Source organism: Qipengyuania sp. MTN3-11, from assembly GCF_042851825.1.
GTDB lineage: Bacteria > Pseudomonadota > Alphaproteobacteria > Sphingomonadales > Sphingomonadaceae > Qipengyuania.
Genome location: NZ_BTGM01000002.1, coordinates 488,421 through 544,643, shown reverse-complemented (window position 1 = coordinate 544,643; position 56,223 = coordinate 488,421). Strand labels below are relative to the sequence as shown.

53 protein-coding genes and 2 tRNA genes (2 of these 55 running past the window's edge) are annotated in these 56,223 nt (G+C 65.8%); 29 read left to right on the top strand and 26 right to left on the bottom strand.

Features of this window, described 5'->3' with window-relative positions:
• Both ACGHN1_RS09875 and ACGHN1_RS09870 read left to right on the top strand, forming a co-directional pair.
• A protein-coding gene (locus ACGHN1_RS09875) for a putative bifunctional diguanylate cyclase/phosphodiesterase (protein WP_390550772.1) crosses the window boundary here: on the top strand, positions 1-2,058 show its 3' portion. Its footprint begins 252 nt before the window's first position; only the last 2,058 of its 2,310 coding nucleotides appear in the window; its start codon lies beyond the left edge, outside the window; it ends in the stop codon at positions 2,056-2,058.
• Between the two features lie 49 nt (positions 2,059-2,107).
• On the top strand, positions 2,108-5,701 hold the full coding sequence (locus ACGHN1_RS09870; RefSeq protein ID WP_390550771.1) for a hydantoinase B/oxoprolinase family protein: 3,594 nt from the start codon (positions 2,108-2,110) through the stop codon (positions 5,699-5,701).
• A 3-nt stretch (positions 5,702-5,704) separates the two neighbouring features.
• On the opposite strand, the gene ACGHN1_RS09865 is transcribed toward ACGHN1_RS09870, so the two are convergent.
• From ACGHN1_RS09865 to ACGHN1_RS09840, 6 genes are all read right to left on the bottom strand, one after another.
• A tRNA-Lys gene (locus tag ACGHN1_RS09865) sits at positions 5,705-5,780 on the bottom strand.
• Positions 5,743-6,249, bottom strand: coding sequence for a 2-amino-4-hydroxy-6-hydroxymethyldihydropteridine diphosphokinase (gene folK, locus ACGHN1_RS09860; protein ID WP_390550921.1), 507 nt, complete (start codon positions 6,247-6,249; stop codon positions 5,743-5,745). Before folK ends, ACGHN1_RS09865 begins: the two co-directional genes overlap by 38 nt.
• A 40-nt stretch (positions 6,250-6,289) precedes the next feature.
• Positions 6,290-7,177: an N-carbamoylputrescine amidase gene (gene aguB / locus ACGHN1_RS09855; protein ID WP_390550770.1), complete on the bottom strand. Its 888-nt coding sequence runs from the start codon at positions 7,175-7,177 to the stop codon at positions 6,290-6,292.
• Positions 7,178-7,188: 11 nt separating this feature from the next.
• Complete coding sequence (locus ACGHN1_RS09850; protein WP_390550769.1) at positions 7,189-7,923, bottom strand: SIMPL domain-containing protein; 735 nt, start codon at positions 7,921-7,923, stop codon at positions 7,189-7,191.
• Between the two features lie 66 nt (positions 7,924-7,989).
• A complete protein-coding gene (locus ACGHN1_RS09845; protein ID WP_390550768.1) occupies positions 7,990-8,484 on the bottom strand; it encodes a YybH family protein in 495 nt (164 codons plus the stop codon).
• Positions 8,484-9,389, bottom strand: coding sequence for a class I SAM-dependent methyltransferase (locus ACGHN1_RS09840; protein WP_390550767.1), 906 nt, complete (start codon positions 9,387-9,389; stop codon positions 8,484-8,486). The genes ACGHN1_RS09845 and ACGHN1_RS09840 overlap by 1 nt, the downstream gene beginning before the upstream one ends.
• Positions 9,390-9,488: 99 nt before the next feature.
• On the opposite strand from ACGHN1_RS09840, the gene msrA reads away from it, so the two are divergent.
• Positions 9,489-10,028, top strand: coding sequence for a peptide-methionine (S)-S-oxide reductase MsrA (gene msrA / locus ACGHN1_RS09835; protein ID WP_390550766.1), 540 nt, complete (start codon positions 9,489-9,491; stop codon positions 10,026-10,028).
• Here the strand turns inward: msrA and ACGHN1_RS09830 are convergent.
• Positions 10,012-11,274, bottom strand: coding sequence for an RsmB/NOP family class I SAM-dependent RNA methyltransferase (locus tag ACGHN1_RS09830; protein WP_390550765.1), 1,263 nt, complete (start codon positions 11,272-11,274; stop codon positions 10,012-10,014). The two genes, msrA and ACGHN1_RS09830, sit on opposite strands and share 17 nt — an antisense overlap.
• A 55-nt stretch (positions 11,275-11,329) precedes the next feature.
• On the opposite strand from ACGHN1_RS09830, the gene ACGHN1_RS09825 reads away from it, so the two are divergent.
• Positions 11,330-11,488, top strand: a complete 159-nt coding sequence (locus ACGHN1_RS09825) for a DUF1674 domain-containing protein (protein WP_390550764.1) — start codon at positions 11,330-11,332, stop codon at positions 11,486-11,488.
• Here the strand turns inward: ACGHN1_RS09825 and ACGHN1_RS09820 are convergent.
• The 4 genes from ACGHN1_RS09820 to ACGHN1_RS09805 are packed head-to-tail and all read right to left on the bottom strand — an operon-like array spanning position 11,485 to position 17,183.
• Positions 11,485-12,867 carry a cytochrome P450 gene (locus ACGHN1_RS09820; protein WP_390550763.1) on the bottom strand — a complete coding sequence of 461 codons (1,383 nt, stop codon included), beginning with the start codon at positions 12,865-12,867 and terminating at the stop codon, positions 11,485-11,487. The genes ACGHN1_RS09825 and ACGHN1_RS09820 overlap by 4 nt on opposite strands.
• Before the next feature lie 44 nt (positions 12,868-12,911).
• Complete coding sequence (gene hemH / locus ACGHN1_RS09815) at positions 12,912-13,934, bottom strand: ferrochelatase (RefSeq protein ID WP_390550762.1); 1,023 nt, start codon at positions 13,932-13,934, stop codon at positions 12,912-12,914.
• A gap of 10 nt (positions 13,935-13,944) precedes the next feature.
• Positions 13,945-16,242, bottom strand: a complete 2,298-nt coding sequence (locus tag ACGHN1_RS09810; RefSeq protein WP_390550761.1) for a molybdopterin cofactor-binding domain-containing protein — start codon at positions 16,240-16,242, stop codon at positions 13,945-13,947.
• On the bottom strand, positions 16,221-17,183 hold the full coding sequence (locus ACGHN1_RS09805) for an Mrp/NBP35 family ATP-binding protein (protein ID WP_390550760.1): 963 nt from the start codon (positions 17,181-17,183) through the stop codon (positions 16,221-16,223). The genes ACGHN1_RS09810 and ACGHN1_RS09805 overlap by 22 nt, the downstream gene beginning before the upstream one ends.
• Before the next feature lie 77 nt (positions 17,184-17,260).
• Here ACGHN1_RS09805 and hflK point away from each other — a divergent pair, with 77 nt between their 5' ends.
• From hflK to ACGHN1_RS09790, 3 genes are all read left to right on the top strand, one after another.
• A complete protein-coding gene (hflK, locus tag ACGHN1_RS09800) occupies positions 17,261-18,448 on the top strand; it encodes a protease modulator HflK (protein WP_390550759.1) in 1,188 nt (395 codons plus the stop codon).
• 1 nt (position 18,449) lies between these two features.
• Positions 18,450-19,295, top strand: a complete 846-nt coding sequence (gene hflC / locus ACGHN1_RS09795) for a protease modulator HflC (RefSeq protein ID WP_390550758.1) — start codon at positions 18,450-18,452, stop codon at positions 19,293-19,295.
• A 133-nt stretch (positions 19,296-19,428) separates the two neighbouring features.
• Complete coding sequence (locus ACGHN1_RS09790) at positions 19,429-20,964, top strand: Do family serine endopeptidase (RefSeq protein ID WP_390550757.1); 1,536 nt, start codon at positions 19,429-19,431, stop codon at positions 20,962-20,964.
• Between the two features lie 82 nt (positions 20,965-21,046).
• On the opposite strand, the gene ACGHN1_RS09785 is transcribed toward ACGHN1_RS09790, so the two are convergent.
• The 5 genes from ACGHN1_RS09785 to ACGHN1_RS09765 form a co-directional block, all read right to left on the bottom strand.
• Positions 21,047-23,125 carry a transglycosylase domain-containing protein gene (locus tag ACGHN1_RS09785; protein WP_390550920.1) on the bottom strand — a complete coding sequence of 693 codons (2,079 nt, stop codon included), beginning with the start codon at positions 23,123-23,125 and terminating at the stop codon, positions 21,047-21,049.
• Between the two features lie 214 nt (positions 23,126-23,339).
• The gene (gene msrB / locus ACGHN1_RS09780) at positions 23,340-23,738 is read right to left on the bottom strand and encodes a peptide-methionine (R)-S-oxide reductase MsrB (protein ID WP_390550756.1); all 399 of its coding nucleotides are present in this window, start codon (positions 23,736-23,738) and stop codon (positions 23,340-23,342) included.
• A gap of 85 nt (positions 23,739-23,823) precedes the next feature.
• Positions 23,824-24,495: a glutathione S-transferase family protein gene (locus ACGHN1_RS09775; RefSeq protein ID WP_390550919.1), complete on the bottom strand. Its 672-nt coding sequence runs from the start codon at positions 24,493-24,495 to the stop codon at positions 23,824-23,826.
• Positions 24,496-24,580: 85 nt separating this feature from the next.
• Positions 24,581-25,039, bottom strand: coding sequence for a hypothetical protein (locus ACGHN1_RS09770; RefSeq protein ID WP_390550755.1), 459 nt, complete (start codon positions 25,037-25,039; stop codon positions 24,581-24,583).
• A 70-nt stretch (positions 25,040-25,109) separates the two neighbouring features.
• Positions 25,110-25,505 carry a hypothetical protein gene (locus tag ACGHN1_RS09765; protein WP_390550754.1) on the bottom strand — a complete coding sequence of 132 codons (396 nt, stop codon included), beginning with the start codon at positions 25,503-25,505 and terminating at the stop codon, positions 25,110-25,112.
• Positions 25,506-25,615: 110 nt separating this feature from the next.
• Between ACGHN1_RS09765 and ACGHN1_RS09760 the strand changes: the two genes are divergently transcribed.
• The 4 genes from ACGHN1_RS09760 (at position 25,616) to fghA (ending at position 28,395) form a co-directional block, all read left to right on the top strand.
• On the top strand, positions 25,616-26,725 hold the full coding sequence (locus ACGHN1_RS09760) for an S-(hydroxymethyl)glutathione dehydrogenase/class III alcohol dehydrogenase (RefSeq protein ID WP_390550753.1): 1,110 nt from the start codon (positions 25,616-25,618) through the stop codon (positions 26,723-26,725).
• Positions 26,725-27,081, top strand: coding sequence for a cupin domain-containing protein (locus ACGHN1_RS09755; protein ID WP_390550752.1), 357 nt, complete (start codon positions 26,725-26,727; stop codon positions 27,079-27,081). The genes ACGHN1_RS09760 and ACGHN1_RS09755 overlap by 1 nt, the downstream gene beginning before the upstream one ends.
• 24 nt (positions 27,082-27,105) lie before the next feature.
• Positions 27,106-27,498: a VOC family protein gene (locus ACGHN1_RS09750; protein WP_390550751.1), complete on the top strand. Its 393-nt coding sequence runs from the start codon at positions 27,106-27,108 to the stop codon at positions 27,496-27,498.
• A 63-nt stretch (positions 27,499-27,561) separates the two neighbouring features.
• On the top strand, positions 27,562-28,395 hold the full coding sequence (gene fghA, locus ACGHN1_RS09745; protein WP_390550750.1) for an S-formylglutathione hydrolase: 834 nt from the start codon (positions 27,562-27,564) through the stop codon (positions 28,393-28,395).
• Here the strand turns inward: fghA and metW are convergent.
• Positions 28,392-28,985: a methionine biosynthesis protein MetW gene (gene metW / locus ACGHN1_RS09740; protein WP_390550749.1), complete on the bottom strand. Its 594-nt coding sequence runs from the start codon at positions 28,983-28,985 to the stop codon at positions 28,392-28,394. The genes fghA and metW overlap by 4 nt on opposite strands.
• Complete coding sequence (locus tag ACGHN1_RS09735; RefSeq protein ID WP_390550748.1) at positions 28,978-30,087, bottom strand: homoserine O-acetyltransferase; 1,110 nt, start codon at positions 30,085-30,087, stop codon at positions 28,978-28,980. The genes metW and ACGHN1_RS09735 overlap by 8 nt, the downstream gene beginning before the upstream one ends.
• Before the next feature lie 55 nt (positions 30,088-30,142).
• On the opposite strand from ACGHN1_RS09735, the gene ACGHN1_RS09730 reads away from it, so the two are divergent.
• On the top strand, positions 30,143-31,252 hold the full coding sequence (locus tag ACGHN1_RS09730) for a pyridoxal phosphate-dependent aminotransferase (protein WP_390550747.1): 1,110 nt from the start codon (positions 30,143-30,145) through the stop codon (positions 31,250-31,252).
• Here ACGHN1_RS09730 and ACGHN1_RS09725 read toward each other — a convergent pair.
• From ACGHN1_RS09725 to ftsE, 4 genes are read right to left on the bottom strand one after another with little or no spacing between them, the layout of a single operon-like run.
• Positions 31,212-31,922, bottom strand: a complete 711-nt coding sequence (locus ACGHN1_RS09725; RefSeq protein WP_390550746.1) for a lysophospholipid acyltransferase family protein — start codon at positions 31,920-31,922, stop codon at positions 31,212-31,214. The genes ACGHN1_RS09730 and ACGHN1_RS09725 overlap by 41 nt on opposite strands.
• Positions 31,923-31,929: 7 nt before the next feature.
• Positions 31,930-32,466: a YdcF family protein gene (locus tag ACGHN1_RS09720; RefSeq protein WP_390550745.1), complete on the bottom strand. Its 537-nt coding sequence runs from the start codon at positions 32,464-32,466 to the stop codon at positions 31,930-31,932.
• Entirely contained in the window at positions 32,463-33,395 is a 933-nt protein-coding gene (locus ACGHN1_RS09715) for a cell division protein FtsX (RefSeq protein ID WP_390550744.1), read from the bottom strand. Before ACGHN1_RS09715 ends, ACGHN1_RS09720 begins: the two co-directional genes overlap by 4 nt.
• Complete coding sequence (gene ftsE, locus ACGHN1_RS09710; RefSeq protein ID WP_390550743.1) at positions 33,392-34,123, bottom strand: cell division ATP-binding protein FtsE; 732 nt, start codon at positions 34,121-34,123, stop codon at positions 33,392-33,394. The genes ACGHN1_RS09715 and ftsE overlap by 4 nt, the downstream gene beginning before the upstream one ends.
• 150 nt (positions 34,124-34,273) lie before the next feature.
• On the opposite strand from ftsE, the gene ACGHN1_RS09705 reads away from it, so the two are divergent.
• Entirely contained in the window at positions 34,274-35,158 is an 885-nt protein-coding gene (locus ACGHN1_RS09705) for a zinc-ribbon domain-containing protein (RefSeq protein ID WP_390550742.1), read from the top strand.
• A 90-nt stretch (positions 35,159-35,248) separates the two neighbouring features.
• Positions 35,249-35,335 (top strand) — tRNA-Leu (locus tag ACGHN1_RS09700).
• A gap of 187 nt (positions 35,336-35,522) precedes the next feature.
• Here the strand turns inward: ACGHN1_RS09700 and ACGHN1_RS09695 are convergent.
• Positions 35,523-36,887, bottom strand: a complete 1,365-nt coding sequence (locus ACGHN1_RS09695) for a ParB N-terminal domain-containing protein (RefSeq protein ID WP_390550740.1) — start codon at positions 36,885-36,887, stop codon at positions 35,523-35,525.
• Positions 36,888-37,002: 115 nt separating this feature from the next.
• On the opposite strand from ACGHN1_RS09695, the gene ACGHN1_RS09690 reads away from it, so the two are divergent.
• A complete protein-coding gene (locus ACGHN1_RS09690) occupies positions 37,003-37,335 on the top strand; it encodes a helix-turn-helix domain-containing protein (protein ID WP_390550738.1) in 333 nt (110 codons plus the stop codon).
• On the top strand, positions 37,332-38,153 hold the full coding sequence (locus tag ACGHN1_RS09685; protein WP_390550736.1) for an ImmA/IrrE family metallo-endopeptidase: 822 nt from the start codon (positions 37,332-37,334) through the stop codon (positions 38,151-38,153). Before ACGHN1_RS09690 ends, ACGHN1_RS09685 begins: the two co-directional genes overlap by 4 nt.
• Positions 38,154-38,758: 605 nt before the next feature.
• On the opposite strand, the gene ACGHN1_RS09680 is transcribed toward ACGHN1_RS09685, so the two are convergent.
• The gene (locus tag ACGHN1_RS09680; RefSeq protein ID WP_390550734.1) at positions 38,759-40,060 is read right to left on the bottom strand and encodes a CitMHS family transporter; all 1,302 of its coding nucleotides are present in this window, start codon (positions 40,058-40,060) and stop codon (positions 38,759-38,761) included.
• A gap of 101 nt (positions 40,061-40,161) precedes the next feature.
• On the opposite strand from ACGHN1_RS09680, the gene ACGHN1_RS09675 reads away from it, so the two are divergent.
• The 8 genes from ACGHN1_RS09675 (at position 40,162) to ACGHN1_RS09640 (ending at position 48,880) form a co-directional block, all read left to right on the top strand.
• Positions 40,162-40,914, top strand: coding sequence for a GntR family transcriptional regulator (locus ACGHN1_RS09675; protein ID WP_390550732.1), 753 nt, complete (start codon positions 40,162-40,164; stop codon positions 40,912-40,914).
• Between the two features lie 245 nt (positions 40,915-41,159).
• On the top strand, positions 41,160-43,391 hold the full coding sequence (locus tag ACGHN1_RS09670) for a TonB-dependent receptor (RefSeq protein ID WP_390550730.1): 2,232 nt from the start codon (positions 41,160-41,162) through the stop codon (positions 43,389-43,391).
• 87 nt (positions 43,392-43,478) lie between these two features.
• Positions 43,479-44,915 carry an acyclic terpene utilization AtuA family protein gene (locus tag ACGHN1_RS09665; RefSeq protein WP_390550728.1) on the top strand — a complete coding sequence of 479 codons (1,437 nt, stop codon included), beginning with the start codon at positions 43,479-43,481 and terminating at the stop codon, positions 44,913-44,915.
• Positions 44,908-45,216, top strand: coding sequence for a DUF4387 domain-containing protein (locus tag ACGHN1_RS09660; RefSeq protein WP_390550726.1), 309 nt, complete (start codon positions 44,908-44,910; stop codon positions 45,214-45,216). The genes ACGHN1_RS09665 and ACGHN1_RS09660 overlap by 8 nt, the downstream gene beginning before the upstream one ends.
• A gap of 130 nt (positions 45,217-45,346) precedes the next feature.
• On the top strand, positions 45,347-45,529 hold the full coding sequence (locus ACGHN1_RS09655; protein ID WP_390550724.1) for a hypothetical protein: 183 nt from the start codon (positions 45,347-45,349) through the stop codon (positions 45,527-45,529).
• Positions 45,530-45,538: 9 nt separating this feature from the next.
• On the top strand, positions 45,539-46,537 hold the full coding sequence (locus ACGHN1_RS09650) for a phosphoglycerate dehydrogenase (RefSeq protein WP_390550722.1): 999 nt from the start codon (positions 45,539-45,541) through the stop codon (positions 46,535-46,537).
• On the top strand, positions 46,419-47,822 hold the full coding sequence (locus ACGHN1_RS09645; protein ID WP_390550918.1) for a glycerate kinase: 1,404 nt from the start codon (positions 46,419-46,421) through the stop codon (positions 47,820-47,822). Before ACGHN1_RS09650 ends, ACGHN1_RS09645 begins: the two co-directional genes overlap by 119 nt.
• Positions 47,798-48,880: a tartrate dehydrogenase gene (locus ACGHN1_RS09640; RefSeq protein ID WP_390550720.1), complete on the top strand. Its 1,083-nt coding sequence runs from the start codon at positions 47,798-47,800 to the stop codon at positions 48,878-48,880. The genes ACGHN1_RS09645 and ACGHN1_RS09640 overlap by 25 nt, the downstream gene beginning before the upstream one ends.
• Positions 48,881-49,274: 394 nt before the next feature.
• On the opposite strand, the gene ACGHN1_RS09635 is transcribed toward ACGHN1_RS09640, so the two are convergent.
• Entirely contained in the window at positions 49,275-49,988 is a 714-nt protein-coding gene (locus ACGHN1_RS09635; RefSeq protein WP_390550718.1) for a LuxR C-terminal-related transcriptional regulator, read from the bottom strand.
• Positions 49,989-50,156: 168 nt separating this feature from the next.
• Between ACGHN1_RS09635 and ACGHN1_RS09630 the strand changes: the two genes are divergently transcribed.
• Positions 50,157-50,807 (top strand): response regulator transcription factor, encoded by a 651-nt coding sequence (locus ACGHN1_RS09630; protein WP_390550716.1) that lies wholly within the window; start codon positions 50,157-50,159, stop codon positions 50,805-50,807.
• A 132-nt stretch (positions 50,808-50,939) separates the two neighbouring features.
• Here ACGHN1_RS09630 and ACGHN1_RS09625 read toward each other — a convergent pair whose 3' ends face one another.
• Positions 50,940-51,800, bottom strand: coding sequence for a flagellin (locus ACGHN1_RS09625; RefSeq protein WP_390550714.1), 861 nt, complete (start codon positions 51,798-51,800; stop codon positions 50,940-50,942).
• A gap of 224 nt (positions 51,801-52,024) precedes the next feature.
• On the opposite strand from ACGHN1_RS09625, the gene ACGHN1_RS09620 reads away from it, so the two are divergent.
• The 4 genes in view from ACGHN1_RS09620 to fliG are tightly spaced (at most 3 nt apart) and all read left to right on the top strand, a layout consistent with a single transcriptional unit that may run on beyond the window.
• Positions 52,025-53,278 (top strand): sigma-54 interaction domain-containing protein, encoded by a 1,254-nt coding sequence (locus ACGHN1_RS09620; protein WP_390550712.1) that lies wholly within the window; start codon positions 52,025-52,027, stop codon positions 53,276-53,278.
• Positions 53,275-53,640 carry a flagellar hook-basal body complex protein FliE gene (fliE, locus tag ACGHN1_RS09615; protein WP_390550710.1) on the top strand — a complete coding sequence of 122 codons (366 nt, stop codon included), beginning with the start codon at positions 53,275-53,277 and terminating at the stop codon, positions 53,638-53,640. The genes ACGHN1_RS09620 and fliE overlap by 4 nt, the downstream gene beginning before the upstream one ends.
• Before the next feature lie 3 nt (positions 53,641-53,643).
• Positions 53,644-55,260 carry a flagellar basal-body MS-ring/collar protein FliF gene (gene fliF, locus ACGHN1_RS09610; protein ID WP_390550708.1) on the top strand — a complete coding sequence of 539 codons (1,617 nt, stop codon included), beginning with the start codon at positions 53,644-53,646 and terminating at the stop codon, positions 55,258-55,260.
• Positions 55,257-56,223, top strand: the 5' portion of a protein-coding gene (gene fliG / locus ACGHN1_RS09605) for a flagellar motor switch protein FliG (protein ID WP_390550706.1). Its footprint extends 59 nt past the window's final position; only the first 967 of its 1,026 coding nucleotides appear in the window; the start codon lies at positions 55,257-55,259; the stop codon falls past the right edge of the window. Before fliF ends, fliG begins: the two co-directional genes overlap by 4 nt.

Below are 56,223 nucleotides of genomic sequence, written 5' to 3'. Positions count from 1 at the left end.
CGCGAGGCCTTTGCCACCGGAGACCGGCCGACCATCGCCAGCGCCTTGCGCAGTCTCAAGAGCCGGTCGGGAACGGCGGGCGCTTTCGCTGTCGGGCTGGACGGCACGCTGATCGGAGACGGCGAATCGCCAATCCCGGACATCGCCGACATCTGGGGACCGCTCGACGCAGGCCAGGATCACGGCATCGTTCGCCTGGGCGGCTCGCTGGCGCTGGCCGCGGCCTCTCCGATCGAGGCCCCGGACTTGCTTGGCTGGCTGGTGGTCGCCCAGCCGCTCGATGCCGCCGGCATGCACCGGCTCGCTGAGCTTGGCGCGGTCGAGATGGATGCCAGCATCGCCGCTCGCGTCGAACTGCCCGACTGGGCAGCACGAGCCGCGTCGGGAAGGGTCGTCGAAAGCCCTGCCGATGCCGACACGGTTCTCTATCATTTCTCCGACCTTCCCGCCTTGCAGGACGGGCTTTCCCCACGCCTCGTGCTGAACCATTCGCTGAGCGATGCGCTCGCGGAATATGCCTCGTTGCGGTACCGGCTGGCGGCGATCGTGATGGCGGGACTTGCGCTCGTCGTCGCGCTGGGCTTCCGCGTCGCCGGGACCATCACCGGGCCCCTTAGCCGCCTCGATGCCGCGGTCCGTGCCTTCGCGCGGGGCGAGGAGGTATCGCTGGTGATCAACACCGACGACGAGGTCGGCCGGCTTTCCACGAATTTCAACGCCATGGTCGGGGCGATCGAGGAACGCGAACGCCAGATCGTCCATGTCGGCCTACACGACGGGCTGACCGGACTGCCCAATCGCAAGCTTTTCCTCGAGCAGCTCACCCGCGCATTGTCGCGTCGCAAGGAGGACGAGCGCCTGCTTGTGGCCTATGTCGATCTCGACGATTTCAAGGTCGTCAACGATACGCTGGGCCATCCGGCGGGCGATGCGCTGCTGCGACAGACCGCGGATCATCTGGGCAAGTGCGTCCCCGAAGCGCTGGTCGCGCGGCTGGGGGGCGACGAATTCGCGATCCTGATCGACGGTATCGAGCCCGGCGACAATCTGGCCGCCATCGCCGACACCCTGCAGGACTGTTTCTGCCGCCAGATCCAGCTCGACGGCCACACGGCGGATTCTTCCGCCAGCATCGGCATCGCCATCGCGCCCGGCGACGGCGACGATGGCGTCACGCTGATGAAGCATGCCGACCTTGCCCTCTATCGCTCCAAGCGCGACGGGAAGGCGGGGCACCATTTCTTCGAAGCCTCGCTCGACGAGCAGGCGCGCAAGCGGCGCGAGATGGAGCTCGACCTTCGCCTGGCCATTCGCGACGGGGGCTTCGAGCTCTATTTCCAGCCGCTCTACAACCTCAGGGACGATCGCCTTCAGGGCTTCGAGGCGCTGATCCGCTGGCCGCATCCCAAGCACGGGATGATCAGCCCGGCGGAATTCATACCGCTTGCCGAAGAGACCGGACTGATCCTGCCGATCGGCGAATGGGTGGTCCACGAAGCCTGCCGCGCGGCGATGCTGTGGCCTGACAACCTGTCGGTGGCGATCAACATCTCGCCCAAGCAGTTCGGCGTTCCCGGACTGGCAACGACCATCCTTCAGGCCCTGACCCATTCCGGCCTCTCACCCGACCGTCTCGAGCTGGAAATCACCGAGAGCGTGTTCATCGCCAATGTCGAAAAGACGCTTGGCACGCTGCACAATCTGCGCGATCTCGGGGTCAAGATCGCGCTCGACGATTTCGGCACCGGTTATTCCTCGCTCAGCTATCTGCGCAGCTTCCCCTTCGACAAGGTCAAGATCGACCAGAGCTTCGTCCGCGACCTCGCCGAGGACGGCAACGGTCACGCCGTTATTCGCGCGATCACCACCCTCGCCGAAGCACTGGGGATGGATACGCTCGCCGAAGGCGTCGAACTGCCCGAACAGCGGGAAATCCTCCGCCGCGAGGGTTGCCAGTTCATCCAGGGCTATTTGCTCAGCGCGCCGGTCGCGGAGCGCAAGCTGGCGGAACTCATCGGAGATTATCCCAGGGACGAGAGGGTCCGGGCCAGCGGCTGAATGGCGAGGCTTTGATCGCGGGCCGACATCGTGCGAAAGGCGTGACACGATGACCGCCACCGACAGCCCCGACGACACAAGCCGCGCCTGGCGCTTCGCCATCGACCGCGGCGGAACCTTCACCGACGTCGTGGCGATCACTCCCAACGGTCGACTGGTCACCCACAAGCTTTTGTCGGAAGACCCGGACCGCTATGCGGACGCCGCCAGCGAGGCCGTGCGAAGGCTCATGGAACGCCACGGCGCGGGAGCGGTCGCCGAACTGCGGGTCGGGACCACGGTGGCGACCAATGCCCTGCTCGAACGCAAGGGCGCCCGGCTGGCCTTGGCGATCACCGACGGATTTGCCGATGCGCTGCGCATCGGTACCCAGGCGCGCCCGGACATCTTCGCGCGCCACATCGTGCTGCCCGAGCAATTGCCCGAGCGCGTGGTCGAGATCGCGGAACGGCTGTCGGCGGAGGGCGACGTGCTCACCGCGCTCGACGAGGCCGACGCCCGCGACCGGCTTCAATCGCTGCGAGGCGAAGGTTTCGACTCGCTCGCGATCGTGCTCATGCATGGGTGGAAGCACATCGCGCATGAGCAGGCGCTCGCCAGGATCGCGCGCGAGATCGGCTTTGCCCAGGTCAGCGTGAGCCACGAGGTCTCGCCGCTGGTGAAGATGGTGCCGCGTGGTGACACGACGGTGGTGGATGCCTACCTGTCTCCGATCCTGCGGCAGTATGTCGAGACGCTGAAAGCAAGCCTGCCGGCGCATGATCGCCTGTCCTTCATGCAGTCCAACGGAGGACTGGCGACGGCGGACAGCTTCCGGGGCAAGGATGCGATCCTTTCCGGTCCCGCTGGCGGCGTGGTCGGCATGGTCGCAGCCGGTCGGGCATTGGGGCACGAACGGCTCATCGGCTTCGACATGGGCGGCACCAGCACCGATGTCTGCCATTATGCCGGGCGCTACGAACTCACCGGCGACAGCGTCGTGGGCGGGGTCCGCGTCGCGGCGCCGGCGATGCGGATCGATACGGTCGCGGCGGGGGGCGGGTCGATCTGTCGCTACGAAGGCGGCCGCTTCCGGGCAGGTCCCGAGAGCGCGGGCGCACAGCCCGGTCCGGCCTGTTACGGCAGGGGCGGGCCACTGACCGTAACCGATTGCAACCTCGCGCTGGGCCGTCTCGACCCTGCCTTCTTCCCGCACGTCTTCGGGGCCGAGGGGAACGCACCGCTGGATCGGGCCGCCGCGATGGCCCGGCTGGAAGAGATCGCGCAACTTCTCGACGGGCGGATGACGATCGAGGCGATCGCGGAAGGCTTCCTGGCGATCGCGGTCGACAACATGGCCAGCGCCATCCGCCGGATCAGCGTCGCCCGGGGGCACGACGTCACCCGCTATGCGCTGGCCTGCTTCGGCGGCGCCGGCGGCCAGCACGCCTGCCGCATCGCCGACCGGTTGGGGATCGATACGGTCCTCGTCCACCCGCTCGCCAGCCTGCTGTCGGCCTGGGGAATCGGGCTGGCACCGGTGAAGACCATCCGGGAACGCAGCCTCGTGGCTCCGCTTGCGGACGGCTTCGAAACGGTCAAGGCCGAACTCGAGCGCGACGCCGGGGCGGACCTGAGAGCGCAGGGTGTCCCCGGAGACGGCATCGTGATCGAACCGCGCGCTCGTTTGCGCTTCGCCGGCAGCGACAGCACGCTGACCGTCGATTGCGCAGACCTCCGGCGGATGGACGAGAATTTCCGCGCTCTGCATCGCGAACATTTCGGCTATTCGGAGCCGGATGCGCCCATCATCGTCGATGCGCTCAGCATCGAGGCGAGCGGCACGGTGGGCGGGCTGACCGCGATCGAGCCGGAGCCCATTGCCGTGGGGGCGCAGGCAAGCGGATCGTGGCATGCTGTCGAACGAGCGGCGATGGAGGCGGGCGAAACCGTCCGCGGGCCCGTCCTGGTCATCGATCCCGGCTCGACCACGACGGTCGAGGAGGGATGGGACGCGAAGCTCGAGAGCGAGGGATCGCTGATCCTCTCGCGCTCGCGGCCGATCGTGCGCGGTGCATCGAACGGCACCGGTGCGGATCCTGTTCGGATCGAACTGTTCGCCAATCTCTTCATGGCGATCGCGGAGGAAATGGGTCTGGTGCTGCGCGCCACCGCGACCTCGGTCAATATAAAGGAACGTCTCGATTTCTCCTGCGCGCTGTTCGATCGCAACGGTGCGCTGATCGCCAATGCCCCGCATATCCCGGTGCATCTCGGGTCGATGGGGGACAGCATCGCGCGGGTGATCGAGGCGCGCGGGGCCGGGCAGGAAGGCCCCGTCGACGGACGCGGATTCCGGCGCGGCGACGCCTATCTGCTCAACGATCCCTATCGCGGCGGAACGCACCTGCCCGACATCACCGTGATCGTCCCGGTTTTCTACCGGGACGCATCGGCGGAACCGGACGCCTTCGTCGCGGCGCGCGGGCATCATGCCGATGTCGGCGGAATCGCTCCCGGTTCGATGCCGCCCGAAAGCCGCAGCATCGATGAGGAAGGCGTGCTGCTGGACAACGTCCTGCTCGCCGACGAGGGGCGCTTCCAGGAGGAGGGAATCCGCGCCGAACTGACGCGGTCGCGCTGGCCGGCCCGCAATCCCGATCGCAATATCTCGGACCTGCGCGCCCAGCTCGCCGCCTGCACCCGCGGCGCCGCTTTGCTCGTTGCCGCGGCGAAGGAGCAGGAAGCCGAGGTGGTCGACGCCTTCATGGAACACGTGCTGGACAATGCCGAGGAAGCCGTTCGCAATCTTCTCGGCGGTCTCGATGACGGCGCATTTGCCTATGCCATGGACAATGGTGCCGAGGTGCAGGTCTCGATCCGCATCGATCGGGAGAACCGTTCGGCGGTGTTCGACTTCACCGGCACCAGTGCGCAGCTCGGCGACAATTTCAACGCCCCGCGTTCGATCACGCGGGCCGCGGCGCTCTATGTCCTGCGCACGCTGATCGACGATGCGATCCCGATGAACGACGGCTGCCTGCGACCGGTCGATCTCGTCGTCCCCGAAGGCTCGATGCTGAACCCGGAACCGCCCGCGGCCGTGGTCGCCGGCAATGTCGAGACCAGCCAGGTGGTCACCGACGCCCTGTTCGCGGCGACCGGGCGGCTCGCGCCGAGCCAGGGAACGATGAACAACTTCACCTTCGGCAACGCGGCGCACCAGTATTACGAGACCATCGCCGGCGGCTCGGGGGCCGGCCCCGATCACGACGGCACCGATGCGGTGCAGACCCACATGACCAATTCGCACCTCACCGATCCCGAGGTGCTGGAGATGCGCCTGCCCGTGCAGGTCGATCGCTTCGCCGTCCGGAGCGGGTCGGGCGGCGCAGGCCTGCATCGCGGGGGCGAGGGGGTCGAGCGGCGGATCACCTTCCTCGAGGCCATGCGCGCCAACATCCTCGCCAACCGCCGCGCCGTGCCCCCGCGCGGCATCCGTGGCGGCAACGATGCGCTACCCGGCAAGAACTGGGTCGAACGCGCCGACGGAACCACCGTCACTCTCGGAGCGACAGCATCGGCCGAAATGCAACCGGGCGATACCTTCGTCATCCTCACTCCCGGCGGCGGCGGGTGGGGCAAGTCTGGCGATGACAGGTAGAGGTGGTGAGCCCTGCTGGGTTCGAACCAGCGACCTACTGATTAAAAGTCAGTTGCTCTACCGACTGAGCTAAGGGCCCGACCGCCCGCGCACCTAGGCAGGGGGCGGGGGCGGGTCAAGCGGGCATGGAGCTGGCGCAGGGTCAGCCCGGTAATCGGGTCGCGCCAGCGGGGGGCGATGCCGGTCGCAGGCGCGAGGACGAAATCCCGCTGCCGGAAGCGGGGATGAGGAATCGTCAAAGTCTGGTCGTGCCAGCTGCCGCCGCTCCACAGCACGATGTCGAGGTCGAGGGTCCGCGCGCCCCACCGGGCACCGCGACGCCGGCGGCCCGATGCGTCCTCGATCGCCTGAAGCCTCGCGAGCATCCGTGGCGGTTCGAGCCGCGACGTCAGGACGGCGGCGGCGTTGGCATAGAGCCGGGCGGAGGGGCCGATCGGGCGGCTTGCGACGATGTTCGAGCGCGCTACGATTACAGTGCCCGATTGCGCGATGCGCGCGAGTGCTGCCTCCAGCACTTTGGGCGGATTTCCGGCACCGGGCACCCGCATGTTCGATCCCAGAGCGATAAGGTAGCGGTGCTCCGCGGCCTCAGACATCCTCGCTGATGCGGCCGTAGAGCTGGGGGCGGCGATCGCGGAAGAAGCCCATGCCCGCGCGGTGCCGCGCGGCACGCTCGAGGTCGAGCGTAGCTACCAGAACACCCTCTTGATCGGCACCGAACTCCACCACCAGATCGCCCCATTCGTCGCTGACGAAGCTGTGGCCGTAGAAACGGTTGCCGGCTTCCTGCGTGCCCTCGTGGCCGATCCGGTTGGCGGCGGCGACCGGCATGCAGTTGGACACCGCATGGCCGATCATCGCCCGGCGCCACATCCGGCTGGTGTCGAGATCGGCGTCGTAGGGCTCGGACCCGATCGCGGTGGGATAGAACAGGACTTCGGCCCCCATGAGCGCCATCACCCGCGCGCTTTCGGGGTACCACTGGTCCCAGCAGACGCCGACCCCGACCCGCGCAGTGGCGCCTGCGTTCTCCCCGGTGCAGGGCACGTCCCAGACCTTGAAGCCGTCGTTGCCCGGACGGAAATAGTATTTTTCCTCGTAGCCGGGGCCGTCCGGGATGTGGCTCTTGCGGTAGGTGCCCATGATCGCGCCGTCGGGGCCGATCATCGCCAGCGTGTTGTAATAATGGTGCCCGTCGCGCTCGAAGAAGCTGGTGGGAATAACGATCCGGTGCTTCGCGGCCAGTTCCTGCATTGCGAGGACGCTCGGGTGTTCGGCGGTCGGCCGAGCGCGGGCGAACAGCGCCTCGTCTTCCACGCGGCAGAAGTACTCTCCGGCGAAGAGTTCGGGCGGCAGGACGATCTGCGCCCCGCGTTCGGCGCCCTGCGACACCAGTTCGGCCACGGCCGCGATATTGTCCGTTTCCCGGGCCCGGGCGAGCGGCAGCTGCAGAACGGCGACGGTCAGAGTGCGCATGGTCGCGCGATCTATTTGGGCCGGAGCGCGAAGTCCACCGATACCGCCACCCGGCTGGTGGTCTGGCCGGGCATGATCCGGCCGCCTTCCTCGGGCATGGCCATCGTCTGGACCACGGGGGCAACCGGCGGTGGCGGCGCGCCGGGAATGTAGCGATCGCCCTGCGATCCGCCGCCGTCGCGGATGGTGAGGACCCGCGCGATCTCCATGTCCGCCGCCTCGGCATAGGCCTCGGCGCGTGCGCGGGCGGCCCTGAACGCCTCGCCATAGGCGGCGTTGGCCGCCCTCTCGCTGTCGGAGATGCGAAGGTCCGGTCCGGACAGGACATTGGCTCCCGCCTCGGTCGCCGCGGTCACCGCGCGCCCGGCATTGTCGATGTCGCGGACGGTGACCGAGACGACGTTGCTCGCCTGGAACTGGCCCTTGCGGTCGCCGTATTCGATGCGCTGGATCCCGACCGTACGCGTCTGGATGTCCTCTTCGGGAATGCCCGCCGCACCGAGCGCGGCAACGACGTCCTCGATATCTTCGGTGTTCGCCTCGCTGGCCGAGGATGCGCTGGTCGACCAATTGTTGACCCCGACCTCGAAGAAAGCCTCGTCGGGGCGGGTCTCGGCCTCGCCGGTTGCGCTGACCGAGAGCAGCGTCTCGTCGTGATCGACCCCACGGGGATCGTAGGGCGCATCGCCGCAAGCGGCGAGGCCGAAGGTCGCGACAGAGGCGAGGGCAAGCACATTCCTGTTCACGGCAATTCTCCCGGCGGCGATGTCGCTCTTTCGCTTGCAGCGCAAAGACTTAACCGGAGCTGGCGTTCAGCCCGAATGGTCTGCGACGATGCGCCAGCCCTCGTCCTCGCGCGCGAAGACCAGAGAGGTCGGGCCGCTCGCCGGCTCGCGATCGGGCCAGGTCAGGGTGTAGCGGCCCACGAGCAGCGCGTGATCGGGACCGAGGGGGCGGAAATCCAGAGTCTCGATCGCCAGTTCGCCGCGTGACGCAGCATCGGCGAAATCGTAATCGGTCGCGTAGCGTTCCGCCATGCTCGCGCGGCCGCGCACCAGTTCGTCGCCCGAGATATAGGTGATGTCCGGTGCCGCAGAATAGGCGCCGATGAAGCGGTCCATATTGCCCGCGTTCCAGCCGGCGACGCTTTCGGCCAGAGCCGCTTCGACCTCGGAGCGGACCTGTTCGGGAGATGCGTCCGCCTTCTCCGTTTCCTCCGCCATGCGTACCTGGCGCGGTTCGAGCGCCGCGTCGCAGGCACTCACCGCCAGCGCCAGCCCGAGGGCAAGGAGGATACGTCCGGCCATCACCGCTTGCGGAACATCAGGGTCATGCGGTCGCTTTCGCCCAGCTCGCGCGTCTGCGCGTCCATCGCATCGTCTCCGCCGAGCGATGGCGGCATCGTCCATACGCCGCCTTCCCAGTTCGCCGGATCGCGCGGATTGGCGTTGACTTCGCTTGCGGCGACCAGCTCGAAACCCAGAGATTCGACGAAGCCGACCACGTCGTCCTGCCGCAGATAACCTTTGGAGCCATTGGCATAATCGGCCGATGCATCCGCGGGCGCGCGATGCTGGACCACGCCGAGGATACCGCCCGGCTTGAGCAGCGCGCGCATCTTCTTAAGCTCGCTGTCGGCAATGTTCCAGCGCATGAGGTTGTGCATCATCCGCACGACCAGGATGCGATCGAAGGTGCCGACCTGATCCTCGGGCAAGGTTTCCAGGGTGAAGCCGGAGAAATTGTCGGCGGGCAGACCGGTGAACTCGGCCGCCTCGGCCGCGAAACCGGCGGCCCCGTCGCGGATGCCCTGCTGCGACTGGGCGTTGAACGGCCCGCTGGTGGGATCGAAATAGAGGCCGACCAATTGCCCTTCGCCGCCGAGATAATGGCCGAGCACGCGGGTGTACCAGCCCCCGCCGGGTGCATATTCGCCGACCTTCATGTGGGGCCCGACATGGAAGAAGGCCAGCGTTTCGGCGGGATGGCGATACTGGTCGCGGGCGCGGTCTTCCGACCGGGTGGGGTGGTTGAGCGCTGCGGAAAGCTGCTCGCCGTGGTTTTGCATGAAGGCTTCCTGGTCCATCACATGGTCCATGCCTTCGTTGTGGTGGCCGTCGTGCGAACCGGCCCCCTCGTGCTCGGGCTGCTGCTGGGCGAAGGCGGGCGCGGCCATCGCGAGCGCGGCGATGGCGGCTAGAGTGATACGCATGACGAAGCTCCCTGTGTTGCATCCTCATCCTGCCCTTGCGCGGTGCGGATGACAAGCGGGAGACGGCTTCCTACATCCCCTGGCAAAGGAGATACGACCATGGCCGATACGGAGACCGCGATCGTTGCGGGTGGATGCTTCTGGTGCACGGAAGCGGTGATGAACGATGTCGTGGGCGTGAAAAGCGTCGAGAGCGGCTATATCGGCGGCGACGCGCCCGATCCGACCTACAAGCAGGTGTGCAGCGGCACCACCGGCCATGCCGAGGCGGTGAAGGTGGAATTCGATCCGGCGGAGATTTCGCTCGCCGACCTGCTCGACGTATTCATGGGCACCCACGATCCGACCCAGCTCAACCGCCAGGGCAACGATGTCGGCACGCAGTATCGCAGCGCCATCTTTCCGCTCGAGGGGCAGGAGGACGAGGCCCGCGCCGCGATCGAGCGCTGGAACGCCGACCATGCCGGCGAGCAGGCGGTGACCACGATCGAGAGCGGAACCTGGTACCCGGCCGAGGACTACCATCAGGAGTATTGGGAGGGCGAGGGACAGCGCAATCCCTACTGCCTCGCTACCATTCCGCCCAAGCTGATGAAGCTGCGCAAGAGCTTCCAGAAGCACCTCAAGGCGGAGGCGTAGTCTCGCTGCGCCAGCGGGCAACGAAGAACCCGTCGAGCCCGCCCTGCGCGGACAGCATCCCGGGATCGGTGCGCAGCCAGCCATCGGGCCGGGAGTCGAGGCCGGCGGGCAATTCTTCCGGGCGCACCGGCAGCGGGGCGAGCGGAACCGCATCGGCCTGCGCCTCGCCTTCCTCCGGCTCGAGCGAACAGACCGCATAGACCAGCATGCCGCCGGGTTTCAGCCAGTGGCGCGCCCGTTCGAGAAGCGCGGTCTGAAGCTGGGACATTTCGGCGATCTGTCGCGCGCGGATACGATGGAGGACGTCGGGATGGCGGCGAGCGGTGCCCGTTGCGGTGCAGGGCGCATCGAGCAGGATCGCGTCGAAGCGGTGCTTGGGCTCCCACGCCAGCGCGTCGGCCCGCAGCGGGTTCGCCGCGAGCCCGGTCCGTTTCAGATTTGCCTTGAGCAGATCGAGCCGCCGCTTGGAGATGTCGAGCGCGGTCACTTGCCAGCCCGCGGCCGCCAGTTGCAGCGTCTTGCCGCCCGGGGCGGCGCACAGGTCGAGCGCCTGCCGCCCCTCGCCCGGACCGAGCAGGCGGGCTGGGAGCGAGGCTGCGAGATCCTGCACCCACCAAGCGCCGCCACCGTTTTTGGCGCCGAAACCGTCCAGCCGCTCCACCGCCTCGCCGCGCGGCAGCCGGACATGGCCGGGCATCAGGCTTTCGCCGCCCAGCCGGTTTGCCCAATGCGCGGTTTCCCGTGGATCGCGCAGCGCCAGGTCGAGCGGTGGCGGCTCGGCGAGCCCGGCAGCGATCGGACCGGACCGCGCGCCCCAGCGCTCGGCCACATCGGCGGGCAGCGTGGGGTATTCCGGCAGCTTCGCATTTCGCGCGGTCAGGGCGGAGAAGACACCGTGCGCCAACCGTCGCGGCCCCCCGGACAGCAGCGGCAGCCCGGTCGCCACCACCGCATGCGGCGGGGTTTCGAGCCGCAGCCACTGAGCCAGCATCATGCGCAGGACCATGCGCGGCTTGGCGTCCTCGGGCAGCGGCCGCTCGGTGGCGGTATCGATCAGCGTGTCGAGATCGACCAGCCAGCGCAGGCTCTCCGAAGCGATCGCGCGTGCCAGCGCCCGATCCTCGGGCTTGCGGACATCTTGCGTCGCTCCGCCGAAGCTCTGGTCGAGCGTTTCCCCGCGCCGCAGCACCGCATCGAGCAGGCGCAGCGCGGCGCGGCGGGCGTGAAATCCTGGCGGCGTGGGCATGGCCCCGCGCCTAGGCGGGATTGAAACCGCGCGCCAGCCCGCGCATTCCTGTCGTATGGAACGCGCCACCAAACGACCCGAGGGTTTCGAGAAGCCCGCCCACTGGACCAACGAGCCGCCTCCGGCACCAGAGAGATGTCCGAACGAGGAAGAGCTCAGCCCAACCCGTTACGGCGACTGGGTGAAGGACGGCATCGCCATCGACTTCAGCTAAAGCGGCTTGAGCGCGATTTTCAGTCCGTCCTTGGGCTGGGGGATCGGCCAGGCCTGCCAGTCGGGATCGTAGCCCTCCTCCGCCTCGATCCGGTAGCGGGTCAGAAGCTGCGCCATCAGCACCTTGATCTGCATGTAGGCGAAATGCAGCCCCAGGCACATGTGCGCGCCGCCGCCGAAGGGGACCCAGGCGTATTTGTGCCGGGCCTTCACCTCGTTCGCGGTGAAACGCTCCGGATCGAAGCGATCGGGGTCCGGCCAGTGCTCTTCCAGATGATGGACGAGATGCGGGTTGATCCCGACCGAGGCGCCGGCGGGAATGGTGTAGCCGGCGTAGTCGAAACTGCGCAGCGCCCGGCGGGGGATGCTCGGAACCGGGGGGATCATGCGGAGCGCCTCCTTGAACGCCATCTCGGTCAGCTCCGGCTTGCCGAGATCGTCGTAAGACAAGTCGCCGCTGTCGCCGGTGATCGCGCGCAGTTCCTCGCGCAGCCGGTCCTGCCATGCCGGGTGCTTCGCCAGCAGATAGACCAGCGAGGTGGCGCTCGAGGTGATGGTGTCGTGCGCCGCCATCATCAGGAAGTTCATGTGGTCGACCACCGCCTCGACGCTCATCAGGCTGCCGTCCTCGAACTCGGCGGTGGCGAACTGGCTGAACATGTCCTGCCCGCCGCCCTCGGCCCGGCGCCGCCGGGTCTCGCGGGTGAAATAGTCGACAAGGAAGGCGCGGCCGTCGACCCCCTTCTTCATCCTGGTGAAGGGCAGCGGCTTGCGGATCGGGGCGATCGAGGCCTGGACCATGTCGACGAAGGCTTGGTTGATCCGATCCGCCTCGGGACCGAAGGGCAGGCCGATGAAGCTGTCGGCGGCGAGGTCGAGCGTCAGCTGCTTGATCGCCGGATAGAACGTCATGGGGCCCGCGCCCCACTCCTGCACGCGCTGCGAGATCCCGCGGTTGAGGCTGTCGGCGTAATGCCGCATCGGCCCCGGCTTGAAGGCGATCGAGAGCGCCCGGCGGTCGGCGCGGTGATGATCGAAATCGAGCAGCATCAGGCCGCCAGGAAACAGCCGGTGCAGCACGGGGCTCCAGCCCTGATCGGAGGAGAAGATCTTCGCCCGATCGAACAGCATCAGCTCATTGGCCTCCGCCCCGATCAGCGCGACGTGCCAGGCGCCCATGGTGCGGACCTTGTAGACCGGACCGTAGGTCTCGAACATGCGCCGGGAAAAGGCGTGTGGGTCCTTCAACTGGTTGAAGGTGTGCCCGACCAGCGGCGCGCCCTTCTCGCCAGGAATGTGGTCGAGATGTTCGGGCGGGAGGCGATTGCGCCAATGGGTCGGCTGGAATTCGGGCGGTTGGTGGGCGGCGAGGGTGGCCATGGGTTGCTCCTGACAACTTACGCCCGTGTAAGTAAGCGCGCCGGCTAAATCCACCCCGCCAGTTCGCGGCGGACGATCGTCTCCAGCATCGCCATCCCCGCATCGCCGTCGTTGAGGCAGGAAAGCGCGGCAAAGTCCTCGCCGCCCGCCGCCTCGAACTGCTCGCGACCCTGGATCGCGAGTTCTTCCAGAGTCTCGAGACAATCGGCGGAAAAACCCGGTGCGGCGATGGCCAGGCGCCTGGTTCCGCCCGCCGCCAGTTCCGCGATCGTGGCGTCGGTTGCGGGTTCGAGCCATTTGGCCCGGCCGAAGCGCGACTGGAAGCTGGTCCGGATTTCCAAACCGCGACCGGCAAGTTTGTCGCCGAGCAGCCGCGCGGTCTTGCGGCAGTGACAGTGGTAGGGATCGCCGAGATGCAGCGTGCGCTCCGGCATGCCGTGGAAGCTCAGCAGCAGCACCTCGGGCGAGAACGCGAGCGCGTCGAGCTGGGCGCCGATGTCGCTCGCCAGCGCTTCGATATAGGCCGGATCGTCGTGATAGGGCGGCAGGGTGCGCAGCGAAGGTTGCCAACGCATTTCCCGCAGCTTGTCCGCAGCCTTGTCCACAACCGTCGCAGTCGTCGCGGCGCAATATTGCGGGTAGAGCGGAGCCAGCAGAATGCGCTCGCATCCGGCATCCATCAGCGCCTGAAGCCGATCGCCGATCGCCGGCGTGCCGTAACGCATCGCCCAGTCGACCCGCACGGTATCGCCCAGACGGGCCTGGAGCTTTTCCGCCTGGGCCCGGGTGATCGCGGCGAGCGGGGAGCCGTCTTCGCGCCAGACCTTGCGATAGGCCTCGGCGCTCTTCTTCGGGCGGGTGTTGAGGATGATTCCGCGCAGGATCGGCTGCCAGGCAATGGCGGGGATCTCGACCACGCGCCGGTCGGACAGGAACTCGCCGAGATAGCGCCGGACCGAGCCCGTATCGGCCGCATCAGGCGTGCCGAGATTGACCAGCAGCACGCCGATGCCGCCGCTGAGAACCGCAGGATGATCGCCTGGAAGGGACTGGGGCTGCCATGTCATGTCGGTATTCTCACAATCCTTCCGATAGCAGCGGCAGGCGCCGGAAGCGAAGCCCGGTCGCGGCGAACAGCGCGTTGGCGATGGCCGGCGGCGCGACCGCCACGCCGAGCTCGCCGGGATCGAAGGGCGCGGCTTCGCTCTCCACGAAATCGAGCGCGATCTCGGGCATGCTCGCCAGCGTCGGCAGGCCCATGTCGCGCAGGCTCGCAGGCTCCGGCCGGCCCGCAACCCATTCGGGGCTCGATCCGGTGGCGAGCGACAGGCCGAAGATCAGCCCGCCCTCGATCTGCTGCCGGGCGAGGTCGCGGTTCACGATGCGGCCGATATCGACGACCGCGGTCAGCCGTTCGACCTGGACTCCGCCGGCCCCCAGCCGCGCCTGCGCGACACAGGCAATGAAGCCGGCGTCCTCGCTCTCGCCGCCCGGCCCTTCCATCCGGACCATCGCCAGGCCCTGTCCGCTGCCTTCGCCGCCGCCATCCCAGCCGCCGAACCGGGTGGCGCGCCGCAGCACGTCGGCCATGCGCCCGTCCGCCCCCAGCATCGCCATGCGGTAGAGAAAGGGATCGCGCCCGGCCGCGCGCGCCAGTTCGTCGACGAAACATTCGTTGGCGAAGGCGGTATAGGCCGGGGCATTGCCGCGCAGCCGCCCGGTCGGCAGGTCGAGCGTCACCGGGACATGGTCGATCGCCACCGCCGGGATCGTGTAGGGCGACATGGCCCCTTCGAGCGCCAGCGGATCGGCCTCGCCCGCAGCCTCGCGAATCGCTGCCTCCGGAGTCGAATTGTCGAACAGGCGGTTACCGAATTCGCGCACCGTCGCGGGGCAGGCGACGCGCGCGCGCCAGGCGGCGGGCAGGCCTTCCTCAGCCAGTGCCGCGGTCAGCCGGATTGCCAGTGGAGTGCGGGGCGGCAGCGTCTTGGCCTCCTCGCGCCGCGGCCAGGTCAGCTGCACCGGGCGGCCGATTTCGTAGGCGATCTGCGCCGCCTCGATCGCGTGCTGGCGTTCCAGCCGCGCATCGAAGCTGCCCCCGGCACCCATGGGATAGAGCACCACGTCGCCGTCCGACAATCCGATCGCCTTCGCCGCAGCCCGCCTCGCGGCTTCGGGTGCCTGGCTGGCGATCCACAGTTCCAGCTTGCCATCGGCGAAATGCGCGGTCGCACTCGCCGTCTCGATCGCATTGTGCACCGCTGGCCCGATGTCGTAGCGCCGGACGAACTCGGGGTCGGCGAGCGCGGCGTCGGGCTCGCCGCGCGTGGTGATCCGGTGTGCCTCGCCCGTGGCCAGTCCGGCGTCGAGCCGTTCCCCTATCGTGCCGTGATCGACGGCCTTTGGCCCCGAGAACCGCGGGCGCATGGCCGCAAGGGCCTGCTCCGCCTGCCACCAGCTTTCGGCGACGGCGGCGATCCAGCGCCGCGAGGTGACCAGGGTGATGACCCCCGGAACCCGGGCAGCCAACGCAGGATCGAACCCGGTCAATTCGGGAAGACCCATGGGTCCATGGCGAATCGAGGCGTGGACCATGCCCGGAAGCCGCACGTCGCCGGCGAAGAGAAAGCTGCCGTCGACCTTGGCGGGCAGGTCGAGCCGGGGATAACGCGTTGAAGCCCCGGTTTCCCCGAGGACCACGGCATCCTCCGGCGCATCCAGCGGTGCCTCGGTGCGCAACGGCGGTGGATCGGGAGGATCGAAGCCCGCCGCATCCTCGGCCAGCTCGCCGAAGGTGGCGCGGTTGTTTCCGTGCGACACGATGCCCTGCGCGACATCGCATTCCTCCCAGGCGACGTTCCACCTATCGGCCGCCGCCATCGCCATCAGCGCGCGCGCGGTCGCGCCCGCCTCGCGCGCCGGCGTCTCGTAGGCGGCGAGACTGGTGCCGTCGGCGGTGGCGATGAAACGGGTCTCGCTGGCGAACCTTTGAGCATTGGCGAGCGCGGGAAGCCGGGCCCACAGCGGCTTCCACTTGCCGGCGAGCGGGACATTGGGCTGCGCGCCGCTGGGCGGAGCGGGGATCACCGCGACCTGCCGCCAGTCGGCACCCATCTCCATCGCCACGACCTGCGGCAACAGCGTGGTCACCCCCTGACCCATCTCCAGTTGCGGCACGGCGACCGTCACCACCCCGTCGCGGGCGACCGTCAGCCAGGCACCGAAGCCGGTTTCGCCGGGCGCGGGTTCGAGCGGGGGGTCGTAGCTTCGCGGCCACAGCCGCCATGCGACCACCAACCCCCCGCCCAGCGCCGCGCCGGTGAACACCTGGCGGCGCGTGACCGGAAGGGTGGTCAGGCGTTCGCGCCAAGCCATTCGGAGACCTTGCGGGCGATCGCCTCGAAGGGTGCGGCAAGCTCGCCGCCCTGCGCGGCGGGCGGCTCGCCGGAATCGCTTCCCTGGCGAATGCCGAGCGCGAGCGGAATGCGGCCGAGGAAGGGCAGTTCCAGCCCCTCTGCGGCCCGTTCGACGCCGCCGGTGCCGAACGGATCGGACACCTCGCCGCAATGCGGGCAGACATAGCCGGACATGTTCTCGACCAGCCCGATCACCGGCACCTTGGACTGTTCGAACAGCGATCCGGCCCGCGCCGCATCGATCAGCGCAAGATCCTGCGGGGTCGAGACCAGAACCGCGCCGGCGGGCTTGAACTTCTGCAGCATGGTCAACTGGACGTCGCCGGTCCCGGGTGGCAGATCGACCAGCAGCAGGTCCGCCGGTCCCCATTCGGCATCGACCAGCTGGCCCAGCGCATTGCCCGCCATCGGCCCGCGCCAGGCGATCGCCGCGCCTTCCTCGACCAGATGGCCCATCGAGAGCACCGGCACGTCCCAGCGATTGGGCACGGGCACGAGCTTGTTGCCGGCGAGTTCGGGTCGCTTGCCGCGATTGCCGAGGATGGTCGGCTGCGACGGGCCGTAGATATCGGCATCGACGAGACCTACCGCATGACCAAGGTTCCTGAGCGCGATGGCGAGATTGGCGGTCAGCGTGGACTTGCCGACCCCGCCCTTGCCCGATCCCACGGCGATGATGCGCCGCGCCCTCTTCTCGGCGGTCAGCACCACGCGGACCTCGTCGACATCCTCGCGGGCACCGATCAGATCGCGAACGGCATTTTCGATCTCACCCCGAGCAGTGTTGTCGAGGCCGGCGACATCGACGACGACGATGGCGCGCCCGTCCTTGACCCCGCCCGAGACGACGCGCGCGGCGATCGACGCGGGGAGGGAGGCGATGATTTCGGTGTCGCTCATCGACTGGCGCGGGTGCCGGATCGAAAAGCCGCGCACAACCCCTGTTATTCCGCCAAACCACACCTATACATAGCAGCATGAGAATTCTGGACGGGTTCGGACGAAAGATCGGGCTGGCGATGGCCGGCCGCAATCCCTGGGGTAGGCCTTCGGGGGGCGATGGGGAATCGGGCGGCGATTCCGGGGACGATGCGCCCAAGGCGGACAAACCTTCGAAATCGGGCGGCCCCAGGAACCCGTGGCTGCCGCCGGGTTCGGGTGGCTCCGGAGGCCGCGGCGGGCCCCGCCGTTCCGCCAATATCGAGGATATCTTCAAGAATCGTGGACCCGAAGGGCCGCGTCGCCTGGGTGGCGGCGGCGGACCGGGCGGGCCCAATTTCCGCATTCCCACGCGGCCGGGCGGCAAGAGCTGGGCCCCGCTGATCATCGGCGCGGTGGTCGCGATCTGGGTGCTGTTTACCAGCATCCACTTCGTCCAGCCGCGCGAACAGGGCCTCGTCACCTGGTTCGGCAGCAAATATTCCCACACCATGTCGCCCGGCACGAACTTCACCCTGCCCTGGCCGATCCAGTCGGTGGACGTGCAGGACGTCAGCGAGATCCGCACCGAGACCATCGGCGACGGCGGGGAAAACCTGATCCTCACCGGCGATCAGAACCTGGTCGACCTGTCCTATGTCGTGCGCTGGAACATCAAGGATCTGGTGCAATTCCGCTTCGAACTGGCCGATCCGCAGGACACCCTGCGCGAGGTCGGCGAGGCGGCAATGCGGGCCGCGGTGGCCGAGACGGAACTCGACCGGGTGCTGTCCGGCGAGGGGCGCGAACAGGTCGAGAGCCGGGTGCGCAGCCGGATGCAGGAAATCCTCGATGCCTACGGTGCGGGGATCGCGGTGCAGGGCGTCGAGATCGCCCGGACCGAAGCGCCCGAGCAAGTGATCGAGGCGTTCAACGACGTCCTCGCCGCGCGCCAGGACCGCGAGCGCAATCTGAACGAGGCGCGCCGTTACGAGCAGCAGCTGCTCGCCGCCGCGCAGGGTAGTGCCGCGGAGTTCAACGAGATCTACGAGCAGTATCGGCTGGCGCCCGAAGTGACCCGTCGCCGGCTCTATTACGAGACCATGGAGAGCGTGCTCGCCAACACCGACAAGACCATCGTCGAGGCCGACGGGGTGACGCCCTACCTGCCGCTGCCGGAAATCCGTCGCCGGGCGCAGCAGGCCACGCCGCCGTCCGCCGGTCCCTCGAACGGGGGGGAGCAGTAGGATGGAAAACGTCTGGCAGAACCACAAGCTCACGATCATCGCGGTGATCGCCCTGATCATCGCGCTGCTCAGCTCGATCGTGATCGTCCCCGAGACCCACCAGGCGGTGAAGATCCGCACGGGTGAACCGGTGAGCGTGATCAACCGCTTCGATCCCGACGAGCCCTACGGTTCGACCGGGGCCGGGCTGTGGTACCGCATCCCGCTGATCGAGCGTATCCAGATGGTCGACCGACGCATCCAGGACCTCGACATGGAAGGGGAGACCGTCCTTTCCAACGACCAGCAGCGTCTCGAGGTCAACGCCTATGCCCGGTTCCGCATCTTCGATCCGGTCCTGTTCGTCGAACGCGCCGGTTCGGAAGAGCTGCTCAAGAACCAGCTCGAGCCGATCCTCACCTCGGTGCTTCGCCAGGAGCTCGGCCGGCGCACCTTCGCCAGCCTGCTGACGCCCGAACGCGGCAATGCGATGGAGAACATCCGCGCCGAACTGGACGAGGAAGCGCGGCAATACGGAGCGCAGGTCCTCGACGTGCGCATCAAGCGCGCGGACCTGCCGGAGGGCACGCCGCTCCAGGCCGCCTTCACCCGCATGCAGTCCGATCGGCAGGAAGAGGCCGAGACGATCCGCGCCGGCGGCCGCCGCGATGCGCAGATCATCCGCGCCGAATCCGAAGCGGAAGCCGCGCAGATCTATGCCGAGGCCTATGGCAAGGATCCGGACTTCTACGATTTCTACCGCGCCATGCAGTCCTACCGCACCACGTTCCAGTCGGGACAGGGCCAGAGTTCGATCATCATGGACGACCAGAACGAGTATCTGCGGCAGTTCCGCGGAGGCCGTTGACCGTTCGTCGAGCGGGACCCGCGGCGTTCAATCCGCGTTCAGCGGATACGGATGTAATTGACCCCGATCTGACGGGGCGGAGCGTCTTTTTCGCGCGCCCTGCGACACTGATGGAAATGAGAGCAAGAAGGTGATGCCCGTGCGATATGCCTATGGACTGACGAGTGCCCTGCTGGTTGGCGGGGCCGCGATTTCGTTGGCGACCGGTTACCCGGCCGGCGCCCAGGTGGCACAGAACGACGACAGCCGCATGGCCAGCGCGGTGCCGCGCGAAGGCGCGCCCGAAAGTTTCGCGGCGCTGACAGCACAATTGCAGCCGGCGGTGGTCAACATCTCGACCCGGCAGCGGGTTCAGGTGAGCCAGGGCGGCAACCCCTTCGCCGGCACACCCTTCGAGGAACTGTTCAACCAGCGCCGCGGCCAGCAGCAGGAGCCGCAGTTCCGCGAGGGCCAGTCGCTCGGCTCGGGCTTCTTCATCTCGGCCGACGGCTACATCGTGACCAACAACCATGTCGTCAGCCCGACCGGACGCGGCACGGTGGAAGAGATAACCGTGACCCTTCCCGACGGCACCGAATACGATGCCGAGCTGGTCGGCAACGATGCGGCGAGCGATCTCGCGGTGCTCAAGGTCAGCGGTCGCGACGACTTTCCCTACGTCCGGTTCGGCGATTCCAGCCAGGCGCGTGCCGGCGACTGGGTGATCGCCATCGGCAATCCCTTCGGCCTCGGCGGAACGGTGACCAGCGGAATCGTCTCGGCGGTACTGCGCAACACCGGCGGCGGTGCCTACGACCGCTACATCCAGACCGATGCCAGCATCAATCGCGGCAATTCGGGCGGCCCGCTGTTCGACATGCAGGGCAACGTCATCGGCATCAACAACGCGATCTTCTCGCCCTCGGGCGGCAGCGTCGGGATCGGTTTCGCGATCCCTGCCGAAACCGCGGCGCCGATCGTCGAGCAGCTGCGTCAGGGCCAGAACATCGAGCGCGGCTATCTCGGCGTCAGCATCCAGCCGGTCAGCGACGACCTGGCCGATTCGCTGGGTCTGCCGCAGAACCAGGGCGAATTCGTCCAGACCGTCCAGCCTGGCGAGCCGGCCGAAGCCGCGGGCATCCGTCCGGGCGACATCGTCATCCGGGTCAACGACCGGCCCGTGACCAGCGACCAGACGCTGTCCTTCCTGGTCGCCAACATTGCGCCAGGCACGACCATCCCGATCGATCTCGTCCGCGACGGCGATCGCCGCCGCGTTAATGTGACCGTGGGCCGCCGGCCGAGCGAGGAGGAACTGCGCCAGCAGCAGATGTTCGATCCGAACGCGCAGCAGGAAGACGAGCTGTCGCCGAGCGAGAACGGCGGAACGATCGAGGACCGGCTCGGGCTCTCGGTGCTGCCGCTGACCCCGCAGATCTCGCGCCAGCTCGGGGCCGGCCCCGACATCAGCGGGCTCGCCATCGCCGCGGTCGACCAGTCGTCGGACGCGGCCCGCAAGGGCCTGCAGCGCGGCGACATCATCGTCAGCGCCAATTACCGCGAGATCGCCAGCATCGCCGATCTCGAGGCGGCGATCCGCGCGGCCCAGGCCGAGGACCGCGAGGCGCTGCTGCTGCGCATCCGCAACCGCAACGGGCAGCTGGTCTACCAGGCCGTTCGCCTGCGCTGATCCTCGGGTTCGAAAAAAGCACGGAGCCCTCCGGCCGTCTTGGCCGGGGGGCTTTCTTTTTGCGCGGCGCAAATGCACCCGGCTAGCGCTGAACCGGGCTCCGGGTGGTCTGGGGCACTGGCGTCGGCGGTGGCGCCGGACGCGGGCGGCGATCCTCGGAACCGGTCGCGCGTTCCAGAAAGTCGTCGCTTGCAGCCTGATCGTCCTCGCTACGGTCGGGGCCATGCGGCGGGCGCGGACGGTCGAGATCGCCGGGCAGGCGTTCGCCCTCGACCGGGAAAGGATTGTCGCGGCTTCCTTCTTCCCCACGACCCGGCTCGATCAGATTGCCCTGCTCATCGATGAAATAGTAATCGTCGGGTTCGCCGAAGAGATATTCCTCGTCGGGCTCCAGCTGCCATTCGGGAAGCTTGAGCTCGGTCTCGAATTCCTCGACCGGGCGGTTCTTCACCGCATAGCGCATATAGGCGGCGAAGGCGCGGGCCGGGGCGGTCCCGCCCTGGAGGCCGCCGACCCGCGCATTGTCGTCGCGGCCCATCCATACCCCGGTGGTGATGCCGCTGGAAAAGCCGACGAAATAGCCGTCCTTGTTGGAACTGGTGGTGCCGGTCTTTCCGGCGACCGGGCGGCCGATCTGCGCCGCGCGCCCCGTGCCGGTGTTGACGGCGGTTTGCAACAGGTCGGTCATCCCGGCGGCGACGTAATCGGGGATCAGCTGCGCCTGCCGCGCGCGCTCGTGCTGATAGAGCAGCTCCCCTTCCGCCGTCGTTACCTTGACGATGCCGTAGGGCTCGACCGAATTGCCCTTCTCGCTGATCGAGGCGAAGGCGCGAGTCATGTCGAGCAGGCGCACTTCGCTGCTGCCCAGGACCATCGCCGGGAAGGTCGAGATCGGAGTGGTGATGCCGAAGCGCTTGGCCATGGAGGCGACGGTGCCGAAGCCGACCTCGTTGCCGAGCTGCGCGGCGACGGTGTTGACCGAATAGGCGAAGGCGGTCCTGAGGCTCATCTCCCCGGCATTGCGGCCGCTCGAGTTGCGCGGGCTCCAGCCGTCGATCGTCACCGGCGTGTCGACCACGCGGTCTTCCGGCGTGTAGCCGGCTTCCAGCGCGGCGAGATAGACGAACAGCTTCCACGAGGAGCCAGGCTGGCGCAGCGCCTCGGTCGCGCGGTTGTAGTTGGTCTGCACGTAGTCGGTGCCTCCGACCAGGGCGAGGATCGCGCCGTCGCGGTCGAGGCTGACCAGCGCGCCCTGGGCGCCGCCGGGCGTGTTGGCCTGGATCGCCGCGGTGGCGGCGCGCTGCATGCCGACGTCGAGCGTGGTCCAGACCTCGATCGGCTCAAAGGTCTCGGGCAGCAGCAGGTCGAGCTGGGGCAGCGCCCAGTCGGTGAAATAGCGCACCGAGTTCTGCCCGTTGTCCTCTTTCAGCCGCACGGCGCTGGGATCGACCGTCGCGTCCTGAGGAATGCGGCCCTGCTCCTTCATCAGCCGCAGGACCACGCTGGCGCGGGCGACGGCGGCATCGACGTCGGCGGTGGGGGAATAGCGGCTGGGTGCCTTGACAAGGCCGGCGATGATTGCCGCCTCGGCGGTCGAGAGCTCGGTTGCGGGATGGCTGAAGAACTTGCGGCTGGCGGAATCGACACCGTAGGCGCCGCCGCCGAAATAGACCTTGTTGAGATAGAGCTCGAGGATCTGTTCCTTGGAGAACTTGGCCTCCATCGCCAGAGCCAGCACCGCCTCGCGCAGCTTGCGGTCGAGCGTGCGGTTGGAATTGAGGAAGACGTTGCGGGCGAGCTGCTGGGTGATGGTGGAGGTGCCGCCGATGCGATCGTCGCCCGTCAGCCCTTCCCAGATCGCGCCGGTCAGGCGGACCGGATCGACGCCGAAATGCGAATAGTAGCGCCGGTCCTCGACCGAAATCATCGCATCCTTCATCACCTGCGGAATCTCGTTCCAGGCGAGCCACTGGCCGTAACTCGGGCCGAGCTCGACGATCTCGCTCCCGTCGCGGGCGCGCACCACGATCGTCTGGCCGGTCTGCGTCGCCTTGAGCTGGTAGTAGGAAGGAAGGGAGCGTGCGGCGAATGCGACCGCGAGGCCAACGAACAGCACGCCGAGCACCGCCAGCGCGCCGCCCCAGACGAACAGCCGCCGCATCCAGAGCCGCCAGCCGCCCTCGCCGCGCGCATGCGCACGCCGCCGTTCGCTCGCGCTCGCCTCGGCAGCGCGCCTGCGGCCCCCGCGCTTCTTTATCTGGCGCCCTCTGCCATCTGCCAATTCATGTCATCCATTGCCCGAATGCGCGCGGTGCATAGGCGAGTTGTAACCGGCGGTGAATAGGCGAGGAGAGAAGTATGCACTCCGGCAGAGATCAGGCCTCCGGTTCGAAATCCAGCGCCGCGGAATTGATGCAGTAGCGGAGCCCGTTTTCGCCCGGGCCGTCGGGGAAGACATGTCCCAGATGGCTCTCGCATTTGGCGCAGACGACTTCGGTGCGGACCATTCCGTGACTGACATCGCGGTGTTCTTCCACCGCGTCGCCTTCGGCCGGAGCGGTGAAGCTGGGCCAGCCCGATCCGCTGTCGTATTTGTCGGCGCTTTCGAAGACGAGCTGGCCGCAGGCGGCACAATGGTACTCGCCCGGCTGCTTGTTCTTGTCGTAGGCTCCCGTGAAGGCTCTCTCCGTCCCCTTCTCGCGCAGCACATGATACTGTTCGGGGGAAAGCTTCTCGCGCCATTCGGCATCGGTGAGATTCATCTTGTCGGTCATGCGAATTCCTTCGGTGTATGTGGCCGGGAAGGGCGTTCACGGGAGGAAACGTGCGAACTCCCGGCGCGGTCCCCATGGTCGCGAATTAGGCATCGACCAGCGCGTAGTGCTTGGGCGGCACGATGCCTTCCATCCGCTCGGACAGCAGCGCGCGGAAGCTGGGGCGGCTTTTGAACACCGAATACCAGCTGCGGGTCTGCTCGTGCCCCGACCAGTCGATACCGCCGAGGTAATCGGCTACCGAGATCTGCGCCGCCGCGGCGAGATCGGCGAGGCTCATCGTCGCTCCGGCAAGCCAGCTGCGGTTGTCGACCAGCCAGTCGATGTAGTCGAGGTGGCCGTGCGCCAGCTTCATCGCTTCGCGCAGCGCGCGCGAATCCGGCGGCTGGCGATAGACGGTGCGTTTCTTGAGCTTCTCGTGGAGCAGCGGTGCGGTCACGTCGGCATGGAAATTCTCGTCGAACAGAGCCACCAGCCGGCGGATTTCCGCCCGGGCCAGCGCCGAGCCGCCGAGCAGGGCGGCGTGCTGCCCGGTCTCTTCCAGATATTCGCAGATCGCCCGGCTGTCGCACAGGGCGATGCTGCGTGCCGGATCGTGCAGCACCGGAACCCGCCCGGCATCGTTCAGCCGCCACAATTCCTCGCGGCCTTCCCACGGCAACTGGGTGACCAGTTCGAAGGGGATGTTCTTCTCGCCCAGCGCCAGGCGAACCTTGCGACTGAAGGGGCAGAGAGGAAATTGGTGGAGTTGCCACATATGTGCGGCAGTCATGCCTCACCGCGTAGGCAAAATCCACTGGCAGGGTGGGGAGATAGCCGGGTTTTTCGCGGTCGAGGTGGCGTCAGCGATCGCCGAGATCGGACGGCAGCGTGTCGCGCAGCTGCTGCGCCATCTCTCGCAGCGCCGGCACCATCCGCGCGACCGCGCCACTCATGGCCCCCACGCTGTCCATCGCGCGGGGAAGTTTGTCCTGCACCTCCCCCGATATACGGCCGGCGCCGGGCGCGATCTTGCGCAGGGTCGCGTCGGGATCGACAAGCCGGATGGGCTCGCCGGTGGTCTCCGCCGCGATCTCGGCCATGGGCTCGAGGATCGGGGCGAGGGGAAGATCGAGCAGGATCTCGGTCATCACCGCCACGGTGGAGGCCAGTTCTTCCTGCCGCGCAGGGTCGGACAGCGTTTCCGCCATGGCCTCAAGCGATTCCGTCTCGCTCGGCGCCGGATAGAGGTCCTGCGCGGCGACGGGCGCGGCCGCCGCGGCGAGCGGAACGGCGGCGATGAGAGACATACGACGAATCATGGCCTGCGACCCTTATTTCGATGTGATGCGCTGTCTGGTCTGCGCGCCATGAACCGACGCTGAAAGCGGGCTAGAGACCCGAAGCCTCGAACAACAGCGTGCAGGCGGGCATCACCGCGTCGAGCCGGCTTTCGTCCGCTGTCAGATCCTCGGCTTCCCGCCGGCCGCGCAGGGCGAGATCCTCGCGGGTGAGGCCGGTGTCGTCGATCAGGCGCGCGAAGGTGCGGACGAAGAATTCCCGGCCGCGCTGCTGGGCGAGCAGGTCGGGCCAATCCTGGCCCTCTGCCTGGCCCTGCCGCTGCCTTTCGGCGGCGAGCGCGATGGCGACCGCGCAGCGCAGCGCGGTCTGCTGCTCGATCGGCAGGTCGACGAGATCGTTCTCGTCCGGGGGAGGGAGGGTTCGGGCGGGGGAAAACTGCGCGGGAGCCGCTTGGGCAAGTATGGCGGCGAGGATCGTGGTGAGCATGACTGGGCTCTAGGGATGACCAAGTGAACCGCAACCGAATTGCGCGCGGGCGAATGGCTTGCGGGGCGCCAGGTGGTTCACTAGGCCGGTGACGAGGAGAATCGTTACATATGAAAACCCGCGCTGCCGTCGCTTTCGAAGCCAAACAGCCGCTCGAAGTGGTCGAGCTGGATCTCGAAGGTCCCAGGGCGGGCGAGGTGCTGGTCGAGATCAAGGCGAGCGGCATCTGCCATACCGATGCCTACACGCTCGACGGGCTCGACAGCGAGGGGATCTTTCCCAGCATTCTAGGGCACGAGGGCTGCGGGGTGGTGCGCGAAGTGGGTGCGGGCGTCACCAGCGTGCAGGAGGGCGATCACGTCATCCCGCTCTACACCCCCGAATGCCGCCAGTGCAAAATGTGCCTCAGCGGCAAGACCAATCTGTGCAGCGCGATCCGCGAGACGCAAGGGCGAGGCCTGATGCCCGACGGGACGACGCGCTTTTCATACAACGGCAAGCCGATCCACCATTACATGGGCTGCTCGACCTTTTCGAACTTCACCGTTTTGCCGGAGATCGCGGTGGCGAAAATCCGCGAGGACGCACCGTTCCACACTACGTGCTACATCGGCTGCGGCGTGACCACGGGCGTCGGCGCGGTGGTCAACACGGCGCAGGTCAAACCCGGCGACAATGTCGTCGTCTTCGGGCTCGGCGGGATCGGCCTGAATGTCATCCAGGGTGCGAAGATGGGGGGCGCGGACCGCATCGTGGGCGTCGACATCAACGCCGACAAGAAGAGCTGGGGCGAACATTTCGGCATGACCGATTTCGTCAATCCCAGGGAGGTCGACGATGTGGTCGCCACGCTGGTCGCGATGCTCGATGGTGGGGCGGACTACAGTTTCGACTGCACCGGCAACACCAATGTCATGCGCCAGGCGCTCGAATGCTGCCACAAGGGCTGGGGCACCAGCATCATCATCGGCGTGGCCGAGGCGGGCAAGACGATCGAGACGCGGCCCTTCCAGCTGGTCACCGGCCGCAATTGGCGCGGTACGGCGTTCGGCGGCGCCAGGGGACGCACCGATGTGCCCAAGATCGTCGACTGGTACATGGACGGCAAGATCCAGATCGACCCCATGATCACCCACGTGCTCAAGCTCGAGGAGATCAACAAGGGCTTCGAGCTGATGCATGCGGGCGAGAGCATCCGCAGCGTGGTGGTTTACGACTGATGGCCGGCAAGGTCAGCCTGGCCGAGAAGTTCGGCCTGTTTTCCGAACAATGGTCGCCCAAGATCGTGGCGCGCTTCAACGACAACGAAGTGCGCCTGTGCAAGCTCGAAGGCGACTTCCACTGGCACCAGCACGACGACACCGACGAGATGTTCCTGGTGATCGAAGGTCGGCTGGAGATCGATTTTCACGATCGCACCGAAACGCTCGGCCCCGGCGAGATGGTGGTCGTGCCCGCCGGCACGCAGCATCGTCCGCGTGCACCGCTGGGCGAAGCCAAGGTCTTCGTGATGGACGCCGCCGACACACCCAATACCGGCGATGCCGCGACAGCCACGCACGCCGTCGATATCTGACCCATCAGCAAGAGGAGCATGACAATGTTCAACCACATCATGATCGGGACCAACGACATTCAGAAGTCCAAGGAATTCTGGACCAAGACGCTCGCGGTGCTCGGCGTTCAGGGTTCGATGGACAACACCGCCTCCTCGGGGCACGAGCGGGTCTTCTTCATGCACAACGGCAACGTCCTCGCGCTCAGCCAGCCGATCGACGGTCAGCCCGCGACCTGCGCCAACGGGATGACGATCGGCTTCAAGTGCGACAGCGCGGAGCAGGTCAAGGAACTCCACGACGCGGCGATCGCGGCGGGCGGCACCACTTGCGAGGATCCCCCGGGTCTGCGCGAAACCACCATGGGCCCGGTGCACCTGTCCTATTTCCGCGATCTCGACGGCCACAAGATCTGCGGCATCTATCGTCCGGGCTGATGAACCGGCTCCGCTCGTCGCAGCGGGGTTGATCCCCTGCCTCCACACAAGGAGGTCCGGCCGATGGAATACCTCTCCCAGAACCGCGCCTTCGGCGGCGAACAATTCGTTCTTTCGCATTCGTCGGAAGCGACGGGAACGGATATGACCTTCTCGGTCTATGTGCCCCCGCACGCGGACGGCACGACGCTGCCGGTGCTGTGGTATCTCTCCGGCCTCACCTGCACCCATGCCAACGTGACCGAGAAGGGCGAATACCGCGCCGCCTGTGCCGAACACGGCGTGGTCTTCGTCGCCCCCGATACCTCTCCGCGCGGCGAGGACGTGCCCGATGCCGAAGGCGAATATGATTTCGGCAAGGGCGCGGGCTTCTATGTCGACGCGACCCAGGCCCCGTGGTCCGAAAACTTCCGCATGCGCAGCTATGTCGAGGACGAACTGCCGCAATTGGTCGCGAGGGAATTTCCGATCGATCTCGCGCGCCAGGCGATCACGGGCCACAGCATGGGCGGACATGGTGCGCTCACCATCGGCTTGCGTAATCCTGACAAGTTCCGCTCAATCAGCGCCTTCTCACCCGTAGTTGCGCCAAGCCAGGTTCCCTGGGGAGAAAAGGCGCTGTCGCGCTATCTCGGCGAGGACCGGTCGGCCTGGCGCGAATACGATTCGGTTGCCTTGATCGAGGATGGGGCGCGGCACGATCACATCCTCGTCGACCAGGGGACCGCCGACCAGTTTCTCGAGGAGCAGCTCAGGACCGGAGCGCTGTCGATGGCCTGCGCGAAGGCCGGCATGAGCCCGACGATCCGGATGCAGGAGGGCTACGACCACTCCTATTACTTCATCTCGACCTTCATGGCCGATCATGTGGCCTGGCACGCGGCGCGGCTGGCCTAGCGGCTGAGTTCGAAGACGGCGAATTCGGCGCGGATATTGGCGGCGGATGCGCCGATGGCGTGCCCGCCGGCAAAGAACCATTCACGTTCGATCGCCGCCGCTTTCTCCCGCGCGAGTTCGCGGAAATCGCGGACCGTGACGTGGTGGATGTTGGGTGTCTCGTACCAGCTCACCGGCAGCGCATTGGTCACCGGCATGCGGCCGCCGAACATCAGCGCGGCGCGGGTGCGCCAATGCGCGAAATTGGGAAAGCTGACGAAGGCCCGGCGCCCGACCCGGAGCAGCTGTTCGAGCATCCGGTCGGGCCGCGCCGTGGTCTGCAAGGTCTGGCTGAGCACGGCATAGTCGAACCCGGCATCCGGGTAATCCGCCAGGTCGCGGTCGGCATCGCCCTGGACGACGCTGAGCCCCTGGCCGACGCAGCGCGCGACGCAGATCGCGTCGATCTCGATGCCGCGCACGTCGCAACCCTGGGCGCGCAGCGCCGCCATCAGCGCGCCGTCGCCGCAGCCGATGTCGAGCACCCGGCGGCCCGCCTCGATGCGCTCGGCGATCACCGAAAGGTCGGGACGAAGGGCGTGCTCAGCCATCGAGGAAGCCCCGCACCACCCGGTCGAGCGCTTCGTGTTCGAGCAGGAAGCTGTCATGCCCGTGCGGTGCCGACAGTTCGACGAAGCTCACCGGTGCTCCCGCGGCATTCAGCGCGTGGACCACGTGGCGGCTTTCCGCCGTCGGATAGAGCCAGTCGCTGTCGAAGCTGACCAGGCAGAAGCGGGCCTCGCTTCCCGCGAACGCATCCGCCAGCCGCCCGCCGTGCTCCTCGGCCAGATCGAAATAGTCCATCGCCCGGGTGATGTAGAGATAGCTGTTGGCATCGAAGCGCTTGGTGAAGCCGCTGCCCTGATAGCGCAAATAGCTTTCGACCTGGAAATCGGCATCGAAGCCGAAGCTCTTGGCTCCCTTGGTTCCGTCCGGGCGGTCCTGCAGCCGGCGTCCGAATTTGCCGGTCAGCCCGTCCTCGGAAAGGTAGGTGATGTGCGCCGCCATACGCGCCACCGCCAGCCCGGCATCGGGCTGGGCGTCCTCGCCATAATAATCCCCCTGTCGCCAGTTCGGGTCGGCCATGATCGCCTGGCGCCCGACCTCGTGGAAGGCGATGTTCTGTGCGCTGTGCCGCGCGGTGGTGGCGACGGCGAGCACCCGGGCCGTGCGCTCGGGCCAGTTGGCGGCGAGGCTGAGTGCCTGCATCCCGCCCATCGATCCGCCGACCACCGCGTGCAGCCGCTCTATCCCCATCATGTCGAGCAGGCCGACGAGCCCACGCACCATGTCGCGGATGGTGATGACCGGAAAGCGCATGGCGTAGGGGCTGCCATCGGACGCGATGCTGGCAGGCCCCGTCGAGCCCATGCAGCTGCCGATGACATTGGCGCAGATGACGTGATAGCGGTTCGTGTCGATCGGCTTGCCGGGCCCGACCATGCGTTCCCACCAGCCGGGCTTCCCGGTGATCGGATGGGTGTCCGCGACGTATTGATCGCCGGTCAGGGCATGGCAGACGAGGATGGCGTTCGACCTGTCCGCCGCCAGTTCGCCATAGGCGGCATAGGCGATCTCGACCCCTTCGAGCAGGCTTCCGCCGTCGAGCTGCAGGGGTCCGGAAAGCTTGCAGATCTGTGCATTGCCCGTCACGCGGAGGCTCTTAAGCGTTGTCGAACCGTGTCGTCCATCACTAAGGGCGAGACCGATGAGCGACCGCGGACCCGCCCCCAAGCCCTGGATCGAAGCGATCCACGCCTATGTCCCCGGCGCGGCCAAGTCGGTCGACGGGCGCGAGCTGGTCAAGCTTTCCGCCAACGAGAACCCTTTGGGATGCAGTCTCGGGGCACTGGCAGCTCTCTCCGCACCGCGCGATCCGGCGCGCTATCCCGACCCGGACGCGCGTGACCTGCGCGAGGGGATCGGAGCTCTCCACGGGATCGACCCGGCGCGGATCGTTTGCGGCACGGGGTCCGGCGAACTGCTGCAATGCGCAGTGCAGGCCTATGCCGGCCAGGGCGACGAGGTGCTTTTCTCCCGCTACTCCTTCTCGTTGTACCCGCTTCTCGCGCACAAGGTCGGCGCGGTGCCGGTCGCCGCTCCCGATCGGAACCTTGGCGCGAGTGCGGACTCACTGCTCGGCGCGGTCACGGACAGAACCCGGGTGGTCCTGCTCGACAATCCGAACAATCCCGTCGGCTCCTGGTTGCCGCGCAGCGAAGTCGAGCGTCTCCACGCCGGGCTTCGCTCCGACATTCTTCTGATCGTTGACCAGGCCTATGCCGAGTATCTTTCCGACGGCGTTGACGACGGCGGGTTCGAACTGGCGGCACGTTCCGCAAACGTCCTGGTGACCCGGACGTTCTCCAAGGCCTACGGGCTGGCCGCCGAACGTGTAGGATGGGCCACCGGCGCACCTGCGGTTATCGACATGCTCAACCGGCTGCGCGGTCCGTTCAACGTCTCGTCGGGGGGGCAGGCCGCTGCGCTTGCCGCACTCGCGGACCAGGACTTCGTGTCCCGATCGCGCCAAGAGAACCGGCGCGAACGCGATCGCTTCGCCGAGGCGGTCGAGGCGCTCGGCAACCATGGCTTGCGGGCGGTGCCGAGCGAGGCGAATTTTCTTTTGACTGTGTTCGAGGGCGAATTGTCCGCGGAGGCCGCGCGCGACGGGCTGGCCGGGGGCGGTTATGCGGTCCGGCATCTGCCCGGTCAGGGGCTGGGCCAGGCGCTGCGGATCACCATCGGCACGCGCGAGCAGATGGACGATATCGCCGCTATCCTTCGCCGCTCGGCCGAAGCGCTATCGGGGAATTGAGGGCGTTGATCGCGTCGAGCACGCGCAACTCCACCGCGCGCCGGTCGAGACCCGGCGGGATCGGCTCGGCGAAACGGTAGGTGATCGTACCCTTGCGTTTCAGCCCGCGGTGATAGAGCGGGCCGCTCTCCACCGCCACCGGGACCACCGGCAGGCCGAGCATCTTGTAGAGCCCGGCGAAACCCGCCTGCAGATGCCGCCGCTCGCCGTGCGGCACTCGGGTTCCTTCGGGAAAGATCACCAGCGGCCTTCCTGCCGCCGTCATCCGCTTGGCCTCGCGGATCATCCCCATCAGCGCCCGCGCGCCGGCATTGCGCTCGACCTTGATCAGCCCGTAGGCCGCGCCGGCATGCGCCCAGCCCCAGATACGGAACAGCTCCTCCTTGGCGAAGACTCCAGGGTGGTCGAAGAGATAAGGCGCGTCGATCGCTTCGAAAAAACTCTCGTGCTTGACCGCGAAGAGCACCGGCTCGGCGGGCTGCACCCCCTCTATCCGGACGCGGCAGCCGAGCAGGTTTACGACACACCAGCGGTGATAACCGCTCCAGGCCTTGACCACGGCCCTGAAACGCCTCTCGCCGAAGGGCAGCATGGCCAGTGCACTCAGCGTGATCGGGATCGATCCGAGGTAGAAGGCGAGATAGAACGCCAGATTGCGAAGCAGCACCATCCTGGCCTCAACCCTGCCCGGGCAGGCCCTGCGATACCACCGCGGCGATCAGCTTGTTGTACTCGAGGAACAGCTGCCCGAGATCGGGGTCGGATGGCACCGCATCCTCGACCAGCGCTATGTGACCGGGAAGGGCATCGCGCATCTCCGACGCGGCACGGCGCATGTGCCAGTCGGTGGTGACGAGGCGCACCCGGCGATAGTCGTTCTCCGCCAGCCACTGCGCCGCCTCGCCCGCATTGCTGCGCGTATCGACTGCCAGCTTGCCCAGCGTCACACAGCAATCCATCTCGCGCGACGTGACGCCGAATTCCTCGGCGAATTCGCCGGGAGTGACTTCGGGATCGACGCCGGAGATGAAAAGCGCCGGAGCCTGGTCCGCGCGCAGCACCTCGAGCCCACGCTGGATGCGGCCTGCACCGCCGGTCGGCACCAAAATGGCGTCGGTCTCCACCTCTCCCAGCGGCTGGGGAAGCGAAACCGCGAAACCAAGGAAGGCCAGCGCGTAGGCCATCAGGAAAAAGGCGAGGAAACGAAGGATCACAACATGCTTCTCAAGCTTGCCATTACCGTCATCCGTGCGGTGAGCAAGGCTATCGCGACCATCGACAGGGGAACGAGAGCGAGCAACAGCCAGTCTCCCGCGTCGAGACCGCCGCGCGCGACCATGCCCGATTCGAGCGCGGCGAACTGGGCGCCGAGGAGCAGGATGGCGATCGCTCCCAATGCCAGGCCGGCGATCCCTCCGATAGCGGCATCCATGAGCACCGATCGCTGGAAAATGCGCGCGATCTGTCCATCGTCGCCGCCGAGCAGATGGACGATCTCGATCGTATGCCGGTTGGCGTTGAGTGCATTGCGCGCGGCGAGCCAGACCGCCGCCGCGCCGGTAAAGATCAGCAGCCCTATCAGGCCGAGCGTCATCCAGCGCAGCGCGGAAACGGTATCGAACACCGGGCTTAGCCAGTCCGCCTGGGCATCGATCCTGGCGTCGGGGGCGACTTGCGATAGCGTCGTGCGCAGGCGCGCGATCGCATCGTCGGAAGCGCTGCCATCGAGCTGGACGTCGATCAGCGCCGGCAGCGGCACGACCTCGTCGTCGAGGCCGGAGCCGAGCCAGGGCTCGACCAGCGCTTCCAGCTCGGCCTCGGGCACTCGCCGGAGGGTCGAAATGCCCTCTTCGCTTTGCAGCGCAGCGACCACCCGTTCCGCCTGAGCAGTGCGCAACCCGGGGTCGGCCTCGACGATCTGGATGGTGACGCCGCCGGCAAGGTCGGCGCGGGCGCGATCGGCGAGATTGTCCAGTGCCAGCCCGCCCCCGGCGGTCAGCACGGTCAGCGCCACCATGATCGCGATGACCCAGGGGATCGGCCCGCCCAGTCGCGTTTTCGGCAGCAAGTGGGAAGCGTGACTGCCGCGGAGCGGCGCGAGCCCGCGATCGATCGCGCGGGCGAGAACGGGCGGTCGGTTCATGCGGCGTTGCCGGCGTTTTCGCGTCGAGGAGGATAGCGCAGTGCCCCGGTCGGATCGGAGAGAGTTCCCTTGTCGATCCGCATGATCAGCGAATCGGGCACCTTGCGCAGCAGATGAACGTCGTGGGTCGCCACCACCACCGTCGTCCCCAACCGATTGAGCGCTTCGAACAGGCGAATGAGCTTGAGCGCCATTTCGGGATCGACGTTCCCGGTGGGTTCGTCCGCCACCAGCAGTTCCGGCCGCCCGATGACCGCGCGGGCAATGGCGACGCGCTGCTGCTCGCCGCCCGACAGCGTTGCCGGGCGCGCTTCGGCGCGATGGGCGAGGCCGACCCAGTCGAGCATGTCGGCGACCGGCTGGTGCAGATCGGCCTCGCGGACGCCGGAGACCCTGAGCGGCAGGGCCACATTGTCGAAAGCGGAAAGATGTTCGACCAGGCGGAAATCCTGGAACACGACCCCGATCCTTCGTCGGAAGGTGGGCAGGCGATCGCGTGGCAGGGTGATGACGTCACTGCCGAACATGCTGATCCCGCCGCGCGATGGCCGCTGAGCGAGATAGAGCAGCTTGAGAAGGGAGGTCTTGCCCGCACCGCTGGCGCCGGTCAGGAAATAGAAGCGTCCGGGGTAGAGGGTGAAGGCGATGTTGCTCAGCACCTCGCTGTCGGTTCCGTAGCGCAGCCCGACATTGTCGAAGCGCACCACGGCCTGGTCGTCGGCGCTCATCCGCTCCGCTCCAGCTCCAGATCGACCGCCTCATGCTGCATGGCCCGGGGCTATAGCGCCGCATGCATGTGGAAAAAAGGCGGCTGTGGAGCATGTCGACAGCGCCCGCGCTTGTCGTGATTCGCCCGCCGCCCTAAGCGGGAGTTTGCCATGATTATCGCCTGTCCCGCCTGCAACACGCGCTACGTCGTCCCCGACAGCGCGATTGGCGCGGAGGGCAGAACGGTGCGTTGCGCCAAATGCAAGCACAGCTGGTTCCAGGACGGCCCGGACATGGCTCTGCCCGAACGGCCGAATGTGGCGCCTGCCTCGCCCCCCTCAACGCCACCGGTGCCGGATCGGGAGACCGAAGGTTACACGCACCGGACGGGCGACGACGATGTTCCTCCGCCTTCACCGGTGTTCGGGGACGGCGCCGGCCGTTCGTCGACCTCCCATTCCGAGGGCGTCGCCGTTCATACCGCGCCGGACGACGATCATGCCCCGGACTTTCGGCCGACCGACCCCCCGCATGTCGATCCCGTCTCCGATCGCGAAGCTCGCCTGGCCGAACCGGATTTTTCCGAAGAGGCGTCCCAGTTCGAATACGCTCCACCGTTTCGGCCGCGCCGAAACTGGAGCAGGATCTGGACCTGGACGGCGGCGCTGTTCGCGGTTCTCGCGCTGGGCACGGTGGCGGCGGTGAACTTCCTCGGTGTGCCGGACTGGGTGCCGATCCAGCGGCCGCTGTTCGCCATGGCCGAACCGGACCTGAAGCTGGAATTTCCGGTCGAGGAGCAGGAACGGCGCACGCTCGCCAACGGCACAGAATTTTTCGGCGCGCGGATCACCGTGACGAACGAGGCGCGCGAAAGCCGCGACGTGCCGCCGATCCTCATCGTCCTGCGCGATGCGCGCGAACGCATCGTCTACAGCTGGGAAGTGATCCCGCCGCAGGCCTCGCTGGCCCCTGGCGAGACCATGACGATCAACGAGGCAATCACCGACGTGCCCAAGGCAGCGGTCTTCGCCGATATCGGCTGGGCCCCGCGCTAGGCCCTTGCGAGCCCAAAAATCCACTGCTAGGGGCGCGCACCTACCGGCGCCGGGGAGCTCCAGACAGCACCCGACGCAAGCGGACTGTGTGCGGTCGTGGCGGAACTGGTAGACGCGCAACGTTGAGGTCGTTGTGGGCGAAAGCCCGTGGAAGTTCGAGTCTTCTCGACCGCACCACACAGTCCTGAGTGATCCGAAAGGATCTGATAGGCCGTGGAACTCCAGCCGGAAACGGCGCAGTTCTGCGGCCTTTTCGCACTCAGCTCGCGGGAGGTGCAGTCAGAGACGAGACGTAACGGGGCAAATTTCGTCCGCAACTCGCCCGCCGTCTCAGGTCGGAAAATTCTGACTGCAGTTGGGAACGTCAGGAGAAGCCCAGCTCGCGCCGCTGGTCGGTCCAGGAAAGCGGAAGCGGGTGGCTCGTCAGTCGCGAGGCCGTGAGTTGCTCAGGCTGCCTGCCCTCGACGATCGCGGTGACGATGTCAGGTGCGAGACAGGAGAGCGCAACCAGCTTGCCGAGCCTTGTGCGGCAGCGGCCATGCTCGTGGGCGAGGCTTGCTAGCGATGACGTGGGATTGGCGAGCACTAGCTGCCTTGCCCGATGTGCCTCGGCGAGCAGCGCGACGAGTTTGCCGTCCCGCCGTACGACCTTCTTTTGTGCATTTCCCGGGCCGGGAATGATCAGGCGTAACTGGTGGCCGCGGCGGATGCGGATCGCCGGTATCGTGACGACCAATGCTTCACCGGAATGGTCTGACGGGTCCAACATCAAACGTCGGGCCAGTTCCTCCCGTTCTAGTGCCACCTCGATCCGGTCCTCATGCAGGCCAACTTGCCCAACCAGGGTGCCGAGCAGCTCCGCCTTCAGGATGATGCTGCCGGTTTGAAGCGTGGCGGCAAGCAGGTTCGCCTTCTCATTCGCCGTCCGCAATTGCGCCGCTTCGATGGTATCGAGCCCTGAAAGCTCAGGCAGTAGCTGCGGGTCGAGCAGCCACTCGGCAATGCTTGAGCAAACGAGTTGCTCGAGGTCATGCGCCGACACGCGCCAAGCCCGCGTGCCGTCGAGCTGATCGGGACGGGTGACCGAGCCGAGCCCGCATACGTTGCCGTCGATCTTCACGTTGTAGGGCGGATCGGTGAACACGAGGTCGGCCCGTCCGCCATCCATCAGCGCCTCGAAGTCGACCGCGCTCCTGGCATCGCCGCACAGCAGACGGTGACGGCCGAGCAGCCAAATGTCGCCTTTCCGCGAGACTGCCGGACCAATTGCGATCTCGACGGCGTCGTCTGCCGCATCGCGGCCGTCGGGGTCAGCTTCTTCCGCCTCGTCGATCACAAAGTCTACCTCGGCCAGGCTGAACCCGGTCAGCTCGACATCGAACTCGAGATCGACCAGCGCCTGCAGCTCGATCGCGAGGATCTCCTTGTCCCACCCCGCATTGAGCGCGAGCTTGTTGTCCGCGAGCACATAGGCCCGGCGCTCGGTCTCGGAGAGATGCGACAGCGCGATCGTCGGTACGGTCTTCCACTTCAGCAGCTTCGCCGCCTCGACCCGGCCATGGCCGGCGATGATCTCGCCGTCATCCGAGATCAGCACCGGGTTGGTAAACCCGAAGCGCTCGATCGACGCGGCGATCTGACTCACCTGCTTCTTCGAATGCGTCCGCGCGTTGCGCGCATACGGACGGAGCGTGGTGATCGCTCGTTCGATGACTTGTGTACCTGACATGGTGCGCCCCTCTGTTTCGAATCGGCTATGCTGCCATCGGCATTATGAACTGAACGCTTGTATTGCACAAGCCCTTGCGCATAATGTCACACCTCTCGATTGAACGGATCTACCCATGACCCTTGCCAGAAGGCTGCGCGAGCTGCGCACCGCCCGGCGCCTCTCGCTTCAGGACGTCGCCAATGCCGTCGGCGTCTCGAAAGCGCACGTCTTCAACCTCGAGAAGGGCATCACGAAGAACCCCTCGATGGATCTCGTGAACAAGTTCGCCGATCTCTATCGTGTCCGGGTGTCCGACCTGGTCGGTGAGAACCCCGATGCCGAAGACCAGCCGGCCGAGGTGGTCGCGATGTTCCGCGACTTCAGGGATCTCAGCGAACCGGACCGCGAGATGATTGGCATGATGATCGAGACGATGAAGAAGAAACGGCGGGAACAGGGCGATTGACCATCGGGCGGATCGATCTCGACGGAGTCGGCTCTGCCTCCGGAATTGCCGACCTCATCCACGAGCTGCTGCCCGACCTGCCGCCGGACTTCTCGATCGAGGTGCTTTGCAAGCGGTTCGGCATCGAGAGCATCGAAGACAAGCCCGTGACCTCATTTGCCGCGATGTTGCTGATGGAACGGGACAAGGCGTTCGGCTCGATCGTCGTTGCCAATGGCACTTCGCCTGGACGACGACGATTCTCGATCGGCCACGAGTTGGGGCATTTCCTCATCCCCAGTCACGAAGGCGATGGACAGGGGTTTTCCTGCTCGCACGCCGATCTACGGCTCGCCGATACCGGCGAGAAGGATCGCCGCAAGAAAATCGAGGCCGAGGCAAATCGCTTCGCCGCCCATTTGCTTATGCCGCCCAAGCGCATTCGCGCCAACCGCACCACACGCCAACCCGATCTTGCCGAGATCTTGCGCCTTGCGCGCCTGTTCAACGTCAGCAAGGCGGCCATGGCGCGCAGCTATGTTGACGCGCTGCGCGATGATCTGGCCGTCCTGTTCCTTTGCAACGGACGGATCGAGCAGGTTCACAAGCCAGCCGACTTCCCGTGGATCGAACCGTCCATTGGCGACCGGGTGCCTTCGGATTCCGTGGCATTCGAACACGGCCTTGCTCCGCGATACCTCTCCGAAATGGAAGAGTGCGAGCCCGAGACCTGGCTCGGCACGAGTGCTGCGCGCAAGGTCGACATCCTGAGCGAGCAGCTGCTCGTCCAGGAGGGCGGGTATGCGATGGTCCTGTTGCACGCAGAGATGATGGATTAGGGACCGATCCGCGACGGTTTCCACCGCGAGCTTCCGGGCAAATCCCGTTCACTGATACGCAGCCGATTTTCGCTGTTCGCGGAAAATAAATTTCCTGTTCGCGTGAATGAAATTCCCTGTTCTGCGCGTAGGGAATTTCGCTTGCGAAATGGCGGAATTCTGCAGTTTTCAAGCGCGCGAGAGCCCAATTTCACCCCCAGAAAATGCAATTTCCCTGTAAATTCCCTGTAAAACAGGGAAATCGGGGTAGAGACCCGTTCGCTCGAGACTGCGTTGCGCACCAAACAGTACCGAAGTGAACCGAGTTTTCACCTACGAGCGAGATCCGCGCCGGAACGGGCGCAGTTCCGCGGGATTCCGACTCACCCAATTCGCCACCTGAGGTCAGGAGACACCGTGGCAGATCTCCAACTGGGCCCGCGATTGCGAGAAGTCTCCGCCACGAAAGAGCTTGCTCCACTCAAGGCGGGCACCGGTTTGGCCGTTGGGGCTCATTCTGTTGATTAGCCCCCGAGCAGTCTTTTTCCCGCTCCCTACAGCCGAGCGGAAGTTCCACTGCAGGCAGCGGCGACCACGCCCGATGCCGAAGTGTATTGTCCGAGAACTTACACCCGTAGCGGAATGGCCATCGTCAAAAGAGCCGCAGCGATAACGATCATCGACACGCCGACAGCATATTTCAGAGCAAAGCGCTGTGCATCGCCGACTTCCACGCCCAGCAGTCCACAGGCCAGATATATCGGTGCGAGGAGCGGGCTGAGTGCGTGGACCGGCTGGCCGAGGAGGGAAGCGCGCGCAATCGCCTCCGCAGGCACGCCATATTCCGCCGCCGTCTGTGCGACCACGGGCACGATTCCGAAATAATAGGCGTCGTTCGACATGAGGAAGGTCAACGGAAGGCTGAGCAGTGCAGTGATAGGTGCTAGATACGCGCCCATCGACGGCGGCACGACCGTCACCAGTGCCTCACCCATCGCGTCCAGCATCCCCGTGGCCTGGACGATCCCCGTGAAGGACCCCGCCGCGAAAATAAGCGCCACGACCATCATCAGGTTCTCCGCATGGGACCCGAGGCGTTCGCGCTGCTGATCGAGCGAGGGGTAGTTCACCGTCACCGCGATGGCGAAACCTCCCATCATCAGCGCCGGTAATGGCGCAATGCCGGTTATCATGCCGACGACCAGCATGACGGTAAGACCCAGGTTGAACCAGAACAGCCTCGGCCGCCGCTCGGGTTGATTGCCGAAGCCGACCTCGACGCCCTGCGTCCTTTCCGGATCGCCCGTCGGATAGTCCAGACGCTTGCGTTCGCTCAGACCGAACCACCACGCCAGACCGAAGGTCGCGGCAAGCCCGACGAGAACCGCGGGGATGAGCGGAAGAAAAATGCCGCTCACCAGATCGACATCGAGCGCCGCTGCGGCACGCGCGGCAGGCCCACCCCAGGGGACGAAGTTCATGAGAGAGTTGGTCAACCCCAGCAGCGTGGCCAGGATGAGGACGTTCATTCCAATGTTGCGATAGACCGGCAGCAGCGCGGTGATCACGATCAGCGCGGTGGTGGTACCATCGCCATCGATCGATACGAGAGCAGCCATGATCGCGGTGCCCATCGCGATCTTCAGCGGATCGGTCCCCACGCGCCCAAGGATCGCCTTCACCAGCGGATCGAACAGCCCCGCATCCATCATGATCCCGAAATAAAGGATCGCGAAGGAAAGCAGCAGCGCGATGGGGGCGACCTGGAGGATACCTTCCAGCATCATGTCGCCGATGCCGGGGCCGGCCCCCGCGACGAGGCCGAAGATGATCGGGACCGCAATCAGCGCGACCACTGCGGATAGCCGCTTGGTCATGATCAGAACCACGAAGGTCAGCACCGTGGCGAACCCAAGCCAGGCCAGCATTATTTTTTCTCCCAATTCGTCGTGGATCGCGCCTCTGCGTGCGCCTGATTGGATGCAATTTAGGCTTTCGCTCCACACAAGCGGAGCCTATCCTCGAACCTATGAAATCGATCGAAGACCGGGCACCTGCGGCCGATATGCCCAGCGCTGAACCTGCCACCACGACTGTGCTCACGCAGGTCCGCGAACTCATCGTGACCGGTACGATCGGCCCGGGCGCGCGGCTCGCGGCCGAAGCGATCGCGAAGGACCTGGGCGTCTCGCGCACGCCCGTACGCAGCGCGCTGGCGGTTCTGACCGCGGAGGGCCTTGTCAGCCACAGCATGAACCGCGGCTACACGGTGCGCGACATCGGCTTTCGCGACATCCTGGACGCGGTCGAGGCGCGCGCGGTGCTCGAAGCGCGCGCCTGCGGGCTTTCGGTGGATTACGGGTGGAGCGACGAGGAGCTTCGCGCGCTCGAGGCGGATGTCGAAGGCGGGCGCGCGATCATTGCCGAAGGCCAATGGTCGGAAGAGATCGAGCACGCCTGGTACGAGGCGAACCGCGGCTTCCACTCGCTGATCGTGCGGGCTTCGCGCAACGCGACGATCCGCAACGCCGTGCGGATGACGCTGATCCATCCGATCTTCGGAGATATTGCGCGGACATCGCCCGCGGTTGCCAAATTCGTCCCCAAACGCCTGCGCGAGATCCCGGCGGAGCCGCCGCAACACATCCTGGATTCGCAGGCCGATCACGAAGCCATCCTTTCGGCGATACGCGACGATGATGCGGTGTTGGCGGAAAAGCTCATGCTCGATCACGTCTTGAAGGGGAAAGCCCGGCTGGCCGCCTGTGCAACCAGAAGATAGGTCATCTTGATCTCTGCATCTCGTTTCGTCAAGATTGCATCCACACTCACCTCCATCCATCTCCTATCCCCATTATCGCCTGCACGTTTTCGGGCAAGGGACGGCATTCCTTGTCCGGAAATCCCCGTAATAGCGCTCATGTCCGACCGGTTCCCGATGAATCCATTGAATTGACAGATTGGATTCATTTCCGCAAACGGGCATCAAGGCGTCCGCAGCGGCGCTGCTGAACCGAGGAGAGGACAATGAAGGCAGCTATGTTTCACCTGTCGCTGGGCAGTGCATTGATCGCGCTCGCATGGGCTGGACAGGCCGGTGCGCAGGATACCGGCGCGATCGAGCAGGGCGACGCGAGTGATGACGGCGACGACCGGGCTGGTCAGGATCTGGAGCGCGAGCTTGCGGGCACGATCATCGTCACCGCGCAGCGGCGCACCGAAAGCTTGCAGGACGTGCCGGTCACGGTGACCGTGTTCGGCGAGGAAGAAATTGCCGAGGCGCGCATCCAGGAGGTCGCCGACGTCGTGACCCGCACACCCGGCCTCAGCTTCGATGCCTTTCCCGCATCCCAGCCGCGCCTCGCAGTGCGCGGTATCGGATCATCGGACAAGGGCGCGGCGGGCGATCCCAGTTCTGCGGTGTTTCTCGACGAAATCTACCTCGGCAGGCCCGCCGCGGTGGCATTCGACGCTTTCGATGTGCAGCGGATCGAGGTGCTCAAGGGCCCCCAGGGCACGCTCTTCGGCCGCAACGTCGTGGGCGGCGCGATCAATGTCATCACCAACCGCCCCGAACCGGGCGTGGCCTCAGCAGCGGCGGAGTTCACCAATGGCAATTACGATCGCCTCGACGGGGCCGGTTTCATAAACCTGCCGTTCGGCGACGGGCGCGGCGCAGTGCGTGCGAGCGCTGCTTACCGTTCGCACGATGGCTACGTCTACAATCCGACCATCGACAGGGATGTCGACACGCAGGACCGTTTCAGTGGCCGCTTCCAGTTCCTCGCTGAGCCCACCGATACGCTCCGATTCCATTTTACCGTGGACGGCACGCGCGATCGCAATTCAGGCCCGGTCACGCGGGTTCTCGAGCTCGACCCCGACGATCCGCTCTCGGCTGCCTACACGGTCAACCAGGATCGCGATGTCGTCTACGGCTCGACCGAGGGCTTTCAGGATCTCGACACGCTCGGTGTCCGCGGCGAGATCGAATGGGATATGCCCTTCGCGACGCTGACCGTTTTGGCCTCCTATCGCGATCTCGACTACGCGAACGGCGGCGATTTCGACGGCGGCGTCGCCGACCCCGCCTCGCCCGCCTTCAATCTCGTCAACATCGGTGGTGGCGAAGCGGAAAGCTCCGAATTCTCGAGCCAGGAAGTCCGCCTGACTTCCTATCCGGGCGGCGCAGTCGACTGGGTTGTCGGGCTGTACCACTACAATCAGCAGGTCGAACGGACGGACACGCTGACGCTCGATTCTATGTTCATTGCACCCATCCCGCTTACCGAGGTCTTCGCGCAGGACGCTTCGCTCGACAGTATCGCGGCCTTCGCCGATGTCACCGTGCAGCTGACCGATCGGTTCAGTGTGCTGGGCGGCGTACGCTATTCGCGCGACGACAAGCTCTACCGGGTCGACAATTTGGACAGCATTACCCCGCTGCGCAGCGAAGAGTTCTTCGATGTCACCGCCAGCGAAGACTTCGACGACGTGACCTGGCGCGCAGGCATCAATTTCGAGCCGAGCGAGGATCACCTGATCTACGCCCTGGTGTCGACCGGCTTCAAGAGTGGCGGATTCCAGGACAACCCGACCAGCGCGATCGCAGCCGCCACGCCTTTCGAGCCCGAAACCGCGACCCAGTACGAACTGGGTCAGAAAAGCAGTTTCGCTGACGGGCGCATCATCTGGAACAACACGCTGTTCTATCTCGACTACACCAACCTGCAGACCGATCAGGTCGATCCGGCGACCGGAGCCAGCACCGTGATCAATGCCGGCGAGGCGACGATCAAGGGCTACGAGACCCAGCTTATCGCCAATCTGTTCAGCGGTTTCAGCCTGTCCGCAGCCTATGCCTACACCGACGCGACCTTCGACGAGTTCATCGAGAACGGCAACGACCTGAGCGGCAACCGCATCTCGCGCACGCCGCGCCACAAGGTTACCGTGTCGCCTTCCTACAGCTACCTGTTTGCGAGCGGGGCCGAACTGAAGGTGGCGGCCGACTATCGTTTCGAAAGCCAGATTTTCGACGACAATGCCAACACGCCGCCGGAAATCCGCGACGAAACGCACTTCCTCGATGCGCGCATCGTGCTCGACAATATCGCGGACCGCTTCTCGATTTCCGTCTGGGGCAAGAACCTGACCAACGAGCTGACCCGGACCTTCCAGGGGACGTTCCTCGGTGCGAACTTCGGGGCTTACAACCCGCCGCGCACCTACGGTGTCACGCTCGGTTTCCGGTATTGATGCGATGCACGGCAGCTCCCGCCATCCGCCGATCGCGGGAGCTGCCTCGAGACACGACAAGAACATACGGCTGATGGAGAAATTGGGGTGAGCACAGAGACAGGAGGCGAGGCCACTCGCCCGACGGACCCGATCAGGATCATCGTGCCCGTCGGGTCTCTCGGTGCCGGAGTTCGCGAGGACGAGGTGGCTTACGGCCTCGCTCGCGGAGCGCAGGCGATCGCATGCGATGCAGGTTCGACCGATAGCGGCGCGGCCTATCTCGCGACCGGCAAATCGAAGAACAATTACGGCGCAGTGAAGCGGGATCTCGAAATTCTGATGAAGGCGCAGGCCGAGGCGGGCATTCCTATCATCGTGGGAACGTCCGGACAGGCGGGCGGCGATATCAATCTGGACTGGACCCGCGATATCGCGATCGAGGTGGCGAAGGAACTGGGCGTCGCGCGGAAGATCGCGCTCATCCGCAGCGAGCAGGACAAGGCAACGATCAAGTCGTTGAACGCGCAAGGGCGGGTAAAGCCGCTCGCACCTTTGGGGCCGCTCGACGACGCGACGGTCGATGCTTGCGATCACATCGTCGCGGCGCTTGGGGTGGAACCCTTCGTCGAGGCGCTGGAACAGGGCGCGGACATCATCCTTGCCGGACGCGCGACCGACACGGCCGTGCTGGCCGCATTTCCCATCTGGAAGGGCGCGCCCTGGGGTGCCTCCTGGCACGCGGGCAAGATCGGAGAGTGCGGGGCCCAGTGCGCCGAAGAGCGCGACGGTTCGGGCGTGCTCCTGTCGATTTCTTCCGATGGCTTCAGCGTCGAACCATTAAGCCCGACCAATCGCTGCACGCCCGACAGCGTTTCCGCGCACATGCTGTACGAAAACAGCAATCCCTTTCGTCTGATCGAGCCCGGCGGCATTCTCGACGTTACCGATGCGCAATACGAACAGGCCGACGAGCGGACCGTGCGGGTGAGCGGTGCGCGGTGGGACGAACAGCCTTACACGATGAAGCTGGAAGGAGCAGGTGGCGGCGCATTCCAGACGATCATGCTTGTCGGAATCGAAGACCCCGATGTGCTGCGGGACATCGACGGGTTTCACGATCGCTTCCTGATGGCGCTCTATCAGCGCACGCAGCAGTCGATTCCTGCCGAGCGCCTGGGCGAATTCCACATCTCGCTGCGTATGTATGGGTGGAACGCGGTATCGGGCAGACGGCCGCCAAAGGGCACCGAACCGCCGCCCGAAATCGGCGTGCTGTTCGTCGCGACCGCGCAGACCCAGGAACTGGCGAACGAGATCGCGCAGGCCTGCAATCCTTATTTCTTCCACTTCCCTGCGGTCATGGACAAGGAATTGCCGAGCTACGGCTTCGCATTCTCACCCGCCGATATCCCGCGTGGGCAGGTGTTCGAATTCAAGCTCAACCACGTGGTCGAAATGAGCGACCCGATGGAGCTCGTCCGTCTGGACTGGGTAGACCTCGGCGCGCTCCAGGCATCTGGTATGGAGGTGGCGCATGGCTAAGGTGAAGGAGGTTTGCCGTCACGTCCGCTCGAAGCAGGCCGGGCCGTTCTGGATCACGATCGATTTCTTCTTCAACGATCGCGAGGCGTTCGACGCGTATTCGGGCAGCCCCTCGCTCGATCCCGACCTGTTCGCACGCCTTTACGGCACCGATCCCGAGCAGGTGAAGCGCTTCCCCGTGCCCGGCCTCGGTGTCCTCAAGGTCTCGTTCCCGCGCGAACAACCGCAGGGTGGGATGATCGAGCGGGACATGCACTCGGGGCAGCAATACGTCCGTCTGCTTGACGAAGAACTGGCTTGAGCAAGAAGAGGTAGCGACAATGGCGACCCAGTTAAAAACTCCAGAAAACGTCCGGTCGCAGGTGTCCGAAGAGGAATGGGCGCCGCGTGTCGACCTGGCCGCCGCCTTCCGGTATTTTCTCGAACGTGCCTTGAAAACTCAGGTCCAAAAGCTCGCGGCGGGGCGCGACAATCTCCACACGCCGCCTGCAGGAGTGGACCAGAAGGTCGCCGAGCAGACCGCGCCTCAGACGATCGGCATGGCGAGCCGCGCGCTTGCCTGGCCTGCGCTGCTGCGCAAGCTCGACCGCATCGACGACAGCTTTCGCCGGTAGGTCGGGTCGATGTCCGCAAGCAAACGCGTCGTCGTCACGCAGCGGTTCTTCGATAGCGAAGCCCGGCGGATGCTGGAGTCCAGCGGCTGCGAAGTCGTCGAAGCGGAACTGCCAGAGGGCCAGGCCGACGGCGGGCTGTCTCACGATAGGCTGGTGGAGATACTCGAAGGGGCGGCGGGATGGATCGTCGGCCACGCGCGCGTCACTCGCGAACTGCAGGCCGCGCTGCCCGATCTGCAGGTGATTTCCAGACGCGGAGTGGGGTACGAGCGGGTGGATCTCGACGCCGCGCGCGATTTGGGCAAGGTCGTCTGCATCGGAGCAGGCGGTAACGATGCTTCGGTTGCCGACCACACGCTCGCGCTGATGCTTGCCGCCGGGCACTGCCTACCCGAAACGCAGAACCGCATGAAATCGGGTGATTGGGCGATCCTCCAGGGGATGGACCTGACCCGCAAGACCGTGGGCATTGTCGGCTTGGGGCGGATCGGGCGCAGTCTCGTCCAGCGGCTGCGCGGCTTCGAATGCGAGATACTCGCCCTCTCCTCGCCGAGTGCGGAGCCGTTTGCCGCAGACAATGGCTTAGAACTGGTGGAGCTGGACGCGCTTCTGGCCAGAAGCGATTACGTAACCCTTCACGCGCCGCTCAACGAAGCGACACGGCTGATGATCGACGATGCAGCTCTGGCCAGAATGAAAAGCACCGCAGTTCTCGTAAACACCGCCAGGGGTGGATTGGTGGACGATCGCGCTTTGCTTCAGGCCCTGAAGCACGGCATCATCGCTGCTGCCGGTCTCGATGTATTCCAGAGCGAGTCCGATCCCAGCCTGAAGCCTGTGACGGAGGAACTTATCGCTCTCCCCAATGTCGTTGCCACGCCTCATGCGGGTGCATCGACCCGCGAAGGCTTGGCGCGCACCAATATGGTCGCGGCGGCCTGCGTGGTGGACGTGCTGGCAGGCAGGACCCCGCCCAAGCAATGCGTCGTGGCGGATGGGCGTGGCTAACAAGGAAGGTGAAGCGCGCGACCTTTTGCACCGTATGTTCGGTGCCGCGGTCGACAGGGCGAAGCCCACGCGCTGCATCGCCGATCACTTCCCTGACTGCCCGCACGGACGCACGATCGTGGTCGGCGCAGGCAAGGCTGCGGCGGAGATGGCACGTGCGTTCGAACAAAGGTGGTCCGGCGAGCTAACGGGCCTCGTGGTCGTGCCCTATGGGCACAAAGTGCCTTGCGAGCGCATCGCGGTCAGGGAAGCGGCGCACCCGATGTCCGATCTCGCGGGTATCGCGGCGACCGAGCAGATGCTCGCGCTGCTCGAGAAGGCACGCGAAGGCGATCTGGTCGTGTGCCTGCTTTCCGGCGGAGGGTCGGCCTTGCTTTGCGCGCCCGAAGACGGGGTGGAATTCGACGAGTTGCAGAACATCGGCCGGGCTCTGCTGAATTCAGGCGCCGACGTCGCGCAAATGAACGTGGTCCGGAAAAAGCTCGCAAAGGCTCTTGGCGGCGGGATCGCGCGCGCAGCAGCTCCTGCGAGCCTCGTGACGCTGGCCATCTCGGATGTCGTTGGCGACGATCGCGCATCGATCGCGTCCGGCCCTACCGTTCCAGATCGTACGAGTGGCGATGAGGCAATGGCCATTCTGGCAAGATGTGGAGTTGCGATATCCAAAGCGGCGGAGACGATTTTGCGACGACCTTTCGTGGATGATCCGAAGCGCGACATTGCAGCGTACCGGATTATCGCGAGTTCGCGGCTTTCGCTGGATGCGGCCGCCGAAATCGCGCACGAAGCTGGCTACACCGTTCGCGATCTCGGCGAGGTGACCGGCGAGGCACGCGATGTCGGTCGCGACCACGCCGAGATCGTCCGCGAAATCGTGGCCGACAGCGGCGAGGCGGCCGCTCCGTGCGTGATCCTCTCCGGCGGCGAAACGAGTGTTACGGTTGAGGGCGAAGGGCGCGGAGGGCGCAACGGCGAATACTTGCTATCCCTGCTTACCGAACTCGACGGGATGGCGGGCGTCTATGCCCTGGCGGCCGACACCGATGGCATCGACGGGGCCGGCGACAATGCGGGCGCCTGGTTCGAGCCGGGCATGGCGATCCGCGCGAGAGAGAACGGCCATGATCCGCGCAACTACCTTGAGCGGCAGGATTCCCACACCTTCTTCCAGGCGATGGACCGGCTCGTGATGAGCGGGCCCACACGCACCAATGTCAACGATTTCAGAGCCATTCTCATTCAGTCACCGGAGATGCAGCAATGTCGCGGAACACCTACAGGATAGCGGTGATCCCCGGAGACGGGATCGGCAAGGAAGTGATGCCGGAAGGGCTGCGCGTGCTCGAAGCCGTCGCGGACAGGTTCGATTGTGCATTCGCCTTCGACCACTTCGATTTCGCGAATTGCGACTACTACCAGAAGCACGGGCAGATGATGCCCGACGACTGGAAGGAGCAGATCGGCGGGCACGACGCGATTTTCTTCGGCGCGGTCGGCTGGCCCGAAACAGTGCCCGACCACATTTCGCTGTGGGGTTCGCTGATCCAGTTCCGCCGCGAATTCGACCAGTATGTGAACCTGCGGCCCGCCAAGTTGATGCCCGGGGTGACGAGCCCGCTCGCCGGCCGCACTCCCGGCGAGATCGACTTCATGATCGTTCGTGAGAATACCGAGGGCGAGTATTCGTCGATCGGCGGACGGATCTTCGAAGGCACCGAGCGCGAGACGGTGATCCAGGAGACGGTCATGACGCGCACCGGCGTCGACCGAATCCTCAAGTTCGCGTTCGAGCTGGCCCAGCGTCGCGGCGCCAAGCACCTCACCTCCGCCACCAAGTCCAACGGCATCTCGATCAGCATGCCCTACTGGGACGAGCGCGTGGAAGAGATGGCGAAGGCCTACCCGGACATCCGGTGGGACAAGTACCACATCGATATCCTGGCGGCGCATTTCGTGCAGCATCCGGACTGGTTCGACGTAGTCGTCGCATCCAACCTGTTCGGCGACATCCTGTCCGATCTCGGCCCCGCCTGCACTGGCACGATCGGCATCGCGCCGGCGGCGAACATCAACCCGGAGCGCAAGTTTCCCTCGCTGTTCGAGCCGGTTCACGGTTCGGCCCCGGACATTGCAGGCAAGGGAGTTGCCAATCCTGTGGGCCAGATATGGGCTGCTGCGATGATGCTCGACCACCTGGGCGAGATGAAGGCATCGGTGGCAGTCGTAGAGGCCATCGAAACCGTGTTGGCGCAGGAAGTGTTTCGGACACCCGACCTGGGCGGCGCTTCCAATACCGAGTCTTGTGGCCGAGCGATAGCGGCCGCCGTCGGCGAAACGCGCTAGCTGTTGCGATGGCCGTCCGACAACTTTCGCAAACGCTGCCGCCAGCATCGGTATCCCGAAGCGGACAGTCCAGTTAGGGCCAATTTCCGATTGCCTGGAATCAGGGTCTCGCGCCGACCCGGACTGAGGACCGTCGGCCTCCGTGACGGCAATGCAGAAACCGCGACCGCAAGTCCGGCCGCCGCGCGATGAATGCCGCGCTTTCGCTCCTCCTCCTGATTGCGAGCGCCGTCTCGATCTTCGGCGGAACGCTGTTCCTGGCGATCGGCTTGTCCAGGAACTGGTCGGCGATGGTTTCTTCTGCTCGCCTCGGGCTCTCTTCCGACCGCGCTCGTTCTCGCCTATCGACCGAGGGTGGCTGGCTGCGTCGCGGAGTTTGTCCGGCGGTTGTGGATCACACGTCGATGATTCCCAACTTCAACGCCTTCGCCACCGCTGCGGAACGATCGTTCAGCTCCAGCTTCTGGAAGATTCTCTTGATGTAGGTTGCCACCGTCGGAACCTTGATGCCGAGAATGGTCCCGATCTCGCTATTGGTTTTCCCGGCCGCAATCCAATGCAGGATTGCGACTTCCCTTTTCGAGAGCCTGGGTATCGGCTGGGACTCGAGGGCGAGTTGTTCGATCTGCGTATGCGCGGACTGCGCCACGGCCTGGAGGGCGAACATGCTTGTGCGATCTAGGATTGCGGGATTTTCCACTTGTCCAAGGCCGAACCAGCCCCTGCGCTGATGAATGCCGAAGGTTGGAATGAGGTAACCGTCGGTCATCCCTTGCGAACGCGCGTTCTCGATGAAGGCGAGCTGGCCGCTCGATAGGTCCTTCTGCGCGATCATCGCCGAAATTCGCAGCGGCCGGTTGGAAAGGACCGGTTGCTGCCGGAACGGGTCGAGGCTTTCGAGGCCGACCTTCAGATATCGTATCATCCAGTCGGGCCCGAAGCCGTGGGATTCTACCTGAAAGCGCCCGGGCTCTTCCGCCGAGGGGACGATGTACCCCAAACCCCGGAACCCGACTTCGGCGAAATATTCCCGCAAACACGCGAAGAGCTCCGATCCGCTCCCGGCCTTGCTGATTTGATCGAATACCGTACTCGATTTGTGCGGCAAATCGCTCCCCCCGTTCCTTGCCTGCGGTTTCCGCTACCGTTCCCTACGATTATGTCATCCCGGTGAATGACACCACCCTGAGTGACTTTCATTCCCCGGCCAGGCAACTTAACAAATGCGAAGATGGCTCTTTCGAGCTTGTCGACGGGGGCTTGGCTGGGGGGCTACGTGGACGATACTACATTCGTCGTCATCGATTCCGAGTATCAGGTTCGCAATTCTCTGGCCCGTGTCCTTTCGCAAAAGGGCTACGTGGTCCAGGTCGATTGCGCCGCCGAGTTCGGGCGTTCGGAATTCGACGATGCCATCGTTTTCGTCTCCGATCGGCAAGCCGATGCAGTGACCGCCTGTGATCAGTTGCAGAACGCGGGCATTTTCTTCCCGGTCATCGCCTACAGCGCCTCGCCGTCGCTGGCGCAGGTCATGGACCGCATCCACGGGTCTTGCGCCGGCTATGTCGAATGGCCCGGAGACGAAGCCGAACTCTGGAATACGCTTAAGGTCGTCACCGACACCGCCGCGACCATGATCCGGCGGCGAACGTCCGAGGCGCGGGCCCGGCTGTTGATGTCCCGGCTCACCCCGCGCGAGCGTCAGGTGGCTGCGGGCATCGGGGCAGGGTTGTCGAGCAAGGAACTCGCCATTCCGCTCGGCATCAGCTTCCGTACGGTCGAACTGCACCGCGCGAACATCATCGCGAAGCTCGAAGCGACCAATCTGGCCAGTCTGATGCGCATCATCATAGAGGCGGGCGATATGCAGGAACCCGGCCAAGCCGAGTATGCTGACGACATGCTCCAGCAGCGGCAAGTGGCCTAGCCCAGCCGGCGCTTCTCGAGCCGCGTTCGACTAGCCGCCTTCCGGACGGGCTCGCCCGGCGGCCGCATACCGACAAAAGAAAATCCGCCGCCCCGCTGGGGGCGACGGACTTCCAAGACCTTACGGTTTTTCTTAGCGGAGCAGCGAGAGAACGTTCTGCTGGCTCTGGTTGGCCTGCGCCAGCATCGCGTTCGAGGCCTGGCTGAGGATCTGCGATTTCGCAAGAGCGGTGGTTTCGGCCGAATAATCGGTGTCCATGATCCGCGAGCGCGCTTCGGACAGGTTGGTCGAGTTGTTGGTGAGGTTGGTCACCGCCGATTCGAGCCGGTTCTGCGAAGCACCCAGCGAAGCGCGGGCGTTGTTGACGACGTTCAGCGCCGTATCGACATTGGTGATGGTCGCCTGGGCGTTGGTACGGCCGGTGGCGGCATCGGCGCCATCGACCTTGAAACCGGTCGTGGCGGTGTTGTTGAGGTTGGTCTTGTCGATCTGCGCCTTGGCGATCGTCACCGTCTCGCCGGTATTGGCACCGACCTGGATGGCGAAGTTGTCGGCCGCCGCGGTCGCGGTGGCGGTGGTGTTGAACAGCGCGACGCCGTTGAACTTGGTGTTGTCGAGAACGCTCACGAGCTGCGTGGTCATCTCGGCGACTTCGAGCTGCATCTTGGCCTGGTCGGCGGCGGAGTAGCTGCCGTTGGACGCCTGGACGGCGAGCTCGCGGACGCGCTGCAGCATGTTGGTCACTTCGGACAGCGCGCCTTCAGCGGTCTGCGCCATAGAGATGCCGTCGTTGCCGTTGCGGATGCCCTGGTTCATGCCGCGCACCTGCGCCGTCATGGTGGTGGAGATGGCGAGGCCGGCGGCATCGTCCTTCGCGGAGTTGATGCGCTTGCCGGTCGACAGACGCTCCATGGCCGTGCCCAGAGCCTTGCCGGCTGCGGTGGACGCGTTCGACGCCTTCAGCGCGCCGATGTTGGTGTTGATCACGTTCATAGTGAAATCCCTTCTGGTCTACGATCACACTGCCCCCCTGGTCCGGATGCGGCAGCCGAAGACCAGACCGGCACAAATGCGGCGAGCTTAAGGGTTTCGGTTCGCGATCGCCGATTCCCGGTTAACCATGCTCGTAGTTCTACCAGACCTAAAATTAGGCAAACATTTGACGTCCGGGGGGCATTTGCCCGTCTGTCGCTAAGACATGCCGACGGGGGCAATAAATGGACGGGATTACGAAGACCGCGAATTATTCGCGAACGCACGGCACGATCGATGCAAGAATGGCGGGGATCGCATCCTCGCTGTTCATGGATCGACCCGTGACGTTCGCCGACGAGGGGGACCGGGCGTCCGACCTCGGCGGGCGGGCCATTCGCATGGCGCGTGGTCCCGTGCCGGCGATCGAGATTTCGGGCGCGGGCGCCACCATCACCTATGACGATCCGATAGCCGAAAGCAGCATCGCCGCGCTTGTCGCCATGACCTATGCCGGGGAAGGTCCGGTCGCAGCCGATCCGGCATCGCTGTCGGTGATCGCGCTCGCGGACCGTCTCGCCCGCACCGACATTCCGGTACTCATCAACGGCCCCACGGGGACGGGCAAGGAAGTCCTTTCCAATTTCATTCACCGCCGCAGCGACCGTGCCGACAGGCCGTTCATCGCGGTCAACTGCGCCGCCATTCCCGAGACCATGCTCGAGGCCATGCTCTTCGGCCATGTGAAGGGATCATTCACCGGAGCGAGCGCGGCGGGGGAAGGTTTCTTCCGCGCCGCCGATGGCGGAACCCTGCTGTTGGACGAAATCGCGGAAATGCCGCTTTCGCTTCAGGCCAAACTGCTGCGCGCGCTTCAGGAGGGCGAAGTGGTACCGATCGGCGCCACCCGTCCGATCAAGGTCGATGTCCGCATCATCGCCTGCGCCAACCGCGATCTGCCGCACGAGGTTCAGGAAGGCCGCTTCCGTGCCGACCTCTATTATCGCCTGAACGTCTTTCCCATCGAGATGCTGCCGCTGCGCGAACGGCGCGCGGATATCGCGCCGCTCGCTTTCGCCATGCTGCTGCGCCACGTTGCCAAGGGCGATCGGATGCCCTGGATCGAAGACGCGGCGCTCGCCGCGCTTACCGGCTACGCCTGGCCCGGCAATGTCCGCGAGCTGGAGAACGTGATGCGCCGGGCCCTCCTGTTGTCGCACGGCCGCGCCACCATCGGGATCGAACACATCGTCTTCGACATGACCGCCCGCGCGGTCGAAACACCGGCCGAGACCGAGATTGCCGCGGCACCCGAAGGGGCGGCCAAGCTATCCAAGATCGTCCAGATCTCGGAAGCCCGGGCGATCATGGAAGCGCTGGATTCGGTCGGCGGGCACCGCGCCAACGCCGCCCGCGCGCTGGGCATCAGCGAACGCACGCTGCGTTATCGCCTTGCTTCCTTCCGTGAAGCCGGGATCGCCGTGGGAGCGGGTCGATGAACCCGGTCGGCGGCATCGGCGGAGGCGGATCGCTCGAGCAGATCATTGCCCTGCGCCAGCAGATCATCGACCGTTCCAAGGTCCTGCAGGACGTCCACCAGCCCAAGCCGGCGGCGCCCACCGAAGCGGGCGGGGCGGCGGCACCGAACTTCGGCGATTCGCTGCGCAACGCGCTCGACAACGTCAACGCGGTCCAGGCGGAATCCAGCCGGATGACCGCAGCCTACGAACGCGGCGAGGAAACCGACATCGCCAAGGTCATGCTCGCCCGGCAGGAAGCCGGCGTCGCCTTCGAAGCCACTCTCCAGGTCCGCAACAAGCTGCTTGCCGCGTACCAAGAAACCATGCGGATGGGGATCTAATCCATGAACAGTCTGGTTCCTGCCGACGGGAACGGTACCGGGGTGCTCGCCCCTCTTTCGGGAGGGACGGGCACTTTCGGCGAACGTGCGCGCGGCTTTATGGCGCAGCCTTCGGTCAGGAAGGTGCTGCCGTGGTTCGCCGGCACCGCGGGTCTCGGCCTGATGGCGCTGACGTGGGCGGTACTCTCGCCTGCTCCGCAACGGGTCCTCTATTCCTCGCTCGGCGATGCCGAACGCGCCAGCGTGGTCGCCACGCTCGATCAAGCCGGTATCGGCTACACGATCGATAACAATTCGGGCGCGCTGACGGTGGGCGAGGACGATGTCTACCGCGCCCGTATGCTGGTCGCCTCCGACGGTTCGCTGGCGGCGCCCGAAAGCGGCGCCGACCTGATCGAGAACCTGCCCATGGGCGCCAGCCGCACGCTCGAGGGCGACCGGCTTCGCGCTGCCCAGGAACGCGAGCTGACGCTGACGATCATGGAGATCGACGGTGTCGAGGCGGTGCGCGTGCATATCGCCAAGGCCGAACGTTCGGTCTTCGTGCGCGAGGATGTCAAGCCATCGGCCTCGATCATGGTGCGCATGGCGCGCGGCCGACAGCTCGGCGAAGGCCAGGTCACCGCGATCGCCAATCTCGTGGCCGGTTCGGTCCCGGGTCTCGGGATCGACGCGGTCAAGGTCGTCGACCAGCACGGCAAGTTGTTGACCGAGGCGCGCGATCCCAACAGCGGCCGCATCGACCTGCAGGCGCAGATGGAAGCCAAGCTCAACGCGCAGGTCGAGCAGCTGCTCGCCCCGATGTTCGGCAGCGGCGCCTTCACCTCGCAGGTTCAGGTCGATCTCGACATGAACGAGGTCACCTCCGCGCGCGAAAGCTACGACAAGGACGGAACCGTCCGCCGCGAGACCACCCAGCAATCCCAGAGCACCGGCGCGCCGGTGGGAGGCATTCCGGGCGTTCTCGCCAACACGCCGCCCGCCGATGGCGAAGTACGGCCGGGCGCGCCACAGGATACGCAGCCCGCAGCCGCGGCCGAAGGTGCGGGCGAGAGCAGCGCGACCCGCGTGTACGAGATGGGACGCGAGGTTTCGGTTTCGAACCTGTCGCCGGGATCGATCCGGTACCTGTCCGTCGCGGTGGCCATCGATCAGGCCGCTCTCGCCAAGGCGAGCGCCGCCGACATCAACAAGGTCAAGGAACTGGTCAGTTCCGCCGTCGGCGCGCGCGAGGATCGCGGCGACAAGGTGACGGTGGTGATGCGCGCCTTCGAAAAGGTCGAGGGCGACGAGGTCCCCTTCTACGAGACGAGCTGGTTCGGCATGGCGGTGCGCAACGGTGTGGCCGTTCTGTGCGTCCTCCTGGTCCTCCTTCTCGCCGTCAGACCGGCGATTGCCGCGCTGCGCAACGGCCGGAGCGCCAGCGACGAGACGGACGGACAGGATCTGCTTCCCGCGCCCGCTGGACCCGGCCCCGCCGGAGCGCTCACCTTCGATCGTCAGGCACTCGACGGACAGATCGAGCTTGCCCAGCGCATCGCTCGCGAAAATCCCGACGATGCCGTGATGGCCCTGCGCCGCTTGCTCGCCGAGGATGCGCGCGCCGGAGGACCGGCATGACCGCCGTCTCCGCCCATTCCCAGCCCCTGGCCGGGACCGACAAGGCCGCAATCATGGTGATGCTGCTTGCCGAGGAGGATGCCTCGAAAATCCTCGGCCAGCTCAATCCCGACGAACTGCGCCAGCTTGCGGGAACGATGTGCGCCATCGGCGAGGTCGAACCGCATGCGATCTCGGCCGCCATCGCCGGCTTCTCCGCATCGACCGAACAAAGCGGCATTTCGGATGTCGGCAGGGTCGACAGTGTCCGTCGGTTGATGACCGGCGCCGTCGGCGAGGTCAAATCCGAGAACCTGATGCGCCAGGTCGCCCGCGAAACCGAAGAGCCGAGCCTGCCCGCGATCAGCCTGTTGCGCTGGCTCGATCCCAAGGTGATCGGCGAGATGCTCGCCGACGAACATCCCCAGGCCATCGCCGTGCTGCTGCTCCAGCTCGACGCGGAGGTCGCCGCGACTGCGCTGGCGGCCCTTCCCGCCGATCTCCATACGCCGGTCCTCCATCGCATCGCGCGGCTGGGCCCGGTCTCGCAGCAGGCGATCGAGATCCTCGAGCAGACCGTGGTCGCCAAGATCGAGAGCCTGCACGGGTCGGTGCCGCTCACCATGGGCGGGATCCGGCAGGCGGCGGACATTATCAACAAGTCGGGCCGTTCGGTCGAGAAGGCCGTGCTTCCCAAGCTCGGCAAGATCGACAAGAATCTCGCCAAGGAGCTCGAGAACGAGATGTTCAAGTTCGAGCATCTCTTCGCTCTCGACACCAAGATGACCGGTGTGCTTCTGCGCGATGTCGAGAACGACACGCTGATCGTCGCGCTGAAGGGCCTTGAGCCGGATCAACGCGAACAGTTCTTCGCGGCCATGTCTTCGCGCGCGGCGGATGGTCTGCGCGACGAGATCGAGAACCGCGGCCGGGTCAAGAAGGCCGACGTGGAAGCAGCGCAGAAGGCGGTGGTCGCCACCGCCA

Bases quoted from the DNA above. Each gene is read 5' to 3' on its own strand.
- ACGHN1_RS09620 (WP_390550712.1), top strand. From the start codon at position 52,025: ATGGACGGGATTACGAAGACCGCGAATTATTCGCGAACGCACGGCACG.
- hflC (WP_390550758.1), top strand. From the start codon at position 18,450: ATGGAAAACGTCTGGCAGAACCACAAGCTCACGATCATCGCGGTGATC.
- ACGHN1_RS09770 (WP_390550755.1), bottom strand. From the start codon at position 25,039: ATGATTCGTCGTATGTCTCTCATCGCCGCCGTTCCGCTCGCCGCGGCG.
- ACGHN1_RS09725 (WP_390550746.1), bottom strand. From the start codon at position 31,922: ATGGTGCTGCTTCGCAATCTGGCGTTCTATCTCGCCTTCTACCTCGGA.
- ACGHN1_RS09680 (WP_390550734.1), bottom strand. From the start codon at position 40,060: ATGCTGGCCTGGCTTGGGTTCGCCACGGTGCTGACCTTCGTGGTTCTG.
- ACGHN1_RS09625 (WP_390550714.1), bottom strand. From the start codon at position 51,800: ATGAACGTGATCAACACCAACATCGGCGCGCTGAAGGCGTCGAACGCG.
- ACGHN1_RS09840 (WP_390550767.1), bottom strand. From the start codon at position 9,389: ATGCGTATCACTCTAGCCGCCATCGCCGCGCTCGCGATGGCCGCGCCC.
- ACGHN1_RS09830 (WP_390550765.1), bottom strand. From the start codon at position 11,274: ATGCCCACGCCGCCAGGATTTCACGCCCGCCGCGCCGCGCTGCGCCTG.
- ACGHN1_RS09845 (WP_390550768.1), bottom strand. From the start codon at position 8,484: ATGGCCGGACGTATCCTCCTTGCCCTCGGGCTGGCGCTGGCGGTGAGT.
- ACGHN1_RS09695 (WP_390550740.1), bottom strand. From the start codon at position 36,887: ATGTCAGGTACACAAGTCATCGAACGAGCGATCACCACGCTCCGTCCG.
- ACGHN1_RS09810 (WP_390550761.1), bottom strand. From the start codon at position 16,242: ATGGCTTGGCGCGAACGCCTGACCACCCTTCCGGTCACGCGCCGCCAG.
- ACGHN1_RS09805 (WP_390550760.1), bottom strand. From the start codon at position 17,183: ATGAGCGACACCGAAATCATCGCCTCCCTCCCCGCGTCGATCGCCGCG.
- ACGHN1_RS09765 (WP_390550754.1), bottom strand. From the start codon at position 25,505: ATGCTCACCACGATCCTCGCCGCCATACTTGCCCAAGCGGCTCCCGCG.
- folK (WP_390550921.1), bottom strand. From the start codon at position 6,249: ATGCGGGTGCCCGGTGCCGGAAATCCGCCCAAAGTGCTGGAGGCAGCA.
- fliE (WP_390550710.1), top strand. From the start codon at position 53,275: ATGAACCCGGTCGGCGGCATCGGCGGAGGCGGATCGCTCGAGCAGATC.
- ACGHN1_RS09660 (WP_390550726.1), top strand. From the start codon at position 44,908: ATGGCTAAGGTGAAGGAGGTTTGCCGTCACGTCCGCTCGAAGCAGGCC.
- hflK (WP_390550759.1), top strand. From the start codon at position 17,261: ATGAGAATTCTGGACGGGTTCGGACGAAAGATCGGGCTGGCGATGGCC.
- fghA (WP_390550750.1), top strand. From the start codon at position 27,562: ATGGAATACCTCTCCCAGAACCGCGCCTTCGGCGGCGAACAATTCGTT.
- ftsE (WP_390550743.1), bottom strand. From the start codon at position 34,123: ATGAGCGCCGACGACCAGGCCGTGGTGCGCTTCGACAATGTCGGGCTG.
- metW (WP_390550749.1), bottom strand. From the start codon at position 28,985: ATGGCTGAGCACGCCCTTCGTCCCGACCTTTCGGTGATCGCCGAGCGC.
- msrA (WP_390550766.1), top strand. From the start codon at position 9,489: ATGGCCGATACGGAGACCGCGATCGTTGCGGGTGGATGCTTCTGGTGC.
- ACGHN1_RS09675 (WP_390550732.1), top strand. From the start codon at position 40,162: ATGAAATCGATCGAAGACCGGGCACCTGCGGCCGATATGCCCAGCGCT.
- ACGHN1_RS09690 (WP_390550738.1), top strand. From the start codon at position 37,003: ATGACCCTTGCCAGAAGGCTGCGCGAGCTGCGCACCGCCCGGCGCCTC.
- hemH (WP_390550762.1), bottom strand. From the start codon at position 13,934: ATGACATGGCAGCCCCAGTCCCTTCCAGGCGATCATCCTGCGGTTCTC.
- ACGHN1_RS09750 (WP_390550751.1), top strand. From the start codon at position 27,106: ATGTTCAACCACATCATGATCGGGACCAACGACATTCAGAAGTCCAAG.
- ACGHN1_RS09870 (WP_390550771.1), top strand. From the start codon at position 2,108: ATGACCGCCACCGACAGCCCCGACGACACAAGCCGCGCCTGGCGCTTC.
- ACGHN1_RS09670 (WP_390550730.1), top strand. From the start codon at position 41,160: ATGAAGGCAGCTATGTTTCACCTGTCGCTGGGCAGTGCATTGATCGCG.
- fliF (WP_390550708.1), top strand. From the start codon at position 53,644: ATGAACAGTCTGGTTCCTGCCGACGGGAACGGTACCGGGGTGCTCGCC.
- msrB (WP_390550756.1), bottom strand. From the start codon at position 23,738: ATGACCGACAAGATGAATCTCACCGATGCCGAATGGCGCGAGAAGCTT.
- ACGHN1_RS09785 (WP_390550920.1), bottom strand. From the start codon at position 23,125: ATGCGGCGGCTGTTCGTCTGGGGCGGCGCGCTGGCGGTGCTCGGCGTG.
- ACGHN1_RS09755 (WP_390550752.1), top strand. From the start codon at position 26,725: ATGGCCGGCAAGGTCAGCCTGGCCGAGAAGTTCGGCCTGTTTTCCGAA.
- ACGHN1_RS09790 (WP_390550757.1), top strand. From the start codon at position 19,429: ATGCCCGTGCGATATGCCTATGGACTGACGAGTGCCCTGCTGGTTGGC.
- ACGHN1_RS09820 (WP_390550763.1), bottom strand. From the start codon at position 12,867: ATGGCCACCCTCGCCGCCCACCAACCGCCCGAATTCCAGCCGACCCAT.
- ACGHN1_RS09640 (WP_390550720.1), top strand. From the start codon at position 47,798: ATGTCGCGGAACACCTACAGGATAGCGGTGATCCCCGGAGACGGGATC.
- ACGHN1_RS09715 (WP_390550744.1), bottom strand. From the start codon at position 33,395: ATGAACCGACCGCCCGTTCTCGCCCGCGCGATCGATCGCGGGCTCGCG.
- ACGHN1_RS09760 (WP_390550753.1), top strand. From the start codon at position 25,616: ATGAAAACCCGCGCTGCCGTCGCTTTCGAAGCCAAACAGCCGCTCGAA.
- ACGHN1_RS09730 (WP_390550747.1), top strand. From the start codon at position 30,143: ATGAGCGACCGCGGACCCGCCCCCAAGCCCTGGATCGAAGCGATCCAC.
- ACGHN1_RS09775 (WP_390550919.1), bottom strand. From the start codon at position 24,495: ATGTGGCAACTCCACCAATTTCCTCTCTGCCCCTTCAGTCGCAAGGTT.
- ACGHN1_RS09705 (WP_390550742.1), top strand. From the start codon at position 34,274: ATGATTATCGCCTGTCCCGCCTGCAACACGCGCTACGTCGTCCCCGAC.
- ACGHN1_RS09825 (WP_390550764.1), top strand. From the start codon at position 11,330: ATGGAACGCGCCACCAAACGACCCGAGGGTTTCGAGAAGCCCGCCCAC.
- ACGHN1_RS09650 (WP_390550722.1), top strand. From the start codon at position 45,539: ATGTCCGCAAGCAAACGCGTCGTCGTCACGCAGCGGTTCTTCGATAGC.
- aguB (WP_390550770.1), bottom strand. From the start codon at position 7,177: ATGCGCACTCTGACCGTCGCCGTTCTGCAGCTGCCGCTCGCCCGGGCC.